The 55,560-nt window shown below is 52.9% G+C and carries 64 protein-coding genes and 1 riboswitch (2 of these 65 cut by a window edge); of the genes, 26 read left to right on the top strand and 38 right to left on the bottom strand.

Annotated features, from left to right (window positions below):
- The 5 genes from KNP64_RS12090 to arcA form a co-directional block, all read right to left on the bottom strand.
- Positions 1-976 carry the 5' end (the start) of a glycoside hydrolase family 31 protein gene (locus KNP64_RS12090; RefSeq protein ID WP_214793481.1) on the bottom strand. 1,367 nt of this gene lie to the left of the window's left edge, so the window shows 976 of its 2,343 coding nt (coding positions 1-976); the start codon lies at positions 974-976; its stop codon lies beyond the left edge, outside the window.
- 179 nt (positions 977-1,155) lie between these two features.
- On the bottom strand, positions 1,156-2,118 hold the full coding sequence (gene arcC, locus KNP64_RS12085; RefSeq protein ID WP_214793484.1) for a carbamate kinase: 963 nt from the start codon (positions 2,116-2,118) through the stop codon (positions 1,156-1,158).
- A 15-nt stretch (positions 2,119-2,133) separates the two neighbouring features.
- Positions 2,134-3,609 carry an arginine-ornithine antiporter gene (arcD, locus tag KNP64_RS12080; protein WP_214711255.1) on the bottom strand — a complete coding sequence of 492 codons (1,476 nt, stop codon included), beginning with the start codon at positions 3,607-3,609 and terminating at the stop codon, positions 2,134-2,136.
- 54 nt (positions 3,610-3,663) lie between these two features.
- Positions 3,664-4,692, bottom strand: a complete 1,029-nt coding sequence (gene argF, locus KNP64_RS12075; protein WP_214711254.1) for an ornithine carbamoyltransferase — start codon at positions 4,690-4,692, stop codon at positions 3,664-3,666.
- A 16-nt stretch (positions 4,693-4,708) separates the two neighbouring features.
- Positions 4,709-5,938 carry an arginine deiminase gene (gene arcA, locus KNP64_RS12070; RefSeq protein ID WP_031199961.1) on the bottom strand — a complete coding sequence of 410 codons (1,230 nt, stop codon included), beginning with the start codon at positions 5,936-5,938 and terminating at the stop codon, positions 4,709-4,711.
- A gap of 341 nt (positions 5,939-6,279) precedes the next feature.
- Here arcA and mgtE point away from each other — a divergent pair, with 341 nt between their 5' ends.
- Both mgtE and KNP64_RS12060 read left to right on the top strand, forming a co-directional pair.
- Positions 6,280-7,638, top strand: a complete 1,359-nt coding sequence (gene mgtE / locus KNP64_RS12065; RefSeq protein WP_138858662.1) for a magnesium transporter — start codon at positions 6,280-6,282, stop codon at positions 7,636-7,638.
- Between the two features lie 145 nt (positions 7,639-7,783).
- A complete protein-coding gene (locus tag KNP64_RS12060; RefSeq protein ID WP_214793487.1) occupies positions 7,784-9,565 on the top strand; it encodes a solute:sodium symporter family transporter in 1,782 nt (593 codons plus the stop codon).
- Positions 9,566-9,604: 39 nt separating this feature from the next.
- Here KNP64_RS12060 and KNP64_RS12055 read toward each other — a convergent pair whose 3' ends face one another.
- The gene (locus KNP64_RS12055) at positions 9,605-10,507 is read right to left on the bottom strand and encodes a sensor domain-containing diguanylate cyclase (protein ID WP_214793490.1); all 903 of its coding nucleotides are present in this window, start codon (positions 10,505-10,507) and stop codon (positions 9,605-9,607) included.
- Positions 10,508-10,663: 156 nt separating this feature from the next.
- On the opposite strand from KNP64_RS12055, the gene KNP64_RS12050 reads away from it, so the two are divergent.
- The 4 genes from KNP64_RS12050 (at position 10,664) to KNP64_RS12035 (ending at position 13,074) form a co-directional block, all read left to right on the top strand.
- Positions 10,664-11,680 (top strand): serine hydrolase domain-containing protein, encoded by a 1,017-nt coding sequence (locus KNP64_RS12050; RefSeq protein WP_214793494.1) that lies wholly within the window; start codon positions 10,664-10,666, stop codon positions 11,678-11,680.
- On the top strand, positions 11,677-12,063 hold the full coding sequence (locus tag KNP64_RS12045) for a GNAT family N-acetyltransferase (RefSeq protein WP_034779518.1): 387 nt from the start codon (positions 11,677-11,679) through the stop codon (positions 12,061-12,063). The genes KNP64_RS12050 and KNP64_RS12045 overlap by 4 nt, the downstream gene beginning before the upstream one ends.
- 11 nt (positions 12,064-12,074) lie before the next feature.
- Positions 12,075-12,779, top strand: a complete 705-nt coding sequence (locus tag KNP64_RS12040) for an SDR family NAD(P)-dependent oxidoreductase (protein WP_214793498.1) — start codon at positions 12,075-12,077, stop codon at positions 12,777-12,779.
- 88 nt (positions 12,780-12,867) lie between these two features.
- On the top strand, positions 12,868-13,074 hold the full coding sequence (locus KNP64_RS12035) for a hypothetical protein (protein ID WP_034779520.1): 207 nt from the start codon (positions 12,868-12,870) through the stop codon (positions 13,072-13,074).
- 19 nt (positions 13,075-13,093) lie between these two features.
- Here KNP64_RS12035 and KNP64_RS12030 read toward each other — a convergent pair whose 3' ends face one another.
- Positions 13,094-13,525: a hypothetical protein gene (locus KNP64_RS12030; protein ID WP_034779522.1), complete on the bottom strand. Its 432-nt coding sequence runs from the start codon at positions 13,523-13,525 to the stop codon at positions 13,094-13,096.
- 146 nt (positions 13,526-13,671) lie between these two features.
- Between KNP64_RS12030 and KNP64_RS12025 the strand changes: the two genes are divergently transcribed.
- Positions 13,672-14,667, top strand: coding sequence for an MDR family oxidoreductase (locus KNP64_RS12025; protein ID WP_214719087.1), 996 nt, complete (start codon positions 13,672-13,674; stop codon positions 14,665-14,667).
- 58 nt (positions 14,668-14,725) lie between these two features.
- Here the strand turns inward: KNP64_RS12025 and KNP64_RS12020 are convergent, their stop codons facing one another.
- The 4 genes from KNP64_RS12020 to KNP64_RS12005 form a co-directional block, all read right to left on the bottom strand.
- Entirely contained in the window at positions 14,726-15,070 is a 345-nt protein-coding gene (locus KNP64_RS12020) for a YflT domain-containing protein (protein ID WP_034779525.1), read from the bottom strand.
- A 96-nt stretch (positions 15,071-15,166) separates the two neighbouring features.
- Positions 15,167-16,627, bottom strand: coding sequence for a UDP-N-acetylmuramoyl-L-alanyl-D-glutamate--2,6-diaminopimelate ligase (locus KNP64_RS12015; protein WP_214719085.1), 1,461 nt, complete (start codon positions 16,625-16,627; stop codon positions 15,167-15,169).
- Between the two features lie 155 nt (positions 16,628-16,782).
- Positions 16,783-16,983, bottom strand: coding sequence for a helix-hairpin-helix domain-containing protein (locus KNP64_RS12010; RefSeq protein WP_214793501.1), 201 nt, complete (start codon positions 16,981-16,983; stop codon positions 16,783-16,785).
- Positions 16,980-17,213 (bottom strand): hypothetical protein, encoded by a 234-nt coding sequence (locus tag KNP64_RS12005; RefSeq protein ID WP_029594535.1) that lies wholly within the window; start codon positions 17,211-17,213, stop codon positions 16,980-16,982. Before KNP64_RS12005 ends, KNP64_RS12010 begins: the two co-directional genes overlap by 4 nt.
- Positions 17,214-17,343: 130 nt before the next feature.
- On the opposite strand from KNP64_RS12005, the gene KNP64_RS12000 reads away from it, so the two are divergent.
- Both KNP64_RS12000 and KNP64_RS11995 read left to right on the top strand, forming a co-directional pair.
- Positions 17,344-17,559 (top strand): hypothetical protein, encoded by a 216-nt coding sequence (locus KNP64_RS12000; protein WP_251126428.1) that lies wholly within the window; start codon positions 17,344-17,346, stop codon positions 17,557-17,559.
- A gap of 167 nt (positions 17,560-17,726) precedes the next feature.
- Positions 17,727-17,999, top strand: coding sequence for a hypothetical protein (locus tag KNP64_RS11995; RefSeq protein WP_214793504.1), 273 nt, complete (start codon positions 17,727-17,729; stop codon positions 17,997-17,999).
- A 6-nt stretch (positions 18,000-18,005) separates the two neighbouring features.
- On the opposite strand, the gene KNP64_RS11990 is transcribed toward KNP64_RS11995, so the two are convergent.
- Entirely contained in the window at positions 18,006-18,794 is a 789-nt protein-coding gene (locus KNP64_RS11990) for an HAD family hydrolase (protein ID WP_214793507.1), read from the bottom strand.
- A 62-nt stretch (positions 18,795-18,856) separates the two neighbouring features.
- Here KNP64_RS11990 and KNP64_RS11985 point away from each other — a divergent pair, with 62 nt between their 5' ends.
- From KNP64_RS11985 to KNP64_RS11965, 5 genes are all read left to right on the top strand, one after another.
- The gene (locus tag KNP64_RS11985; RefSeq protein ID WP_214711245.1) at positions 18,857-19,108 is read left to right on the top strand and encodes a hypothetical protein; all 252 of its coding nucleotides are present in this window, start codon (positions 18,857-18,859) and stop codon (positions 19,106-19,108) included.
- Between the two features lie 115 nt (positions 19,109-19,223).
- Complete coding sequence (locus KNP64_RS11980; RefSeq protein ID WP_214793509.1) at positions 19,224-19,784, top strand: RNA polymerase sigma factor; 561 nt, start codon at positions 19,224-19,226, stop codon at positions 19,782-19,784.
- Positions 19,781-20,494, top strand: a complete 714-nt coding sequence (locus tag KNP64_RS11975; protein ID WP_214793512.1) for an anti-sigma factor — start codon at positions 19,781-19,783, stop codon at positions 20,492-20,494. Before KNP64_RS11980 ends, KNP64_RS11975 begins: the two co-directional genes overlap by 4 nt.
- Before the next feature lie 84 nt (positions 20,495-20,578).
- Positions 20,579-21,490, top strand: coding sequence for a Gfo/Idh/MocA family protein (locus KNP64_RS11970; protein WP_214793515.1), 912 nt, complete (start codon positions 20,579-20,581; stop codon positions 21,488-21,490).
- A 14-nt stretch (positions 21,491-21,504) separates the two neighbouring features.
- The gene (locus tag KNP64_RS11965; RefSeq protein ID WP_138858649.1) at positions 21,505-21,690 is read left to right on the top strand and encodes a hypothetical protein; all 186 of its coding nucleotides are present in this window, start codon (positions 21,505-21,507) and stop codon (positions 21,688-21,690) included.
- A gap of 37 nt (positions 21,691-21,727) precedes the next feature.
- Here the strand turns inward: KNP64_RS11965 and KNP64_RS11960 are convergent, their stop codons facing one another.
- Positions 21,728-22,645 carry a DMT family transporter gene (locus tag KNP64_RS11960; protein ID WP_214793518.1) on the bottom strand — a complete coding sequence of 306 codons (918 nt, stop codon included), beginning with the start codon at positions 22,643-22,645 and terminating at the stop codon, positions 21,728-21,730.
- 326 nt (positions 22,646-22,971) lie between these two features.
- Here KNP64_RS11960 and abc-f point away from each other — a divergent pair, with 326 nt between their 5' ends.
- Entirely contained in the window at positions 22,972-24,810 is a 1,839-nt protein-coding gene (gene abc-f / locus KNP64_RS11955; RefSeq protein WP_214793521.1) for a ribosomal protection-like ABC-F family protein, read from the top strand.
- A gap of 15 nt (positions 24,811-24,825) precedes the next feature.
- On the opposite strand, the gene KNP64_RS11950 is transcribed toward abc-f, so the two are convergent.
- Positions 24,826-24,987: a hypothetical protein gene (locus tag KNP64_RS11950; RefSeq protein WP_034779568.1), complete on the bottom strand. Its 162-nt coding sequence runs from the start codon at positions 24,985-24,987 to the stop codon at positions 24,826-24,828.
- 98 nt (positions 24,988-25,085) lie between these two features.
- On the opposite strand from KNP64_RS11950, the gene KNP64_RS11945 reads away from it, so the two are divergent.
- Positions 25,086-25,418: a hypothetical protein gene (locus tag KNP64_RS11945; RefSeq protein ID WP_214764451.1), complete on the top strand. Its 333-nt coding sequence runs from the start codon at positions 25,086-25,088 to the stop codon at positions 25,416-25,418.
- A gap of 559 nt (positions 25,419-25,977) precedes the next feature.
- On the opposite strand, the gene KNP64_RS11940 is transcribed toward KNP64_RS11945, so the two are convergent.
- A complete protein-coding gene (locus KNP64_RS11940; protein WP_214793524.1) occupies positions 25,978-26,832 on the bottom strand; it encodes an HAD family hydrolase in 855 nt (284 codons plus the stop codon).
- Positions 26,833-26,996: 164 nt separating this feature from the next.
- Here KNP64_RS11940 and KNP64_RS11935 point away from each other — a divergent pair, with 164 nt between their 5' ends.
- From KNP64_RS11935 to kynB, 4 genes are all read left to right on the top strand, one after another.
- The gene (locus tag KNP64_RS11935; protein ID WP_214788079.1) at positions 26,997-28,511 is read left to right on the top strand and encodes a BCCT family transporter; all 1,515 of its coding nucleotides are present in this window, start codon (positions 26,997-26,999) and stop codon (positions 28,509-28,511) included.
- 121 nt (positions 28,512-28,632) lie between these two features.
- The gene (gene kynU, locus KNP64_RS11930) at positions 28,633-29,910 is read left to right on the top strand and encodes a kynureninase (protein ID WP_214793526.1); all 1,278 of its coding nucleotides are present in this window, start codon (positions 28,633-28,635) and stop codon (positions 29,908-29,910) included.
- Between the two features lie 11 nt (positions 29,911-29,921).
- The gene (gene kynA, locus KNP64_RS11925; RefSeq protein ID WP_214711232.1) at positions 29,922-30,761 is read left to right on the top strand and encodes a tryptophan 2,3-dioxygenase; all 840 of its coding nucleotides are present in this window, start codon (positions 29,922-29,924) and stop codon (positions 30,759-30,761) included.
- Between the two features lie 14 nt (positions 30,762-30,775).
- On the top strand, positions 30,776-31,399 hold the full coding sequence (kynB, locus tag KNP64_RS11920) for an arylformamidase (protein WP_214793530.1): 624 nt from the start codon (positions 30,776-30,778) through the stop codon (positions 31,397-31,399).
- A 30-nt stretch (positions 31,400-31,429) separates the two neighbouring features.
- Here the strand turns inward: kynB and KNP64_RS11915 are convergent, their stop codons facing one another.
- On the bottom strand, positions 31,430-32,299 hold the full coding sequence (locus KNP64_RS11915; protein ID WP_214793533.1) for a MurR/RpiR family transcriptional regulator: 870 nt from the start codon (positions 32,297-32,299) through the stop codon (positions 31,430-31,432).
- Positions 32,300-32,502: 203 nt separating this feature from the next.
- On the opposite strand from KNP64_RS11915, the gene KNP64_RS11910 reads away from it, so the two are divergent.
- Positions 32,503-33,900, top strand: a complete 1,398-nt coding sequence (locus tag KNP64_RS11910; RefSeq protein WP_214793536.1) for a 6-phospho-beta-glucosidase — start codon at positions 32,503-32,505, stop codon at positions 33,898-33,900.
- Between the two features lie 41 nt (positions 33,901-33,941).
- On the opposite strand, the gene KNP64_RS11905 is transcribed toward KNP64_RS11910, so the two are convergent.
- Positions 33,942-34,490: a GNAT family N-acetyltransferase gene (locus KNP64_RS11905; protein WP_214764459.1), complete on the bottom strand. Its 549-nt coding sequence runs from the start codon at positions 34,488-34,490 to the stop codon at positions 33,942-33,944.
- A gap of 67 nt (positions 34,491-34,557) precedes the next feature.
- On the opposite strand from KNP64_RS11905, the gene KNP64_RS11900 reads away from it, so the two are divergent.
- Complete coding sequence (locus tag KNP64_RS11900; RefSeq protein ID WP_214793539.1) at positions 34,558-35,004, top strand: DUF4385 domain-containing protein; 447 nt, start codon at positions 34,558-34,560, stop codon at positions 35,002-35,004.
- Here KNP64_RS11900 and KNP64_RS11895 read toward each other — a convergent pair whose 3' ends face one another.
- From KNP64_RS11895 to KNP64_RS11830, 14 genes are all read right to left on the bottom strand, one after another.
- Positions 35,005-35,430 carry a GNAT family N-acetyltransferase gene (locus tag KNP64_RS11895; RefSeq protein WP_214793542.1) on the bottom strand — a complete coding sequence of 142 codons (426 nt, stop codon included), beginning with the start codon at positions 35,428-35,430 and terminating at the stop codon, positions 35,005-35,007. It abuts the gene before it with no gap.
- Between the two features lie 87 nt (positions 35,431-35,517).
- Positions 35,518-35,967, bottom strand: coding sequence for an OsmC family protein (locus KNP64_RS11890; protein ID WP_021065934.1), 450 nt, complete (start codon positions 35,965-35,967; stop codon positions 35,518-35,520).
- Positions 35,968-36,012: 45 nt separating this feature from the next.
- Entirely contained in the window at positions 36,013-36,390 is a 378-nt protein-coding gene (locus KNP64_RS14845) for a GGDEF domain-containing protein (protein ID WP_371815594.1), read from the bottom strand.
- 568 nt (positions 36,391-36,958) lie between these two features.
- Complete coding sequence (locus tag KNP64_RS11880) at positions 36,959-37,591, bottom strand: SDR family oxidoreductase (protein WP_214764460.1); 633 nt, start codon at positions 37,589-37,591, stop codon at positions 36,959-36,961.
- 23 nt (positions 37,592-37,614) lie between these two features.
- The gene (gene thiE / locus KNP64_RS11875) at positions 37,615-38,253 is read right to left on the bottom strand and encodes a thiamine phosphate synthase (protein WP_214793545.1); all 639 of its coding nucleotides are present in this window, start codon (positions 38,251-38,253) and stop codon (positions 37,615-37,617) included.
- The gene (thiD, locus tag KNP64_RS11870; RefSeq protein ID WP_214793548.1) at positions 38,225-39,061 is read right to left on the bottom strand and encodes a bifunctional hydroxymethylpyrimidine kinase/phosphomethylpyrimidine kinase; all 837 of its coding nucleotides are present in this window, start codon (positions 39,059-39,061) and stop codon (positions 38,225-38,227) included. The genes thiE and thiD overlap by 29 nt, the downstream gene beginning before the upstream one ends.
- Positions 39,061-39,849: a hydroxyethylthiazole kinase gene (gene thiM, locus KNP64_RS11865; RefSeq protein ID WP_138858634.1), complete on the bottom strand. Its 789-nt coding sequence runs from the start codon at positions 39,847-39,849 to the stop codon at positions 39,061-39,063. The genes thiD and thiM overlap by 1 nt, the downstream gene beginning before the upstream one ends.
- On the bottom strand, positions 39,846-40,520 hold the full coding sequence (gene tenA, locus KNP64_RS11860) for a thiaminase II (RefSeq protein ID WP_214709206.1): 675 nt from the start codon (positions 40,518-40,520) through the stop codon (positions 39,846-39,848). Before tenA ends, thiM begins: the two co-directional genes overlap by 4 nt.
- Before the next feature lie 82 nt (positions 40,521-40,602).
- Positions 40,603-40,707, bottom strand: a riboswitch (TPP riboswitch).
- A gap of 61 nt (positions 40,708-40,768) precedes the next feature.
- Entirely contained in the window at positions 40,769-42,217 is a 1,449-nt protein-coding gene (gene pelG, locus KNP64_RS11855) for an exopolysaccharide Pel transporter PelG (protein ID WP_214793551.1), read from the bottom strand.
- Positions 42,198-43,616 (bottom strand): GT4 family glycosyltransferase PelF, encoded by a 1,419-nt coding sequence (gene pelF / locus KNP64_RS11850; RefSeq protein WP_214793554.1) that lies wholly within the window; start codon positions 43,614-43,616, stop codon positions 42,198-42,200. Before pelF ends, pelG begins: the two co-directional genes overlap by 20 nt.
- Entirely contained in the window at positions 43,613-45,460 is a 1,848-nt protein-coding gene (locus KNP64_RS11845) for a DUF2194 domain-containing protein (RefSeq protein ID WP_214793557.1), read from the bottom strand. The genes pelF and KNP64_RS11845 overlap by 4 nt, the downstream gene beginning before the upstream one ends.
- Positions 45,442-46,380, bottom strand: coding sequence for a tetratricopeptide repeat protein (locus KNP64_RS11840; protein ID WP_214755981.1), 939 nt, complete (start codon positions 46,378-46,380; stop codon positions 45,442-45,444). Before KNP64_RS11840 ends, KNP64_RS11845 begins: the two co-directional genes overlap by 19 nt.
- Before the next feature lie 4 nt (positions 46,381-46,384).
- On the bottom strand, positions 46,385-47,554 hold the full coding sequence (locus KNP64_RS11835) for a GAF domain-containing protein (RefSeq protein WP_214711221.1): 1,170 nt from the start codon (positions 47,552-47,554) through the stop codon (positions 46,385-46,387).
- A gap of 159 nt (positions 47,555-47,713) precedes the next feature.
- Positions 47,714-48,541, bottom strand: a complete 828-nt coding sequence (locus tag KNP64_RS11830; RefSeq protein ID WP_308162277.1) for a glycoside hydrolase family 191 protein — start codon at positions 48,539-48,541, stop codon at positions 47,714-47,716.
- 104 nt (positions 48,542-48,645) lie between these two features.
- Here KNP64_RS11830 and KNP64_RS11825 point away from each other — a divergent pair, with 104 nt between their 5' ends.
- Complete coding sequence (locus tag KNP64_RS11825; protein WP_084592883.1) at positions 48,646-49,047, top strand: ion channel; 402 nt, start codon at positions 48,646-48,648, stop codon at positions 49,045-49,047.
- Between the two features lie 13 nt (positions 49,048-49,060).
- Here KNP64_RS11825 and KNP64_RS11820 read toward each other — a convergent pair whose 3' ends face one another.
- Genes KNP64_RS11820 through KNP64_RS11810 form a run of 3 tightly spaced genes read right to left on the bottom strand, consistent with a single transcriptional unit; the run spans position 49,061 to position 50,700 of the window.
- The gene (locus KNP64_RS11820) at positions 49,061-49,213 is read right to left on the bottom strand and encodes a hypothetical protein (RefSeq protein WP_034779628.1); all 153 of its coding nucleotides are present in this window, start codon (positions 49,211-49,213) and stop codon (positions 49,061-49,063) included.
- A 48-nt stretch (positions 49,214-49,261) separates the two neighbouring features.
- A complete protein-coding gene (locus tag KNP64_RS11815) occupies positions 49,262-50,101 on the bottom strand; it encodes an aminoglycoside 6-adenylyltransferase (protein ID WP_214793560.1) in 840 nt (279 codons plus the stop codon).
- On the bottom strand, positions 50,098-50,700 hold the full coding sequence (locus KNP64_RS11810; RefSeq protein WP_214788111.1) for a pentapeptide repeat-containing protein: 603 nt from the start codon (positions 50,698-50,700) through the stop codon (positions 50,098-50,100). The genes KNP64_RS11815 and KNP64_RS11810 overlap by 4 nt, the downstream gene beginning before the upstream one ends.
- A 53-nt stretch (positions 50,701-50,753) precedes the next feature.
- Between KNP64_RS11810 and KNP64_RS11805 the strand changes: the two genes are divergently transcribed.
- Positions 50,754-51,200 carry an NUDIX hydrolase gene (locus KNP64_RS11805; protein ID WP_138858624.1) on the top strand — a complete coding sequence of 149 codons (447 nt, stop codon included), beginning with the start codon at positions 50,754-50,756 and terminating at the stop codon, positions 51,198-51,200.
- Here the strand turns inward: KNP64_RS11805 and KNP64_RS11800 are convergent.
- Complete coding sequence (locus KNP64_RS11800; protein ID WP_138858623.1) at positions 51,174-51,881, bottom strand: YjjG family noncanonical pyrimidine nucleotidase; 708 nt, start codon at positions 51,879-51,881, stop codon at positions 51,174-51,176. The genes KNP64_RS11805 and KNP64_RS11800 overlap by 27 nt on opposite strands.
- A gap of 72 nt (positions 51,882-51,953) precedes the next feature.
- On the opposite strand from KNP64_RS11800, the gene KNP64_RS11795 reads away from it, so the two are divergent.
- On the top strand, positions 51,954-52,796 hold the full coding sequence (locus KNP64_RS11795; RefSeq protein ID WP_214793563.1) for a GNAT family N-acetyltransferase: 843 nt from the start codon (positions 51,954-51,956) through the stop codon (positions 52,794-52,796).
- Between the two features lie 11 nt (positions 52,797-52,807).
- Here the strand turns inward: KNP64_RS11795 and KNP64_RS11790 are convergent, their stop codons facing one another.
- The 3 genes from KNP64_RS11790 to KNP64_RS11780 all read right to left on the bottom strand — a co-directional run bounded on the left by KNP64_RS11790 (position 52,808) and on the right by KNP64_RS11780 (position 55,008).
- Positions 52,808-53,752 (bottom strand): alpha/beta hydrolase, encoded by a 945-nt coding sequence (locus tag KNP64_RS11790; protein WP_214793566.1) that lies wholly within the window; start codon positions 53,750-53,752, stop codon positions 52,808-52,810.
- Positions 53,753-53,924: 172 nt separating this feature from the next.
- Entirely contained in the window at positions 53,925-54,680 is a 756-nt protein-coding gene (locus tag KNP64_RS11785) for an HAAS domain-containing protein (protein WP_214793569.1), read from the bottom strand.
- Positions 54,655-55,008 carry a PadR family transcriptional regulator gene (locus KNP64_RS11780; protein WP_214709184.1) on the bottom strand — a complete coding sequence of 118 codons (354 nt, stop codon included), beginning with the start codon at positions 55,006-55,008 and terminating at the stop codon, positions 54,655-54,657. The genes KNP64_RS11785 and KNP64_RS11780 overlap by 26 nt, the downstream gene beginning before the upstream one ends.
- 170 nt (positions 55,009-55,178) lie before the next feature.
- Here KNP64_RS11780 and KNP64_RS11775 point away from each other — a divergent pair, with 170 nt between their 5' ends.
- Positions 55,179-55,560, top strand: partial view of an aldehyde dehydrogenase family protein gene (locus KNP64_RS11775; protein WP_214793572.1) — the beginning only. 1,076 nt of this gene lie beyond the right edge of the window; only the first 382 of its 1,458 coding nucleotides appear in the window; its start codon is at positions 55,179-55,181; the stop codon falls past the right edge of the window.

Genomic DNA, 55,560 nt, shown 5'->3' with positions numbered 1-55,560 from the left:
AGCGTTTATCGGAAAAGTCGAACGGGATGCGGTCGCCTTGGGACGGATTGATGCCCATCGCCTCGGCCATCGCCACATATTGGTCTTCGAACGCACGCACGCCATCCGCCGGATGCAAGTTCAACGTGACGAGCAACCCTTCTTGCTTGAGCCACGTCAAGAATCCTTTCGGGTCCGGGAACAAGTTCTTATTCCATGAGTAGCCCGTCCATCCGCTCCCGTATTCTTCCGGGACGTCGGTGACGTGCCAATCCATGTCGATGACGCTGACCGAGAACGGGATGTCTTCTGTCTTAAACCGACGCATGAGTTCTTTATATTCCGTCTCGTCGTAACGCCAATAGCGGCTCCACCAGTTGCCGAGCGCTTTTCGTGGCAACAGCGGCGTCGGGCCGGTCAATTGATAGAAGTCACGGAGTGCACGCTTATACTCATGCCCATACCCGAAGTAGTACAAGTCATGGATATGCTTCCGTCTCGGTTCCACAAAACGGTCCTCGGTCATGATGAACGAATCGGAATCATCGATGACGGCATACCCTTGTTTTGAGGCGATGCCCTCACCGAGTTCCGTCGCCCCGTCGACATGGTCGAGCGTGCGCGCCGTCCCCTTCAACGTCCGCTCCGGTCCGTTAAATGTATAGCGGCTATAGTACGTACTGAAGTTCCCTTTCACATCGACGTAGAGCGTGTTCGGCGCGAACGGCCCTTTCGTGTAGTAGAGGTGGACGTGCTCCGTGATGATTTGCAGTTCTGTCTCATCCTCGATCACGCGAAACTCTGGGACTGCGAAGGCCCGGTTAAAGACGACTTGGGTCGGCCGGTCTTCGAACACCCCATCCTCGGCATACTCCATCCGAATCAGTTGGCTCGTCAGTACCGTGAAGCGATAGCAGCTCCCTTGGACGATCGCCCGATCATCTGCCTGCGGTTTCATTTGTTGCGTATAGACGTTCTCCTCTTCAAATAGACGCATAAGCTCGAGCGTTACCGCTCTTCGTCACTTCCCTTCTAAATTGTGCAAACGTTTACACTAACGATGATAACAATGTCTAAATCGACATACAACTTCCCTTCCCCATGTCGGACCATAAAAAACGACGAGATACCATTTCAGGAAAAAAACCGCAGACGCGGACATCTGCGGTTTCGTGCTTATTGTTGGAGCGTCGCGGCGAGTCGGACGCGCGTCCCGACCTCGCCTCGGACCGCCGCAAGGGCTTGCTCAAGCGACGTGATGACGGCGACCCGGTCCTGGCCTGATTCGGCGAATTGGAGGGCGGCCCGAACTTTTGGCAACATGCTGCCCGGTGCGAACTGGCCTTCGGCGATATACGTCTCAAGTTGCTCTTTCGTCGTCTCCTCGAGCGCCCGTGCCGACGGTGTGCCGTAATCGACGAACACGTGCTCGACGGCCGTCAAAATGAGAAGCATGTCGGCATCGACGAAATCGGCGAGTTTCGCAGCGGCGAAATCTTTATCGATGACCGCCTCGACACCGACGTATCCTTCTGGTGTATCGATGACGGGAATCCCGCCGCCGCCAGAGGCGACGACGATGTGCTCATGGGCGACGAGGTCACGGATGACCGCATGCTCAAGAATCGCGACTGGAAACGGGCTTGGGACGACGCGACGATAGCCGCGGCCCGCGTCTTCTTTGAACACATACCCTGTCGTCCGTTCGATTTGTTGCGCTTCCGCCTCGTCGTAGAAAGGACCGATCGGTTTCGTCGGGTGACTAAAGGCGCTATCGTTCGGGTCGACGACCGAACGTGTGACGATTGGTGCGACCGAACGTTCTAGACCACGTGCTCTTAGTGCTTTCGTGAGGGCGTTTTCGAACCAATAGCCGATCATCCCTTGCGTCATCGCCCCGCAGACGTCGAGTGGCAAAGCCGGTGTCGCCGGACTGTCTGATGCGGCCTGTTGTAACATCAAATTTCCGACTTGCGGCCCGTTCCCATGGGTGATGATGACCTCAATGCCTTCGGCGACAAGCGCGGCCAGTGATTCAGCCGTCGCCTCGACGGCTCGAATCTGAGCCTCGGCCGTCGCATCTTTCCCTTGTTGAATCGCATTTCCTCCTAGTGCGATGACTACTCGTTTATTCCGCATATTGGTTTCCCCCGATCAAAAGACTGAGATATTGCCTGAGACGATGCGCACGACGGCCAAGATGGCGAGCGCGGTCAAGACACCGGCCACAATCCACTCCGTCTTCGTCAACGTCTTGATGCCGTTCTCACGCTGCGCCTTGATATAGAGCAACGTACCTGGTGCGTACAGTAACGTCGTCAAGAGCAAATAGTCGATTCCGGCCGCATAGATGAGCCAAATGCCGTAAATCGAGGCGACGGCCCCGATGATGAGGTCGCGGGTCCGGCGTTCACCGGCGTTGTAGCCGATGCCGTTCTTTGCGACTTTGACTTGATAGAAGGCCGAGAAGACGTACGGAATCAAGATGGCGCTCGAAGCGAGCGAGAAGGCGAAATTATACGCCGCATCCGAGAACAGGAACGTGAAGAGGAACAATTGAATCAATCCGTTCGTGAGCCAGAGCGCGTTGGCCGGTGCGTTGTTTTTGTTCTCTTTCGTGAACCATTTCGGGAACACGCCGTCTTTCCCGGCTACGAATGGGATCTCAGCGGCGAGCAACGTCCAGCCGAGCCATGCTCCGAGAACCGAGATGACGAGACCGCCATTGATGAGCATCGCGCCCCACGGTCCGACCGCTGACTCGAGCAAGTACGCCATCGCCGGTTGCGAGGCGTTCGCCACGTTCTCTGGATTCATCAGACCGAGCGACATGACCGAGATGAGCAGATAGATAATGAGCGTTCCGAGCAATCCGATGACCGTCGCTTTCCCGACGTCCGAGCGCTTGCGGGCCCGTCCAGATAAGACGACCGCCCCTTCGACCCCGATGAACACCCATAGTGTGACGAGCATCGTCGAGACGACCTGATCTCTCACACTACCCCATGAGAAACCACCCTGTCCCCAGAAATCGAACGTGAAATTATCGAGGTTGAAGAAGAATAAGGTGATGGTGATGAAAGCAAAAATCGGTACGAGTTTCGCAATCGTCGTGATGATATTGATCATCGACGCTTCGTGAATACCACGTAAAATCAACGAATGCACGAGCCATAGCATAATCGAGGCACCAAGGATCGAAGCGATGTTTTGACCGCCTTCAAAGATTGGGAAGAAATAGCCGACCGAACTGAACAGAAGCGTCGCATAGGCGACGTTGCCGAGCCACGCGGAGAGCCAGTAGCCCCACGCCGAGTTGAACCCGACAAACTGACCGAAGCCGGCCCGGGCGTAACTGTACACCCCACCATCGAGATCCGGACGACGCATCGTCAAATTTTGAAAACTGAGGCCGAGGGCGATAATCCCGATTCCGGTGATGACCCACCCAATCAAAATCGCTCCCGCGTTCGCACCTTGGGCCAAGTCGGCCGCCAAGTTGAAGGCGCCGCCGCCGATCATTGAACCGACGACGAGTGCCGTCAGCGCCCCGAGCCCTAAACGTCGATCTTTCTTCTCTGGTTGCACGCCAGCCGTTCCACTTGAGTCATGTGCTATTTTCGTAGACATTGAACTCATCCCTTTCGTTTAGTACGGGCCGGAGGGGAGGTCCCCTCCCATCCGTCAGCGTTCAAGCCATTCGTTCGTGTCGGTGAGCGTCGCGGCCATCACCGCTTTAATCGTATGCATCCGGTTCTCGGCTTCGTCAAAGACGAAGGAGTGACGGCTCCGGAACACTTCATCCGTGACTTCCATCTCGCTCAATCCGTACTCCGCATGGATCGCCCGGCCGACTTCGGTCTCCAAGTCGTGGAAGGCAGGCAGACAGTGGAGGAACATGACGTCCGGATTATTCGTCTTCGTGAGCATGTCCATGTTCACTTGGTAAGGATGGAGCAACTTGATCCGCTCGGCGAATTCCGCCTCTTCGCCCATCGACACCCAGACGTCCGTGTAGATGACGTCGGCGTCGGCGACCGCTTCATCGATGCTTTCGGTCAACGTGATCTTCGCCCCGGTCTCGGCAGCGACCGAGCGGGCAAAATCGACGACTTCATCTGACGGCCAGAGCGATTTCGGCGCGCAGATGCGCATGTCCATTCCGACTTTGGCCCCACCAATCAAGAGCGTGTTGCCCATATTGTTGCGTCCATCGCCGACATAGACGAAGCGAATGCCAGACAACTCGCCTTTCTGTTCTTTGACGGTCAAGAAGTCGGCCAAGATTTGAGTCGGATGATATAAGTCCGTTAACCCGTTCCATACCGGGACACCAGCATCTTTGGCCAAACCTTCGACCGTCTCATGGGCGAACCCACGGAACTGGATGCCGTCGAACATACGTCCGAGCACGATGGCCGTGTCTCGAACCGATTCTTTTTTGCCGAACTGGATATCCGATTTCCCGAGGTATTCCGGATGCATGCCGAGATCGATGGCCGCCACGGTAAACGCACAACGCGTCCGTGTCGATGGTTTTTCAAACAAGAGCGCCACGTTCTTCCCTTCACAGATGCGGTGCGGGACGTCTTGTTGCTTTTGACGCTTGAAGGCGGCCGATAAATCGATCAAATAGTTCAACTCGTCTCCTGAAAAATCGTTCAATGATAGAAAATGACGGCCTTTCAAATCAAAGTTGTACGTTGTGGACATGCTCGTTTCCTCCTCGTTAAATGTCTTCGCGGATAATCGGACAGCTCATACAGCGTGGACCCCCACGGCCACGCGACAGTTCACTCGACATGATTTCGATGACTTCAACGCCCTCGGAACGGAGCAACTCGTTCGAAACGTAGTTGCGGTCGTACGTGACGACGACGCCTGGGGCGATGGCGAGCGTGTTCGACCCATCGTTCCATTGCTCGCGGGCAGCGGCAATCGGGTCCCCGCCCCCACATGGGATTAAGACGATCTCATCGAGACCGAGTGCGGCTTTCAACACGTTCAACAGATCCGTATGCTGCGTGATGTGAAGTTCGCCTTCAGCGTTCAACGTCAGTTCAAAGATATTCATCTTGCCTCCTGGACCTTGGATGAACGGATGAATCGTGAACTTGTCATGGTCGACCATCGTGAAGACCGTATCGAGATGCATGAACGCACGTGACTTCGGAATTTCGATGGCGATGACTTTTTTGAATGTGCCGCCGTTTTTCAACAAGTTGAGGGCGACCCGTTCAATCCCTTGGGCCGTCGTCCGCTCGGAAATCCCGATGGCGACGACTTCCTTCGACAATACGAGCTCGTCCCCACCCTCCATCGCGAAGCGGTAGTCGCGGTCCGACCAAATCGGGATATCATGTTTCGCGAATCGTGGGTGATAGCGCATAATATATTGCGTGAACAACGATTCACGACGACGAGCCGGCTCTTTCATCCGGTTGATGGATAGCCCGTTGCCGATTGCTGCCGCCGGGTCACGGGTGAAGTATAAGTTCGGCATCGGATCGAGATAGAACGGATACGTGTCCTCAATCATCTCGTGTAAGTGGCGCCGTTTTTCGGGCTTAATCTCGGACTTTCGAATTCCGGCCATGACGGTCTCAATCAACTTTTCATTGTCGTAGGCGAGCAAATACTCTTTCAGCGTCTCGTACGAACCGTTGATATTTGATTTGGACTCTGACAAGATATCAGCGACGAAACGTTCACGGACACCCGGCAACGACAACGTCTCAGCCATTAAGTTTTCGAGATAAAGCACTTCGACGCCTCGATTTTGCAGCACGCTCGCAAAGTAGTCGTGTTCTTTTTGAATGACTGGAAGATGGGGAATGTCGTCAAACAGGAGTCGTTCCAAATATTCCGGGGTCAAATTTTCGAGTTCGCGTCCTGGACGTTTTAAAAGGACGGTCCTGAGTTCACCAATTTCTGAATACACGTGGATCGGATGTTTCAGCGTAGTATCCCGTGCGGTTTGTTGATCCGTCATCGATATCATCTCGCTTCCTCCTTGTGATTCGGGTGTGTTGCTACCCTTACATTATCAACTTACCCATTTCCACGATGGGCAAGTCCGACGTTTGGACTGTGTTGGATTCCACACTAAAGTGCATAGACCATGACGTGACATGAATGAACAATCACTCGAGAAACGGTGTGGCCCCTCGAATCGAGAGAAAGTGACGTATACACGCTGTATAGATTGTGAAAAAAATTCATAGCTTTTTTTGATTTTGTTTGAGACCGCTCAAATTCGTGACATAATATAGACAAATGATGTGAAAAGGAAGTGAGTCGATGGCAATCGAACGTACAGAACGCGCCCGTCATGAAGCCCAAGTGACAGCGCTCATTCAAAAAGGGGACCCGGTCGATTTCCGCGACGTGTTCCTCACCCTCCACCCTGGTGAACAGGCCGACCTGTTCATCGAACTCGAACGTCCGGCCCGTGAGTTCGTCTATGAGGCGCTGTCCCCGGAAGAGTTTACTGACCTGTTTGAAAAGCTTGAGCTCGATGAGCAGGAACAGTTCATTCAAGAGATGCCCCGTCCGTTCGCCGTGCGTGTGTTGAACGACATGTTCTCGGATAACGCCGCCGACTTGATGACCGAGCTCCCCGATGATTTCATGAACGAACTGTTCGAGTTGATGGACGAGACCGAGGCGACCGAGGTCAAAGACTTGATGCGTTATCCGGACGATACGGCCGGTGCCATCATGACGACCGAATTCATCGTGTTGAAGGCGGACAAAACTGTTGGCGCGACGCTCGAAGACTTACGCGAACTTGGACCGGAAGCTGAGACGATTTATTATCTATATGTCATCGATACGAACGGGCGCCTCGTTGGCGTCGTCTCGCTACGCGATTTGATCGTCTCCCCGCTCGACGTGCAAATCGCGGACATTATGGGCCGGCGTGTCGTGTCGGCCCACGTTCTCGCCGACCAGGAAGACTTGGCCCGGACCGTTCAAAAGTATGACTTACTGGCCTTGCCTGTCATCGACAGCGAGGACCATCTGCTTGGAATCATCACGGTCGACGATGTCATGGACGTCATCGAACGCGAGACGACCGAGGACTTTGAAGAACTGTCGGCGACGAAAGGTTCGTCTGACATCAACATGGGACCGGTCGAGGCGGCGATGAAACGGGCGCCATGGATTATCAGTCTCATGTTCCTCGGGATGATCACCGCGTCGACGATCGGTGGTTTCGAGGACACGCTTGAAACGATCGTCTTACTCGCCGTCTTCATGCCGCTCGTCATGGGTTCGGCCGGTAACGCTGCCACCCAATCGCTCGTCGTCGCCGTCCGCTCGATTGCGCTCGGCACAATCAATCGAAAGAACGTGTTGAAGATGATTCGCCGTGAGTTCGGGACGGGGCTATTGCTCGGTCTCGCCTGTATGGTCGTCATCTTCGGCGTCATCACCGTCCTCTATGACAGTGCCTTAATCGGTATGATTGTCGGTCTGTCGATTTTTGCGTCGCTCAGCGTGGCGACCATCGTCGGGACACTCGTGCCGCTCCTCATCAATCGATTGAAACTTGATCCGGCCGTCGCGTCGGGTCCGTTCATCACGACGGTCGTCGACAATCTCGGCTTAATCATTTATTTCACGGTCGCGACTTCGTTGCTTCGCTTTTTTTGACACCTGACCTCTCAGGTGTCTTTTTTTGTTGTGAGGTTTGTTACAGTTCTTTTACAAAAGAGAAAACGGGAAATAATCATACTTCGTGAAGGGTAGTTATGAAAAAGTACTTATAAATAAGAAGAGATTGAGGGAGGGATATTCGTTGACCATTCAACAAGTTGTTTACATATTAATCACAGGGGCCTTATTCATGGGGCTCGTCGCTTACGTGTCTTATCGCATGACGAAAGGGAAAGTCGAGAGTGCCGACGACTACTTCTTGGCAGGACGGGGGCTCACCGGTATCTTTATCGCCGGATCGCTCTTATTGACGAACTTATCAGCCGAGCAGTTGATTGGCTTAAACGGGCAATCGTTCGCCGGCAACATGTCGGCCATGGCTTGGGAAGTCACAGCCGGAATCGCCGCCATCATCATGGCGCTCTTTTTACTGCCACGTTTTCTCGGAATCGGTATTTCGACAATCCCTGAATTTTTGAGCCAACGGTATGACGAGGACGTCCGCCGTTTGACGGTCTTGTTGTTCTTGTTCGGCTACATGTGCGTCACGATTCCATCGATGCTCTATTCCGGCGGCTTGGCCGTCCTACAACTGTTTGACGTACCGGAATTACTCGGCATCAGCTTCGAGCAGTCGCTCTGGCTCGTCATTTGGTTCATCGGGATTATCGGAGCGGTTTACGCCATTTTCGGCGGACTCCGCGCCGTCGCCGTCTCCGACACGTTGAACGGAATCGGCTTGATCATCATCGGTTTCCTCGTCCCGACGCTCGGCTTCATCGCGCTCGGTGACGGCAACCTCGTCGATGGGATGAAGACGATTGCAACCGAGAATCCAGAGAAACTGAACGCAATCGGTTCAGAGAACGATTCCGTCCCGTTCTTGTCCATCTTCACAGGGATGATTTTTGCGAACTTGTTCTACTGGGCGCTCAACCAATACGTCATCCAACGGGCACTCGGAGCGAAGAACTTGGCCGAAGGTCAAAAAGGGGTGCTTTTCACCGGCTATTTGAAGTTGCTCGTCCCGATTTTCATGTTGCTCCCGGGGATTATCGCATTCCATTTGTATGGCACGAACGTCGACAAGGCCGACCTCGCTTATCCGAGCTTGATTGCCGACTTGTTGCCGATGTGGCTCATGGGCTTTTTCCTCGCCGTCTTGCTCGGTGCCGTGTTCAGCTCGTTCAACTCGCTGTTGAATAGTATCGCTACGCTATTCGTGCTCGATATTTACAAACCGAAGTTCAAACCGGACGCATCAGACAAAGACTTGATTCGGGTCAGCAAATGGTTCGGGACGTTCGTCGCGCTCGTCTCGTTCTTCGTCGCTCCAAACTTGATGTATGCACCGGACGGCCTTTGGGACTTGATTCGCCGTTTCACCGGCTTCTTCAACATCCCGATTCTCGTCATCGTCTTAATCGGGATGCTCGTGAAGCGGGTGCCGCCGATCGCCGCGAAACTCGTCATCGGCTTCCACGTCGTCACGTATTACTTCCTCGTTTGGGGAACGGAGCAGTGGTTCGGCTTCGATCTCGGCATTAACTTCATTCATATTTACGGGATTTTGTTCGTCCTCGAGACGGCCATCATGCTCGTGTTCGCGAAAGTTCGTCCGATGCAACACATCAATCCGATTCGCATCGACCTCGGTCGCGTCAAACCTTGGCGCCATGCCATCTCGACGTCAATCATCCTGATTGCTTCGATGGTGTTCGTCTACTTCGTCTTCTCACCAATCGGTCTCGCCTACGCGGACGGGATCGTGTCGAGCTGGTTCTGGCCAGCGACGCTCGCTTTGGTCGCGACGACGAGTGGGCTCGTCTGGACATCGTATCGCTACTGGTTGCCGCGTTATGAGGCATACTTGAACAATCTCGATACGACAGACACCGAGCGTGAAGAAGCGATGGGTGAATAATATATTTAGACAAACAGACACGTTCCTTGCTGATATCTTTTAGCAAGGAACGTGTCGATTTGTCTTACTTCTATTCTTCTGTTCATACATGTTTTGATCCGCTTGATCATACAATTTCTTGAAATCGTTTAACTGTTCCTCCCAAGCTGCACCGACAGCGGCTGAAATATCATTCGATTCAAACACGCTTCTAATGGAAACCGTCAAATCTAGCAATTTATCTTGTTGTAGTTGATCAGTTAATACAACAAATTCGTCGCCTCCAATCCGATAAACGTTTGTGCTTAACCCTTGCAAGAGGAGTCCCGTTTTCTGAAGTAACTGATCACCAGCCGAATGACCTTGATGGTCATTAATTTTCTTCAAGTCATTTAAATCGATGACGATCAACCCTACTTTTTTAAAAGAAAGACGATCAATTGTTTCGTTAAAGGCACGTCGGTTCAAAACCCCAGTGAGTTCGTCATGACGGCTCACATATTCTAACTCCTCACGTTTCATTACAGCCGCTTCTACATTTCGAATGATTCCTTGTACAGCTACAATCTCACCATTTTTATAAATCGGAGTCGTGTATTCTTCAAAGCGCAAGTAACGACCGTCATTAGTGCGCCAACGTTGCGAGATAGCCTCATCGTAACTCATCTTTCCTGAGACTTTATTCATGAGAATTTGATAATCATCTGGGTGAATACGACGAAAACAATCATCTGGATTTTCATAGTTTTCCGCTACAACACCCTCACCTAAATACAAATCAAGGGAAGGACTTATGTAACGAAAACGAAACGTTGGTTTGACTTCAAATATATAAATGACGTCTTTAACGTGGTTACCGAAATGTGCAAACGCCCCGTCCACCTCTTTACGTGATTGAAGTATCTTCTGCGCAACAAGTACCAAAATCAATCCAACTAATAAACCTAACCAAAATTGTTCCATGTTTTCCCGCTCCCCATCTAAACGTACTATTCTATCGTATCATGTTAGCGAAACGCCGCCTGTACCTTTTCCATTATTTAGGTTAATGTTTAAATGTAACGTTCATTTGTTGATGAATGTAAACTTAAACTTAAAATTAGAAGTTGGAGGTCAACCATGAGTCCTGACTGGTCACCCTATGGAGTCTCATCTACCTTTTCCGGATCGGCGCTCGTCATGCGACAAGACGACATCCTGTTCGAACTTCAGCAAGGCTACGCGAATCGGGCCGAACAAATCGAAAATCAAACGTCGACCCGCTTCGGCATCGCTTCGGGCTGTAAGCTGTTCACAGCGATTGCCATCTGCCAGCTCGTCGAACAAGGAAAATTGTCGTTTACGTCGACACTCCGCGAGAGTTTGGACATCGACTTCCCTCGATTTGACCCAGCCGTGACAGTTGAACAGTTGCTCACCCACACGTCCGGCATCCCCGACTATTTCGACGAGTCTGTCATGGACGATTTCGAGGAATTGTGGCGACAGCGTCCAATGTATCACATCAGGCAGCTACGTGACTTTCTCCCGATGTTCCAGCACGAACCGATGCGACAAGAACAGGGCATGTTCCAATACAATAATGCCGGGTATATCCTGCTCGGCCTCATCATCGAACAAGCGAGCAGGTTGACGTTCTCGGACTATATCGAACGATTCGTGTTCAAACCGGCCGACATGACCGATTCGGGGTACTTCTCCCTCGATGCCTTACCAGCGCACACGGCGCTCGGGTATATCGACCACGCGAACGGCTCTTGGCGGACGAACCACTATTCGATTCCCATAAAAGGCGGCGCGGACGGCGGTGCGTTCGTGACGGCACAAGATATGGCCAAACTTTGGAACGCCCTGCTCGCTCATCGCCTACTTGATGAGGAGATGACATCACGACTGCTGACTCCTCATGTGAAGGTAACCGACAAAGGCGTACATTATGGCTACGGTCTGTGGATTCAATTGGACGCGAATCGACACGTCTTCAAATATCATGTCATGGGCTATGACCCCGGCGTCAGTTTTCATTCTGCTTACTATCCGGCCGCAGACATCGTCTCGGTCGTCTGTTCGAACGAGTCAGACGGGGCGTTCGACCTCATGAAAGTCATCGAACAGAAAGCAGGTGTGTCTTCTTGAACATCCGCCCATACGAAGAACGTGACTTCGAACAGATTCAAGCGTTGAATGAAACGGAAGGTTGGAGTCAACTCGTCCGACAACACGAGTTGACGAAACAGGCGTGGCGGCAATCGAACGTCGCCTATGTCGTCGAGTCAGAAGGACAGGTGATTGCCTACTTGCGTGGATTGACCGACACGACCGTGAGCCTGTACGTGTGCGAACTGCTCATCGCGGCCTCGCACCGTCGCCTCGGGATTGGCGAGCGACTGCTGTCACACGTGCATGCGCTCTACCCCGAAACGCGCCTCGAGATGCTCGCGAGCGCTTCATCCCACACGTACTACGAGAAATTGAATTTCCGCCCGTTTTACGGGTATCGAAAGACGATTCACGAATAGGAGGAACTGTCATGAAACTAGGCATTGTGACCGGTGCATCGCGCGGCCTCGGCCGTGCCATCGCCGAAGAACTATTGAAGCGTGATTATGAGGTCGTCAATTTTTCACGGACGCAGGCGACCGATGCCTCGTTCCGTCACGTCAAGGTCGACTTAGCTGATCCGACAAGCACACTGGCCGCAATTGGACAGATGAAGCCGCTCATCGAGACGGCAACGTCTTTGCTCGTCGTCCAAAATGCGGCGTTGATTGAACCGATTCATCGGGCCGGTCAATTGGACGCTGCGCAGCTCATCGCCCACGTCCAAGCCAACCTGCTCGCCCCGATGCTCTTGACAAACGCGGTGCTCGCATACGACCTGCCCGTCTCGCTCATCCATGTGACCTCTGGGGCCGCCAAGCGCCCCATCTCGGGCTGGAGTGCCTATTGTGCAACGAAAGCCGGGCTCGATCATTTCACCGAGACGGTCGCCCTTGAATTGACCGATACGGACGACAAGGTCGCCTTGTTCAATCCAGGCGTCATGGACACCGCGATGCAGGAAAGCATTCGAGCCTCGTCAGAAGACGCGTTCCGTGACGTTGAACAGTTCCGCTCCTATGTGACGGAAGGACGATTGCGCACCCCTGAAACGGTCGCCCGCATCTTGGCGAAACACTTGCTAGACGAGCCGTTCGAGAATGGCAAGACGTATTCGGTGTATGACCTAGACTGATTTTTCACCTGGTATAAAATTCAGCCACCCTTTTTAGGTTCAACCGCCTACACTAGAGACAGATGAAATGAGAAAGGGTGGCTAAGTCATGAAGACGATTGCAGGAGGATTATTATTTTTCGGCTTGTTCAGTCTCGGATTGTCGTTCACGATGATTGGGGACACGGCGATTGTCGGAGCGATGGTGAGCGGTGTCGCCATCTTATGTAGCGTCGGACTTTGGTTCGGAGCGACAGAAGTAACGCGCATCCGTGTTGCTCTCCTCGACAGCAAAAAAACGTCTTTCCCTGAATGAGGGAAAGACGTTTTTGGATTCATTGATTGTCTTCTTCTTCGTAATCATCATCAGCATATTCCTCGAAATCGTACTCTTCGAAGTCCGCTTCATCGATAAAGATGTCGCGGTCATTGACGACGTGAATCGGACCGTTGGCCACATCGATTCGAATCGTCCATGCCCATGGAATGCGCAATCGGCTATAAACACCTGTCCAGAATTCCATCGATTCTTGCTCGTATCGTTCGAACTCTGCCAGCAACTCTTTAAAGGTTACCCCTGACAACTGAAAGTTTGAGTCTTGGATTCGCTCGAGCGCATTATGTGTCGCCTCGAGTTCCGCCGCACGTACCATCTCTTCGGCCGTTGCCATCTCAAGAATGGTACCATCCGGTGGCAGAATGTCGTATACGTTGAACAATTCGCCTTCTTCTACTTCTTCATCAAACTCATAGTCGTCGTGCCGCATGCTTCATTCCTCCTCACTCTAGTTGAATCTCTTTCATTGTACCATTCCACTCCCTGTTAGAACGAAACATTCGTGTATATATTTTGGCAGGTAGGGAATCATAACAAAGGAATAGAATACGGATCAGCGAAAGGGGCCAATTGACCATGAACGAATCATTTCAAGCACTCGTCCTCGACAAGACGGATGACCATCTTCACGCCAAGGTGACGGACGTCAAACTCGACGCGCTTCCAAAAGAAGAAGACGGTAACGTCCTCGTCGAGGTCCATTATTCCGCACTCAATTATAAGGACGCCCTCGGTCTTACCGAACCCGGAAAAATCATTAATCAATACCCGTTCATCCCTGGATGTGAATTTGTCGGCAAGGTCGTCGAGTCCGATCATCTCGACTTCAAAGCCGGCGATGAAGTCATCGCCACCGGTTTCGGGATCGGCGAACGACATTTCGGCGGATTCAGTCAATTTGCACAAGTTCCCGGAAACTGGCTTGTAAAACTGCCTAAAGGTATGGACATGCGTGATGCCATCACAATCGGGACACCTGGATTGACAGCCATGCTTTCAATCGATGCGCTTGAGTCCGCTGGCGTTCGACCAGGGGAAGAAGTGCTAGTAACAGGTGCAACTGGAGGCGTAGGCAGTTTTTCGATTATCTTACTTCATAAACTTGGCTATCACGTCATCGCATCCACAGGAAAAACAGACTCCCCTTATTTGCAAGCACTTGGCGTTGACACCGTCATCGATCGACACGAGCTTGAGGGAGCGGTTCGTCCGTTAGCTCGACAGCGGTTTGACGCGGCAATCGATTCGATTGGCGGGGCCACTCTTGCGAATATTTTGAGTCAAACGCGTTATGAAGGTGCCGTTGCAGCTTGCGGACTTGTCGGCGGTTCCGACCTTCCAACAACTGTTTATCCGTTTATTTTGCGCGGAGTCAAATTAATCGGCATCGACTCGGTCATGCAACCCATCGTACGTCGTCTGAAGGCGTGGGAACGACTGGATGAGCTGCTTGATTCTAACGTGCTCAACCATATGATTCATGAGATTCCGTTGCATGACATCCCTCGCCACGCTGAGGCGATGATGCGCGGCGAACTGAGCGGTCGGACCGTCGTTCGGATCCATGACTAACAAACAGGGCTGAATCCATCGATTCAGCCCTGTCTCTGTATTCTCCATGGTGGTGGAATTATAACGTGAATCCGGCTGGTGCGTCTTTGACGACGACGATCACCTTGCCTTGGTCTAATTTTTTCTCGAGTTGATCCGCTTCGGTCGATGAGAAGCCGAGCTGTTCGAATTGGGCTCGAAGCTCGTCCCCTTTTTTACGGAACACATTTTTCGCGGCCGTCCCCAGGCCGACGTCTGATGCCGTCACCGTATTCGCGTCGGCATTATCGGCCACACGGTCGGTCCGGTCATCGTCATGGGTGATGACATAAATGTGCTTGTCCTCAATCCCTTTCGCTTTCATCGATTGAATGGCGGTCACGACTTCTTCATCATTTGTGAACTCTTTGTACAAAACTGACATGTGTAGTTCCCTCCTTCGATAGCGTTACAGTAAGAGTAATTACCTTCTTTTCCTAAAATGACACATTAAAAAACGATGACAGCTGTCATCGTTTCGTTAAACGGCCGGTTCTTGGCCTTTTAATTTTTTTAATTCATCGAGCAAAATGTCCGATTCGTTGAACGGAATCGACTCTTGTCCGACTCGTTCGACATGGTCATGACCTTTTCCGACGACGACGATCCGTTTCCCGACGAGCGCTTGTTGCGCTGCATGGCGCAAGGCATCTCGCCGTTCCTCGAACGTCACGTAATGCGTGTTCGAATCAACACCTTCGAGCAATCCATCGATGATGTGCCTCGGGTCTTCCGTCCGCACGTCATGTACTGTCACGATTAAATCGTCTGAATAGCGGCTCGCGATTCGACCCATCTCTGCCCGCTTCGTCGGATCGCGGTCTCCGGCCGCACTCAAGACGACCACGAGCTCTCGCTCACCTTGCTGAAGCGTCGATAGACACTTCTCGAGACCATCAGGCGTATGGGCATAATCGAGATAAATCTCGGCGTCTTCCGTATCGAGTCGTTCGAGCCGACCTTTCGGAAGCGTGAGTCCCGGCACGTTGGCGATGATTGCACGCAACATCAGTTCCGACGTCGAGACGAGACCGATGGCTGCGGCCAAGTTGGCGGCATTGAATGCGCCCATGAAGCGGACCGGCGCCTCAATCGTCAGTGCGTTCATTTTGACGACTACCGTTTGGTCATGCCAAATGACTTGGATATCGGCCGGTACGTCCGCATGCGTGCTATACATGATACGTCGACGGGTCGGGGCAAAGGCGGCCATCGTTTTACTGGCCGGGTCTTCGGCGTTCAAAATAATGGCGTCCCCGTCTGTCGTTTCGACTTGTTCGAATAATCGGGCTTTGGCCCGGGCGTACTCGTCCATTGAGCGATGGTAATCCAAGTGGTCATGCGTCAAGTTCGTGAACGCCGCCGCGTGAAATCGGACGCCTTCGACACGTCCTTCCATCATTGCATGCGAGGAGACTTCGACGACACAGTCGGTCACGCCGGCATCCGCCATCTCGGCCAAAATACGATGTAAGACGACGGCTTCCGGCGTCGTATTTGGTGTTTTTAATGTTTGATCTTTATAACGTGCTCCAATCGTACTGACAATCCCGACCGGTCGTCCGGACAGACGAAATAGATCATATGTCAATGTCGCGGTCGTCGTTTTGCCATTCGTACCGGTGACACCGTAAATACGCATCCGATGTGAGGGGTGGTCATAAAAGGCACTGGCCACCACACCGGCTGTCCGCTTCGTGTCCGCGACGACAAGGTTCGGCACCTCAAGATCAAGCGGGTATTCCGAGATGACAGCAACCGCTCCTTTGGAGACGGCATCCTCAGCGAATTCATGTCCGTCCACCGTATAACCGCGGATACAGATAAATAAATTCCCTGGACTGACCTTTCTGGAATCTGTCTCAATTCCGGTCACCCATGGATCGCGTTCGATGTCATCCATCTCATTTTCTAGAATGGCGGATAAACGTTTCGTCCTCATGCTGTGTACTTCCTTTCTCATGGGTGTCGCTAGGTTCGCAAACCTTATCGTCATGGTACTAGATATTAGGCTGTAATGGAGATGACAAATATATTACTTCCCTTTTTACGTGCAATGCAATCGCCCAATTAAAAAATTCCTAGTCCAGGACGGGACTAGGAATGTATTTCGCTGTCGGTGAACCGAAGTCCTTGCTCATGAAGCGCGGTTTCCAAGATCCGCAGCACACTTGGCCCGATCCCATGTAAGGCCGCAATCTCTTGCTTCGTATACGTGGCCAACTGTTCGAGCGTATCGATATAGGCGGCCTTGAGCGCCCGTTCGGCCGGCGCCGAACATTTCGGAAGTGGTGTCATCCAATTCCCTCCTCTCGTCCTGAATCTCGTTCGATCGTCGGGAGACAGGCGAGGACACGTTCCATACAAAATGTCCGACGGGCCTTCTTGCGTATATCCCACGCGACAAGTCGATCGCCTTGCAGCTTCATCAGTTTGACGCGTCGCTTTGAAATGACCCCGTTCCGATCGATATACACCATTTCTACGACTTGTCCGTTCCGCATCCAACGCATGACCTCTTGCCTCATCTGATCTCCCTCCTTTTGTTACCTTTATTATATCGAACATTTGTTCGTAACTCCAGTCTAGAGGTGTGCGTTTGAGCGATTTGCCGTATGCTAGAAGAAATGAATCTTTTGCGAAAGGAGTACGCCCGTTATGACATATGTCATGTTGGCCGTTTTGGCCATCGTCCTATTCATCTCCATGATTTATACCGCCAAAGCCTTGCCAAATTTGCGAAATGTCTTATTCAACCGCGGCAGCCTGTTCGGCCAAGACACCGAGACCGTCACGTGTCCGAACTGTAAGAAAACGTTCAAACGGTCCGGTGGGAACACCCAGACATGCCCTCACTGTTATACGTCGTTTTAACCCAAAAACACCCGCCTGGCCGCTAGACGCGGACCTCGGGTGTTTTTTGAATGTGCTCGAATCAGCAAGTAACCGTTTACGCTCACCTTATAAGTGAAATTAAGAAGGTTTCGTCATTTTCCCGCAAGTCAAACCACGAGACAGTCTCATTCCTAAAGGAGTTCACCATGTCATTCATATCCGATCACGATTTATACGCACGATTGTTAAACCGCGACACTTCCGCGCTCGAACTGCTGTACGACCGCTATGAGCGCATCTTATATTCGCTCACCCTCCGCTTGACGACGCGAGCCGACTGGGCCGAGGCCGTCCTATTCGAGGTGTTCACCGAGCTTTGGAAGCATCGTCTGCCGCTCGATTTGACGACCCATCGGCTGAGAACGCATTTGTTCGAGCGGGTGGAGAGCGCAGCGCTACGTCTAGTCGCCAGCGCTTGAGTTCGTCTATCGCATCGCTCGATGCAACACTTCTAGAATCCCATCCGCATACATGCCCTCGGTGACACGACCATGTTCTCGTTTGGCTTCTTCCGTCCCGTTGCCAAGCACATAGCCGTTACCGACATACCCCAACATTCCTAAATCGTTCCCACTGTCCCCGAACGCGTAGGCGTGCTCGGTATGAAACGTATATCGGTCGCACACGTAGTCGACTGCAGCGACTTTCCCCGCCCCTCGTGGGATGAAATCAATATCGTAGGCGTCTGCCGGATCCCCGGCGAGCGGGTTGCAACGACTAACGTTGACCGCGATTCCGAAGTCACCGGCACTCGAACGAATATGCTCGAGCTCCTGTGCGCTCTTGCCGAAGTAATAATAATTGTGCATCCAGCCGCTTGTGCCAAGATTCGTCTGTGGTTCAATCGTGAGTGTTCGCCCTAGCCTGTCGACGACTTGGGTGACGCGGTCTGAAAAATCATCGGGAAACCGTGACGAATAACCGGGATCAAGCTCCAGTTGTCCGGACGCCATCACTTGATACAGCTCTGTCCCGAGACTCGCCGCGATTCGATGTGGGAAGTAACGCATCTCGGCCCGCTTCACTTTCTCCATAATCGTCTCGAGCGAACTCCCCGTCACCCACATCGTCGATAAGCGATGTGAATGATGATCGAGAAAATCTTCGAGTTGCCGCAAGTGCTCCAACTGCTTTGCGGAACAAGCATGCGGGAAGTACGTCTCGTCGAAATCAAAACAGATGAGCGTCCGTCCTTCCTTTGTAAATCGTTTCATCGTCATCCTCCTTGTGTCGCCATACCCCTTCTCGTATAGTAAAAGGAGAAAGGACGTGCAACATGAAAAATCGTTTAAGCCGCTACTACTGTCAGTATAGCGGAATCGTGATCGGGTTCGGACTTGTCTTCGCCTTTTTGTTCGGCATACGGACATATTCATTTTGGCAACAATGGCTCTCGAACGGACCCGCACTTCTCGTCACGCTCCTCACGGCGACGTTCATTAGTTTTATGACGTATCGACTGCTCAGCGCCTTGAATTTGAAACTCTTCCGCCGCCTCGGCGACGCGACGTCGACATGCTCCCGTTAAACACGGGACTACATAACGACCGTTCACAAAATAGTCACCTCAAATAGGCATCCATTTCACGGTTTCATCCGTTAGATCAATACAAGGGATTCCCTTATGGATAAAGGAGACAGCCATGACTGATATTGAACTGTACGAGCGCGTCAGGCAAAAAGACAAACAAGCGCTCGAGGCACTTTATGATCGCTACGAACGAATCCTGTATTCCTTTGTCATGCAGTTGACGAAAGACCGCGACCTCGCCGAAGAAGCGATGCAGGAAGTATTCATCAAGCTGTGGCGCGGCGGCGGCGTATATGATGACTCAAAAGGAAAATTCAAATCGTGGCTGTTCACGATGAGCCGTCATGTCACGATCGACTTGATTCGCAAACGAAAACCCGACCTACAACTAGACGAGTCTTACGCTGAAGCCATCCCGTCCCCGGCCCCGTCCGTCGAGACCGAGGTCGAATGGCAAGAAGAGCGAACGCAAATCGAGACGGCGATGGCCGAACTGCCGACCGAGCAACAACAAGTCGTCCGTCTCATGTATTTCCAAGGGCTCAGCCAACAAAAGATTGCCGATGCGTGCGACATCCCGCTCGGTACCGTAAAAGGAAGGATTCGATTAGCGTTGAAACAGTTACGAAGGCATCTATCCCATGATTTGATCGATAAGGAGGTGGAACGATGAACGCTTGTGACCAATTGATTGATTATTTCAACCAGCATTTGACGGAAGACGAACGCATCCGGTTTGAAGCGCATCTCGCGACATGTCAAACGTGTCAAGAAGAGCTCGAACAACTCGAGGCCCTCGTCGGCGGCGTCGCGTTCCTCTCTGAACCGGCTGAACCACCGAGCGGGATGAAGGCACGCATCCTCGACAACGTGTTCGCAGAAGACGATACGGAGACAGCGTCGAAACCAGACGAACCGACCCCGGTCACCCCATTCACGGCATCGAAGAAAAAACAGAAGACGCCATGGGGAGCGCTCGCTCTCGTAGCCGCACTCATGCTCTCCTTGATCGGGAACGGCTACCTGCTCTTGAACCAAGATGACCCGAGCGGCATCGCCTTGACCGAGACCGTCCCGCTCGAAGGCGAATCGGAAGGCGTGGCTTACCTCGCCGAACAGGACGGCCAGCGCCAGCTCATCGTCCAGACGAAGGGACTCGATGCGCTCGAAGCGAACGAAGTGTATCAAGTTTGGTTGTTAAAAGACGGCTCGCCGATTCCGACCGGGGCGTTCGTTACGGACGACAAAGGGAACGGGACCGTCATCTATACGCTCGATTCGACCGAATCAGAGATGGACTGGGATACCGTTGCTGTCACGAAAGAACCCGAACGGGGCAACACGGCACCCGAGGGCGACATCGTGCTCAGTGCCAGCCTATAAGCAAGGACCGAATGACCTGACGCACCACGCGTACGTGTCATTCGGTTCTTTTTTCGTTATGATGATAGAAAAGGAGTGGTACATATGCGTCAGCCTAAAATTGGTGTCGTCGGTCTCGGCGGCATCGCTCAGAAAGCGTACTTACCGATTTTATCGAACAGCACATCGTTCGAACTGATCGGTGCCTATTCCCCGACCGTCGCCAAACGTGAGGCGATCTGTCGAGCCCACCGGATGGAATCATTCACAGGACTGCCCGAGCTTGCGGCAGCCGTCGACGCGGCGTTCGTCCACAGTTCGACCGAGACGCATTTCGACGTCGTCTCTTATCTGCTCGCAAACGGTGTCGATGTGTATGTCGATAAACCACTCGCTGCGACAATCGAACAGGCGGAACGTCTCGTCGAGCTGGCCGAGCAGACGAACCGGAAGCTCATGGTTGGCTTCAATCGCCGCTTCGCCCCGATGTATCAGCACGTGAAAGAAGCAGCCCCATTCCACACGCTCGACTTCGTCAAGCATCGCGGGGACGGATTGCGCGGCCACGACTATCAGTTCACATTGCTCGATGACTATTTGCATGTCGTCGACACGCTCCGGTATCTCACCGGAAGCGAGTTGCGTCTAGTCACAGGGCATTTGGAGAAGACCACAGCGAACGGACTTCATTTCGCCCGCCACGTCTGGCAAGACGAGCACGGACTGCACACGACGTCGATGCACCGTAAAGCCGGGACGAATCATGAAGGACTCAGCGCCATCCGGGACGGACTTCGCGTGACGGTCGATGAGATGGTGACGCTTCAGCGCTTCGAGCACGGTGCCCATTCGACGAAGACGTTCGGGTCATGGGACACACTCTTGACTCAACGAGGCTTTCAAGGAGCGATCGACCACTTCATCTCGGCGTTGACCGACGATACGGCCATCATGACGGACGGTCGTGAGGCGCTCCTCACACAACAGATGGTGACAGATTTGTTCAGCTCACGCTAAGAGGAGGAAAACAGATGGATTTCTTTTTCTACATTATGATTATCGTCGTCGTGTCCATCGCCGCGGACAGCTTCAACAAGAGGCAAAAGGTTCGTGTCGAGGAACTTCGACTCAAAGTCGAACAAGAAAAGCTCGCCATCCAGCGGCTCGAGCTCGAGATGAAGCGCGACGAAGACAAACTCGATCATCACGGATTTTAAAAAGACGATCGGTCCAGAGCGGGTCGGTCGTCTTTGGTTATAAGATATGGCGCTCCTCAGCTTGACGTGTCTCGTGGACACGCTTTTGCCGTCGTTCGGTGAGTGTCGACCAGGTGACGGCCGTGATGATGCAGCCGGCACCGATGAAGAAGTTGCGGTCGAGCCGTTCGTCGAGGACGAGCCAGCCGAGGTAACCCCCGACGAGCGGTTGGAAGAAGAAAAACAGCGACCCGACGCTCGCATCCATGAGTTCGATCCCTTTGTTCCAAAAGAAGAACGCCCCGGCCGTCGAAATGATGCCAACGTATAACACACTGAGCCACAACACCGTGGTCATATCCGGTAAACCGGATGCGGCCACTTCCATTCCCATGAGTGGCGTCATCAATACGAAGGCGATGCCGATGGCGAACGTCGTGATCGTTAACGACGACATCGTCTCGGAAGCGATTTTCACATAGATGGACATGAGCGCCCACGTGATGGCGGCACCGACCAAGACGAGGCTACCGATGAAATACGTACCTTCGACGTGCCAGCCGACGACGATGATGACCCCGAGCGTCGCCAACAGAAGTGACCCGATTTTGACAGGTGTGAGCCGCTCTTTCAAGATCGATCGGGCGAAGATTACCATGAACGCCGGCGTCGCCGCCGTCACAAGCGATCCGGTATGGGCATCTGAGAGTTTCGTGCCGATGAATTGAAATGAAATCGAGGCGACATAGCCGACGACTCCGACGAGCGCAATCCACTTCCAGGCGCCCCTGGCAATCTGCTCGCGTCCGAACGCCCACCACATTATAAACAGAACGACAAAAGCGACGGCGTAGCGCATCCAGACGAGCGTGAACGGTTCGATATAGCCGAGCGCATACTTACTGACGACGTACATCCCGCCCCAAATGCTGGCGGCGAGCGTTAAACTGATAGCACCGAGCCATTCCTTGCGCATAGCGTCTCTCCTTTCTGATGCCTAAACAATACGACACCGTTTCCTGAAATTCCTGTCTCTCTAGTTGTCGAACTGACCGAAATCGCTTACAATAACTCTAATGATGATTGAAAGGAGGGAGAAAGGTGAACTTTGTCGGACGTACGCACTGGTCAACAGAACATTTGTACATTTTGCGTGCGATTTTTCACGATGTCGCGTAACCACAGGACCCGTCTGTCCTTTTTTAGACATTGTTGAAATACGACAAAGCGCCTCTCTTTCTTGCCGAGCGCTTCTTTGCGCTCGGTTTTTTTGATAGGCCTCTACTTTAGGAGGAACCATCTATGTTAATCGAATTACAACATATTCAAAAACAATTCGGCGGCCACGCCGTCTTAATCGATGCCAATCTTCAGGTAAACGCAGGCGAGCGAATCGGGCTCGTCGGACGGAACGGGAGCGGCAAGACGACACTCCTACACCTCATCGTCGGCGCCGATTCGCCCGACGAAGGGACGATCTATCGAAAACAACGGCTGACGATTGGCTATTTGGCCCAGATTCCTGCCCATCCCGGTAAATCAGGGCGAGACGTACTCTATACCGCGTTCACCGAGTTGACGAGACTCGGTGACGAGATGCGACGACTCGAGGAACAGATGATCTCAAGTGATGACATCGACTCACTCCTCGAGACGTACGGCGCCCTGCAGATGCGCTATGAGAACGACGGCGGCTATGCCATCGATTCGAAAGTGAATGCGATGATCGATGGATTACGGCTCACAAGTTTCGTCGACCGACCGTTCGATACACTCAGCGGCGGCGAACGGACCAAAGTCGGACTCGCCTTGGCGTTGCTCCAAGAGCCGGAACTGCTCATCCTCGACGAACCGACGAACCATCTCGATTTAGAAGCGATGACTTGGCTCGAGTCATTCCTGCGTGACAGCCCGTCCACGCTTCTCCTCGTCTCACACGATCGCGTGTTTCTCGACGCCGTCGCCACACGCATCGTCGAATGTGAGGACGGGGAGTTGGCTAGTTTTAATGGCAACTACAGCGCGTTCGTCGCCCAAAAAGAAAAGAAGTTGCTCGATCAATTCCATGCCTATACGGAGCAACAAAAGAAAATCAAGAAGATGAAGGAAACGATTCGACAGCTAAGACAGTGGGCGAACGAAGGCAATCCACCGAACGAGAAGTTTTATCGGCGCGCCAAATCGATGGAGAAAGCGCTCGCCCGCATCGAGACGATCAAAAAACCACGACTCGAGGCCGTTCAACCGGACATTCAGTTCACGGCTCAGGGGCGGACCGGACGCGATGTGTTCGAGGCGACCGACGTGACGGTCACTTACGACCGGACCGTCTTCGAACACGTCTCGTTCTACGCCGGTCATGGCGAACGCATCGCCATCGTCGGCCCAAATGGGAGCGGCAAGTCGACCCTGTTGAAAGTGTTGCTCGGTCACCTCGAACCGGCGACAGGCGAGGTGCGACGAGCGGAACGGGCCCAAATCGGCTACTTGTCCCAACACATCGACTTTGATGACTCCCATCGGCTCATCGAGGCGTTCCGTGACCGCATCGCTGTCGATGAAGGGAAGGCCCGTCAATTGCTGGCCCAGTTCCTCTTCTATGGCGCGAGCGTCTTCAAACCAGTCAAAGATTTGAGCGGCGGTGAGAAGATGCGGCTCATGCTCGCCATCCTCATGCACGAGGACATCAACGTGCTCGTGTTAGACGAACCGACGAACCATCTCGACATCGAAGCGCGTGAGGCACTCGAAGACGCACTCGACCGCTTTACCGGCACGCTCGTCGCCGTCTCACACGATCGCTACTTCTTGAACAAGCTGTTCCCGATTACGTATTGGCTTGATGGGACAGCGACACATTTCCCGGGAAACGTGTCGTATGCGCTCGAAAAACGGCAACATGAAATGAACGCAGAGGTCGTCGTTCCTAAACCGAAACTCGTGAAACCGAAGCAAGAAACGACTCACGACACCACAGTTGATGAAGCTCGCCTGACCGAGCTCGAGGCATCACATCAAGCACTCCTGCACCAGATGAATGAGACGAACGATTTAGAAGAATTAATGACGTTGCAGCAACAAGCCGATGCGCTCCAAGCAGACATCGACACGTTGTTGAACCAGTTGCTCGAATCGATTTAATCAAAAACGACGCCTTTAGCGGCGTCGTTTTTGTTCGAACCAAGCTTGGACAAGAAAGCCCGTCACGCCAAGCGCCATCAAAAAATAGGGCACGATACGTGGGACAGCACCCGTTTCCCCCATCATCATGAGGATCAATCCGCTCACGAACGTCCCGAGCCAATATATTTTCGGCATGTCGTCACTCCTCTACAATTTTTTCTTGTAATTTGTCAGAATTTTTCGTAAAATATTTTGAAATTCTTATTCTACAGATATGGAAAGGGGACGTGCTCATGCCAAAACGAAACTGGGAGACGATTCTCCGATTCACCCTCGTCGTCACCATCACGGCCGCTACGTTCCTCTACGTCCGCTACTCGACCGAAATTAAAGAACGCGAGCGGGCTTTGGAGCAGTACCTTGCGACTCATTATAACATTTCGGCGGAAACCTATTCGATTGACGGTACCCTTTCCTTAAGCGGCTACGTCTATGATGTGACGTTCGAAGACGAACCCGACGCCGCTTACACGTTTCAGGTCGAACAGGCCGCAGACGGCCATCGTGTGAAGTTTGAACGAGCAGATGGCAAACAACCGGACCGGGTCGCCACGTTCGCCCCATAAGAAAAAGCGCCACGTATCGTGGCGCTTAACGGTGAGCGATTCTAGTAGAGCGGACTTTCATCCGACCGAGAAAGTTCCCAGCCGACCGTCCCATGCAATCAATCGATACGTGCTAGAAAATGGACGCGGTTCAGAACGTGATTTCGGAGCGTTCGTTCGTCTGAACATCAATCTGACCCTGCACAGAGACATTGCCTCCAAAACGGCCATGACTGCGTTTCGACGTAATAAGGTTGAAATCCATCTTGAACCTCATCATGCCCACCTGTTTTGAAACACCGAACTTCCTAGACGTTTTGCCTCCCACATATCCTTTTTGTCTGCCCCTCACCTCTCGCGCGAGGTCAGGTGGACGACAGTTTGAATCAGGAGATCACCTGGTCCGCCGGTCTTTCAACCAACTTGTCTCTCGTTTCACCGAGCCGGCCTCAGTCAAACAACGATTGAATCTTCGTTTCATCCGTTGCCCCCCATCAGCTCAACACGTTGAATAAGGACTACACTAATACATTAACCGTTTTACGTGACATCGAATCCGTGTTCACCATTTCTCCAAAATTTAGTCGTCGATATAATGGTCGAGCGCATAGGCGACGCCATCGTCCTCGACATCCTTCGTGATATGGGTGCTGATGTCTTTCAACGGATCGACGGCGTTCCCCATCGCAATCCTCGTTTCCGCCACTTCGAACATCGAGATGTCGTTCAAATTGTCCCCGATGGCCACAATATCCGCTTGGGGAATACCGTGATGCTCTGCCAACTGCGTCAAGGCCATCCCTTTGCTCGCATTCGGATGACCGATCTCGATTTTTGTCCAGCCTGCCGTCGTGATCAAAATGTCGGTCCGTGGCTCATACAGTTTCCGGAGCTCGTGCAGTTTGCGCCGATCGAACGAATAGACAAAGACTTTGTACACTTCGTCGGCCTCAAAGTCGATGTCCTCGATCGCATCAACATATGTCAGCCCGAACTGTTCGTTTTGAATCTCAATCTCCCGCTCGCCCCATTCCTGTGAGAACGATTGGTCGTGTGGCAACACCTCATCCAACTCGCCCTTCAGTAAATCGGTACCCGAACGGAGTACTTTCACCCCGGCATTCGTATAAAATTCGACATACGCTCCGTGCTCATGGGCCACATCCCACAACTCCTGTACGACGTCTTTCGGGAGCGCGTGGTAATAAATGCGTTCGTTCTCATAGAAAGCGATTGCCCCGTTCCCGGACAAGATTGGACAAGTCAATCTGCTCCGTCGCAGCAACTCTTCGATATCGTGAATCGATCGGCCCGAAGAGATGGCGACCAAATCTCCCTCGGCTTGGCGACGCCGGATTGCGTCTTGGTTCGTTTCTGTGATGATACCAGTTCGAGACAATAACGTCCCGTCTAAATCGATGGCAATCAATTTCATATTCCAATCTCCTCTCAAACGCGTCTCATCATTCCATTCCCCGAATTCATTCATCTCAACGCAAAGAAAACACCATTCTGGCATATAGGCGTTTTCCTTTCACGCAAATAGGGAAATATTTATTAGTCCTAAATAATAATTTGTGCGTTTGGAAAGGAGTCCTCATGAACACTTCACCTGAAAAGCCACGCTTGAATCGCGTGTTCTACATTTCGGCGAGTCTCATCGCTCTCCTCGTCCTGTTTGGTGCGATTCGTCCGACGTTTTTCGCGACGATTGCCGGGAACATCTTCAACTTCACGACCCGCTCGTTTGGTTGGTTTTACTTACTCGCCGTCTTCTTGTTCGTCGTCTTCCTCGTCTTCCTCGCGTTCAGTAAATACGGGAAGATTCGGCTCGGGACGGACCAGGACCGTCCGCAATACCCGTTCTTTACTTGGATCGGGATGCTGTTCTCCGCTGGTTTCGGGGTCGGACTTGTCTTTTGGGGCGTTGCCGAACCGATGAGCCATTTCATCACCCCTCCGTATGCGGATACGACCGAGCTGACCGTCGAAGGAGCTCGATTGGCCATGGCATATTCCTTCTTCCATTGGGGCGTCAGCCAATGGTCCGTCTTCGCCATCGTCGGCTTGATTATCGCGTATTTCCAGTTCCGCCGAAATGCGGACGGGCTTATTTCGACGAGTCTGTCTCCGCTCATTAAAGACCGGGCTTATAAACAGCCGCTCAATCAAACGATTGATATTTTAGCCGTCATCGCGACCGTCATGGGTGTCGCCACGTCACTCGGTCTCGGTGTGCTCCAAATCAACGGTGGTTTGAACAGTGTCTTCGGGTTGCCGAACACAGCGCTCGTCCAAGTATTGATTATCGTTGTTTTGACCGTCTTGTTTTTGACTTCGACGACGACCGGTCTCGACCGCGGCATCAAATGGCTCAGTAATATCAACCTCGGGACCGCGCTCGTATTGATGGTATTCGTGTTCTTTGCCGGCCCGACCATCTTTATTTTAGAGACGTTCACGCTCGGGTTAGGGGATTATTTACAGAACTTTATCCGCTACAGTCTTCGTTTGCAGCCGTACCAGCAAGGGACGTGGGTACGTGATTGGACCATCTTCTACTGGGCATGGGCCATCGCTTGGTCGCCGTTCGTCGGTGCATTCGTCGCCCGCGTCTCACGTGGCCGAACGATTCGTGAGTTTATCGTCGGGGTGCTCATCGTGCCACCGTTCATCGCGCTCTTGTGGATTGCCGTGTTCGGCGGAACGGCCCTTCACCTCGACTTATTCGAAGGAACATCGATTGCGCAAGCGGTCGATGCCGATGTGACGAGTGCTTTGTTCGTCACGTTCGCCGAATTGCCGTTCAGTTTTGTTTTATCCGTCTTGTCGATTCTGTTGATTCTTACTTTCTTGATCACGTCAGCCGATTCGGCGACGTACATCATCAGCAGTATGACGACGAATGGTAGTTTGAATCCACCGCTCACTGTCCGAATCGTTTGGGGCATTTTGCTCGGCGGAATCGCCGCCGTTCTATTGATCGCGAGCGGGCTCGAGGGATTGCAGACCGCTTCACTCATCTCCGCCCTCCCGTTCACCGTCATCTTGATTCTGATGGTGTACACGCTGTTCAGTCTATTGCGCAAAGAAAATGTCCGTAAAATCAAATAGGAATTGGGGTCGCCTCAAAGGCGGCCTTTTCTTTTGGGGATGCGTCCCTCCATATTGACACGTGCAAAGCCGATTGCTACGCTTTTGTCAGCATGACACGCAAGTCAAAGGGGGAAATGATATGGCTCAAGATTTCACACGGGCGTATGCGGAAACACGCGACGCCAGCGACTCGCTCGCACCATTCCGGGGAGAATTTTATTTGCCGCAAGACGGCATTTATATGGACGGTAACTCACTCGGCCTGTTATCGAAACGGGCCGAACGGACGTTACTCGAATCACTGAACGATTGGAAAGAGCTCGGAATCGATGGCTGGATGTCGGGACGCCACCCATGGTTCAACTTGTCAGAACAATTGGCCGCACTTAACGCCCCGCTCGTCGGAGCAAGAGCCGAAGAAGTGATGGTCACCGGGTCGACGACGGTCAACTTGCACCAACTTGTCGCCTCATTCTTTAAACCGGAAGGCAAGCGGACGAAAATTTTAGCCGACACACTCACCTTCCCATCTGATATTTACGCTTTGAAGAGTCAACTCGAGCTCCGTGGACTCGACCCGAGTGAACATTTGGTCCAAGTCTCGAGCCCGGACGGACGCTACTTGAAGGAAGAAGACATCATCGCAGCGATGACAGACGACATCGCCTTGATCGTCTTGCCGACCGTCCTCTATCGCAGCGGACAAATCCTCGATATGGCCCGTCTCACCAAGGCGGCGCATGAACGGGATATCTTGATCGGCTTGGACGCCTGCCATTCGGTCGGCGCCATCCCACACGCATTCCACGACTGGGGTGTCGACTTTGCCTACTGGTGCAACTATAAGCATTTGAATGGCGGACCTGGCAGCGTCGGCGGTCTATTCGTTCACGAGCGTCACTTCGGGACGACGCCTGGTCTTGCCGGTTGGTTCGGTTCACGCAAAGATAAACAGTTCGACATGGATCATACGATGACGCCGGCCGATGACGCCGGTGCGTTCCAAATCGGGACGCCGCACGTCTTGAGCCTGGCCCCGCAACTTGGTGCCCTCGAGATGTTCAATGAGATCGGGATGGACGCCATCCGCGAGAAATCGCTCGCCTTGACGACGTATATGACCGCACTGATTGACGAAGTGCTCGCACCATACGGCTTCGTTATCGGCAGTCCGCGCAACGAGACACAACGTGGTGCCCATTTGAGTCTCGAACACCCTGAGGCAGCCCGCATTTGTAAAGCGCTCAAACAGCATCGCGTCATCCCGGACTTCCGGGCCCCGAACATCATCCGCCTCGCACCGGTCGCGCTCTACAACACGTTCACCGATGTGTATGATGTCGTGATGACGTTACAGACAATTATGGAAAACAAAGAATACGAGGCGTTCGAGAACGTCCGCGAAGTCGTGGCCTAAGGAGAAACAATATGAGTGAACGGATTGAACACAAAGTCGAGCAATCGATTCAGACAGACTTTTCGAAAGACATGTCGTACGGTGACTATTTGCAACTCGACCCGATTTTATCGAGTCAGCACCGCTTATCGGATCATCATGACGAGATGCTGTTCATCATCATCCATCAGACGAGTGAGCTGTGGATGAAATTGATTTTGCATGAACTGACGGCGGCCGTGACCGCCATCGAGACAGGAGAGCTCGAGCGTTCGTTCAAGATGCTCGCCCGTGTCTCGAAGATTCAACAACAGCTCATCCAGTCGTGGAGCGTGCTCGCGACATTGACTCCGGCTGAATATTTGGAGTTCCGCGACAAACTCGGTTCGTCTTCTGGTTTCCAATCGTACCAAAATCGCCAAATCGAGTTCGCGCTCGGCTTTAAAAATGCACGTACGCTCAGCGTCTACGCCCATGACGAGAAACTGTACCCGCTTCTCGAGGCGTCGCTACAGGCACCGAGCATCTATGATATGACCGTCCACGAAATGCACCGCCGTGGCCTTGCCATCGATGACGCCGTGCTCAACCGGGACGTCACGAAGGACTGGGACTGGAACGAGAGCGTCGAAGCGGCTTGGGCCGAGGTGTACCGGGACGTGGACAAGTACTGGGACTTGTATGAGCTCGGAGAGAAACTGCTCGATATCGGCAGCCAGCAGCAGATGTGGCGCTTCAACCATATGAGCACCGTCGAACGGATTATCGGTCAAAAGATGGGGACGGGTGGATCGTCAGGCGTCAATTACTTGCGCCGCGTCCTCGACCACCGTTTCTTCCCTGAACTTTGGACTGTCCGGACAAAACTGTAAGGAGGACGAACACGATGACATGGATTGATGTTTCGCAACCGCTCGAAGACACGATCACGACATGGCCAGGCGACACGGCGTTCCGTTACGAGATCGCGTGGCCGATGGCCGATAGCGGTTCGGTCAACGTCGGGAAAGTGACGATGAGCCTGCATACTGGAACGCATATCGATGCCCCGTTCCATTTCGAGGACGCCGGACAGCGCGTCATCGATCTCGATCCCGGGCTCTATATCGGTCCGGCCCGGGTCATTCATCTCCCTGGACACGAACGAATCGAAGCGACGGACTTGGACGGTTTTGACTTGACCGGCGTCGAACGGTTGATTTTCAAGACCGACGGCTGGCCAAACAAGCAGGAATTCCCGAGCCACATCCCTGAACTCACGCCTTCACTTGCCGACCGTCTCGGCGAACTTGGGATTTACTTGATCGGTCTCGATTTGCCTTCGGTCGACGCGATCGACAGTAAAGAGATGGCGGCGCACCACGCGCTCGCCCGCAACGGGGTCCACATTCTCGAAGGACTCGTCCTCGACCATATCGCCCCTGGTGATTACGAATTGAACGCCGTGCCGCTCCCGATCGTCAAAGGTGACGGCAGTCCGGTGCGCGCGCTCTTGCGTTCACTCGATTAAACAAACACCCCTTCGCTCGAAGGGGTGTTTTCAGTCTTCCTGCATGACCTCACTCGAACTTTTACGATGGTCGAACCGTTTCGAGATTTGCACTTTGTAAGCCATGTTCGCCTCATAGTCTTTCGAGAACACACCAGCGTACAACAGGTCGAGCAGACAATGAATCGAATCGTTCGTCGTGAAGCTCCCAATTTTCGAGTAGAGGCGCTCACGGGTCGTCAAACGGAGCGTGCAGTCGGCCTGATGCGAGATCGCGTTCTCTCCGAGACTCGTCAAGGCGAGCACCGGCACACGTTGTTTCTTTAAGTAAGGGATGAGTCCGACCGTATAATCACTTTCCCCCGTATAGGAGATCAGGAGCGCACACGTCGTTTCGTCCGAGTTGGCCGCCTCGAATTCGGCATCGAATTCACAGAGGCTGACTTGTTTGCCGATCCGGTTCATCTTTGACTTGAAGTCGTGACAGAGCAACAAATTATGGATGACAGAAAAGACCTTGATATGGCGCGCTTCACTCAACATCGTTACGGCCTGCTCGTATGCCTCATGATCGAGCAACGACAGCGTGTCCTCGATCGTCATCTGTTTGAGGGCCGCCAGCTTGTTCGCCACAACCATCAAGTTATCCTTAGCCGAGAATGGCTTATTGGCATCGATATCCGAGAAGTGACGATTCAAATACTCGATTTCCTCCAAAAACTGTTCCTTCAACTCGAGCCAACCCGTGAACTCCAATTTCATGGCGATGCGACTTAACATCGACGGGTGCGTATACGTTGCCTCGGCGATTTGTTTCATCGTCTTATCGTGGATCCGCTCCCGCTCGACGAACAAATAGTCGATGACGGCCCGTTCTGATTTCGAGAACAGGTCTTGCTTCATTTTCTCGGTCAATAGCATGTCCGGTCTCCTCTCGTGAATTGAATTCACAAAAATAAATGTCTATATGTTTCTTTTTGTAAACGCTTTCGGAGTTGCCTGTAAATCTATTGTGTTCATTTTTCTATATTTTATACTGAATAAGAAATGAGAAGATACATTCAGCGCTGATATTCATTTACACATCTGAGACTATTTTGTGAACAAACGAGGAGGAGATTGGAATGACAACGGGAATCAAGCTCGTCACCATCGGGGGCGGCAGCAGCTACACACCAGAATTGATGGAAGGGTTCATCAAGCGTTACGAAGAGTTACCGATTCGTGAGATTTGGCTCGTCGATATCGAGGCCGGCCAAGACAAACTCGACATCGTCGGACAGATGGCGCAGCGGATGTGGGACGCTTCTCCGTATGACGTCAAAGTACATCTGACGCTCGACCGTCGAGAAGCGTTACAAGATGCCGACTTCGTCACGACACAGTTCCGTGTCGGTTTGCTCGACGCCCGCATCAAAGACGAACGGATTCCGCTCTCGTACGGTATGGTCGGTCAAGAGACGAATGGGGCCGGCGGTATCTTGAAGGCGTTCCGTACCATTCCTGTCATCCTCGACATCGTCGAAGACATGAAACAGCTCTGTCCGGACGCCTGGCTCGTCAACTTCACGAACCCGAGCGGAATGGTGACCGACGCGGTCATCCGGTACGGCAAATGGGACAAAGTCATCGGACTGTGCAACGTGCCCGTCAATGCGATGATGGCAGAACCAGAACTGATCGGCAAGAAACCGGAAGAGTTGATTTACTCGTTCGCCGGATTGAACCATTTCCACTGGCACCGCGTCCACGACGTGAGCGGACAAGACGTGACACGCGACATCATCGACAAGATGTATGACGGCGATTCGGGGATTCCCGCCAATATTCACGACATGCCGTTCTTCCAAGAACAACTGCAACAGATGAACATGATCCCTTGCGGCTATCACCGGTATTACTATCGTGCCGAGGAAATGCTCGCCCACATGCTCGAGGAATATCGGGACCCGGCCGTCGGCACGCGGGCCGAGCAAGTGAAGCAGACGGAAGCGGAGCTATTCGAGCTGTACAAAGACCCGAACCTCGACCATAAACCGGAGCAACTATCTAAACGCGGTGGCGCCCACTATTCGGACGCGGCGTGTGAGACGATCGCCTCGATTTACGCCAATAAGAACACACATATCGTCGTCTCGACGAAGAACAACGGGGCCGTCCCTGATCTCGCCCCGGACGACGTCGTCGAAGTGTCCACCTATATCGGTGCGACCGGTGCGAAACCAATCGCGTTCGGCACGCTCGCCCCGGCTGAAAAAGGATGGCTCCAAGTTATGAAGAACATGGAGCTGTGCGTCGAAGAAGCGGCCGTGACCGGTGACTACGGGCTCGCCCTTCAAGCGTTCATCATCAATCCGCTTATCCCGAGCGGCGAGACCGCGAAACGGGTGCTCGATGAACTGCTCATCGCCCATAAAGATTACTTGCCGCAGTTCGCCGATAAAATCGCTGAACTTGAAGCGAACGGCGTCACGATCAAAGACGAAGTCATTCAAGCGCTCCAACCTGTCGAGCACGCATAAATAAAAGCCAGCGTGTCGATTTGCGACGCGCTGGCTTTTATTCACGCTTTAACACGTTCGTACTCCTCTTTCGTCACGACGTAAATGAGGCTCTGCACAGTGCGCCCATCCAAGCGCGTCAACTGCTGAGACGTCGTGAACGCGTACGTGAAGCCTGTCTTCTCGACGACGCGGCGCGACTGGTCGTTGAAGTCGAAATGACCGCACCAAATGCGTTCAAGTCCGAGGTCGTCAAAACCGTGCCGCATCACTTCGTGGACGGCCTCCGGGATGTACCCTTGCCCCCAATGGTCCGGGCTGAGAACATACCCGATCTCGCGCTGCCGGTCATGCTGAATCTCAGGGTCCGGTCGGCGGTCGTGCAACCCGAGGCTGCCGATCAACTCACCTGTCTTTTTCAGTGTGATGGCCCAGACGTCTTGGTCTTGTTGGAACAGTCGGATGACGTCACGCGTCTCCTCGACCGACTGGTGCGGCGCCCATCCCGCTTTCGGTCCGACCCGCTCGTCTTGCGCGTATCGAAACATCTGTTCAGCGTCCTCGAGCTGAAACGCCCGCAACCGGAGCCGGTCTGTATCAAGTTGAATCATCTTGTTCTTCCTTTCTGTCGTTTCCCTCGGATTCGTTCCGGGAATGAATCCATAAGGAGGGATGACGATGCCATTTGATTATGATTTAGATTTTGAAACGATTGATTTCCGCGAACACCCCGAGCTGTATCGAGTCGGACGCGGCGAACAAGGCGTCCTGCTCGTCGAACCATATAAAAGTGAGATTCTCCCCTATTGGCGCTTCAAGACGCCAGACATCGCCAAACAGTCCGCCGATGAGATCATGGAGCTGTTCGAAAAATACCGGGCCAACGATGATTTCGTCGGAATGGATATGGCCCGCAAATTCATCCAGATGGGCTATACCCGGGCGAGACGTTACGCCAACTATAAAGGCGGACGAAAATATAAGGACGACGGCGATCTCCACGACCGACAAATCGACGAGGAGAAAGCGGAATCGGCCCGCATCTTCAAAGAGCGATGGGACCAGCTTCGGGCAGATGAAGACTATTTGAAGCGAAAGAAAGCCCATCAGAAACAGTACGGCTGATTATCGGGTCATGACGAGAAAACGGGTCGCCCCTTTTTCAAACGAAGTGACCTGTCGAAACCCGAGCTGCTCATAGAGATGGATGGCCCGCTCATTGAACGCGGCCACCGTCAACCGGAGCGGTTTGCCTTCGTGCGCCGCTTCTTGCATCACCAACCGGACGAACGTACGCCCGTGCCCCCGTCCCGTTCGATCCGGATGCATGCCGAGCCCGAGGTCGACGCATGTGTCATCGTAGACGTATGTATCGTTCGGCACTTGTGCATACGTGCCGAGACAATAGAAACCGATCAACGCCTCGTCATGGACGGCCCGATACGCCATCAGTTCATCCGAAGCTTCTTGGTTATAGAAATCATACGGTGCCTCGTACGTCCACGCTTGAATCGCGCGGGCGTCTTGCTGTGTCATCGGGCGAATATCCATGACAACCTCCTTTCTCACGTCTCTTTTTGTTCGTGCTCGTCGGCAAACATTCCTGTCTACATCAAAAAAGGATGGGTCGCCCCATCCTCACTTCCGTGTCCACGTCGCCGTGATGTCGACGTCGGCCGCATGCATCAAATTATGGATCGGACAACGAGCTTCGACGCCTTTCTGGAGCGCCGCAATCCGTTCATCCGATTCGGTCGTATCGAGGACGATGTTGACGTGTACTTTCTCAAAATACGTCCGTACTCCTTCAACGCCTTGGAAGCCGCGCGGGTCGAGCGTTCCTTCGGTCACGAACGTCACCCCGTCGTAGTTGAAATCTTGGTCTTGCGCCACGTAGGCAATCATGATTGTCGTACACGACGACAATGCCCCGAGCAAATATTCGAGCGGGTTCGGACCGGCGTCCGTCCCGCCGAGACGTTCCGGTTCATCGACGACGAACGGTTCGAGGTCACGCACATGCACCGTCGTCTTCACACTCGTCGCTTCCCCTTCGGCTCGCATCGTCACTAACGGTTTTTCAGTCATATTGTCTCCTCCTCTATCAAGTTGCCATCTTCATTCTCGTTCCCGTTATTTCGGTCCATGTAACACTTCGTCATAAATCGCATAGTCGTTTTTACCGTGTTGCTTGATTTGATACATCGCTTGATCGGCTTTATGAATGAGCGTGTCCAAGTCCGCCCCTTGATCCGGTGCGACACTGACCCCGATGCTCGCTCGAATCGGAATCGTCTCCCGTCCGAGCCGGAACGGCCGCTCCGTCAGTAGCAACTGCAAGCGCTCGACGAACGCAACGATGTCATCTGCATCGACGTTCGGCACATACATATAGAACTCATCCCCACCGACGCGCGAGGCCAGTCCTGCTTCCGGCGTCGCCATCTCAAGCAACTCACCGAGATGAATGAGAAAATCATCGCCGACTTGGTGGCCGTACGTGTCGTTGATTCCTTTAAAGCCGTCGAGGTCGATGACGACAAGCGCAGGACACGATGATGCTCGAAGCGCTCGGACCGCTTAAGGGCATACATCAATAATAGAATCACAAGAAAATGAAACACGTTACCGACGGTCATCGTCGTCAAATAAGACGCGTTGAACTCAGGATAAATCCAGACACCGACTTGGTCGAAACGCTGACTGTTCAAGATGTTCTCTTGACGGATGAACGTCAACGCGACCGGGACGAGCGGCAAATAAATGGCATACGGATAAATCCATCTCGGTAACTTCGCCCCGACGCCCGTCACTTTGACAATGAAGTGGACCGAACAGACGAAAATCAAAATTCCGGCGTTACCGAACCAATACGTCAAGAGCAAGGTGGCTCAATAGAAAAGCCGGAAGCAAGTAAACGGCCATATAGAGAAATAATGCGGTCATGGATAGACCCCTTTCTTCTAACAAATCCATCTCTTACTTTCTCTATCGGTCGAAGCGAATCCTTTGTCGAGTTCACGGACACATCCATACAAAAAGCGAGCGGAACCAAGTCCGCTCGCTGTCGTCATCTCGTTTATAATGTGTCCTCAATCGCCGTGTCACCTTTGACGAGGTCAATCGCTTGATTGTGGGCTGCGTCATGACCAATGAGATGTGCCAAGAAGGCCGCCACGTCTGCACGCGGAATCTCACCAGTCGATACGTCGCCCGTCTTCACTTTGCCGGTACCGGCGTCATCTGTGAGAGCGCCCGGACGGACGATCGTATACGTAAGCCCGCTCTCCTCGAGCAGACGATCCGCATGATGCTTCGCGACATAATATGGTTTCATCTCTTCCGGCCATGCCGAACGATCTTCCGCCTTCAAGGCGCTGACCATGACGAACTGTTTAACATTCCCGTTCTTGGCAGCCTCGATACTTTTCGCCGCGCCGTCCAGGTCGATCAACAACGTCTTGTCGGCTCCAGTGCTACCACCCGAACCGGCCGCGAACACGATCACGTCCATGCCAGACATCGCCTGTTCAAGTGACGACACGTCACCTTCGAGGTCGCCCAACACCGCCTGATAGCCTTTCGATGTAAAGTCGTCGAGTTGGTCTTGTTTCCGCACCATCGCCGTGACTTGATGCTTCCCTTCCTCGTGCAATCGTTCGACGAGCTGTTTCCCAATCTGTCCATTCGCGCCAATTACAAATACGTTCATCTGTCTTCCTCCTCGATTTGAATTCAGAGACAAGCGAAACGCCGTGTGGCCATGGCCACATCCGGTGCAGAAGCGATGGCCGATATGACGGCGACGCCGTCCGCCCCGTCTTGCCGAATCATCGGGACGTATTCCGGTAAAATGCCACCAATCCCCACGATTGGCAGCTCTCGATACATGGCTCGAACTTGGCGAATGAGCACCGTCCCATTGACTGCCCCGGCGTCTGCTTTCGAGTTCGTCGGGTAGACCGGACCGATGCCGACGTAATCCGCATAGTCGATCGCCGCAGCCGCTTCTTCGAGCGTATGGACGGAGACACCGAGCCATTTGCCCGGACCGATTCGTTCGCGAACGCGTGCGGCATCGGCGTCGTCTTGCCCGATATGCACGCCATCCGCATTGATGCGCTCTGCCAAGTCGACGTCGTCATTGATGATGAACGGGACGTTGTACGAGCGGCAAAGTGTTTGCAACGCTCTCGCCATCGCTTCTTTTTTATCCCCATACAGTGCCTCTTTACCTTTTTCGCGAAATTGGAAACATGTCACGCCACATCGGAGCGCCGTTTCGACCGTCTGGAGTATGTCTTTCGTGTTCGGTGTCCCGCATACGAAGTAAAGCCGTAACTGTTCAGCGAGTGCCCGCCTTGATGGATTCAATCGTCACGCCCTCCTCTCCATACGCCACATATGCCCAATGGTTCGTCGGTCCGTGTCCGGCGCCGATCTCGAGGCCATGGGTGATGGCGCTTTGAATGAACCGCTTCGCCGTCACCGCCGCCTCCATGATGGAACGACCTTTGGCAAGTTCCGCTGTAAGCGCCGCCGAAAATGTACAACCTGTTCCGTGTGTATCGCTCGTCTGGATGCGCGGGGCCGAGAGGAGGAACACTTCTGACTCCGTCATGATCAAGTCTTCGGCAGTTTCACCTTCGAGATGGCCGCCTTTTAAAATAACCGCGCGCACACCGTACGCTAACATCCGCCGAGCCGCCTCGAGACGATCATTAAACGATCGAATCGTCAAACCGGTCAGCACTTCCGCTTCCGGCACGTTCGGCGTGACGACTGTCGCGAGTGGCAACAAGGAGGTCTTGAGCGCATCGACCGCCGTGTCCTGTAAAAGCGGGGCCCCTCCTTTCGCAATCATGACCGGGTCGACGACGAGTCGGTTGAAGACATGACGTTTCACCCCGGTAGCGACCGCCTCGATGCGCGCCGCATCAAATAACATCCCGGTCTTACATGCTGCGATCGAAAAGTCCGAACCGATTGCATCGAGTTGTTGCGTGATGAGTTCCGGCGACACTGCTTCGACCCCATGCACCCCACGCGTATTTTGAGCGGTGACGGCCGTCAGAACGCTCGTCCCGAACACGCCGAGCTCTTGAAACGTCTTCAAATCAGCTTGGATTCCCGCTCCCCCGCCAGAGTCCGAACCGGCAATCGTCAATACTTGCGGCCGCATCATAACACCACCTCAATACGGTCGCTCGGCAACTCGACGGCCGTCATCTTGCCGAGTTCATTCAAGAAATGAACGGGGAAGTCGCCCGGTCCGTCCGCCAAAGTGGTAGCCAGTTCGCCGCACCGGGCATATCCGGCGAGCGCTGTCGCCGTTGCCGTAACCGCATCCCGTTCGACCGCAAGGAACGCACCGACGACCGCACTGAGTAAACAACCGGTCCCTGTCGTCCGGGCCATTGCTGCGGTGCCGCCTTTGATTTCAATCGTCGCGTCCCCGTCGCTGACGACATCCGTCTCTCCGGTCACGGCAACGACACAGTTGTAGCGTCGTGCCGCCGCGCGCGCGATGTGATTCAAATCAACCCGCGTTTCCCCAGCGTCCACGCCGCGCGCCGCCGCGTCGAGACCAATCAATGTCGCGATTTCTCCGGCATTGCCTCGGATGACCGTCACGCGGACGTGTTGCAAAATGGATGTAGCGACGTCACGTCGAAACGCGGTCGCCCCGACACCGACCGGATCGAAGACGACCGGCCGGCTCGATTCATTCGCCGCCTGTCCGGCTCGAATCATCGTACGTTCCGTCGTCGCATCGAGTGTGCCGATATTGAGTACGAGCGCATCGCTCGCAGACGCCATGTCCGCGACTTCTTCGACGGCTGACGCCATCACCGGCGCAGCGCCGATGGCGAGCAACCCGTTCGCCGAAAAGTTAGCGACGACGATATTCGTAATGTTATGGATGAGTGGCCGTTCGGCTCTGACTTTGTCCCATAAGTCGCGCTTCATCGTGTCACCCCCGCCGGTAAATCCCACGACTCGAGCGTCCACGCCATTTCCCAAAACGCATGTTCATAATAACAACTCTTCAAGAACAGCTGTTGATACCGGACCCGTTCTTCCGCTGTCGCTTGTCCGGCGAGCACGTCGAGCCGTTCAATCTGTTCCTCGACGAGATCGCGGAACCATTCCGAACCGTACGTCGCAATCCACGTCGCATAGATCGGATGATCGGGTGTGGCATCTTTCATTCGTTCCCCAATCTCATAATAGACCCAGTAGCACGGCAAAATCGACGCGAGCACGTCGCCGAGCGTCGGACCGGCCTGTTGCATATGGAGCGCATAGGCGTAAGCCGTTGGAGCGGGCTCAAACGTTGCCCACTCTGCCTCCGTCACGTCGAGCAAGGTGAAAAACTCACGGTGCAACGCATGCTCCGCTTCAATCGTATGAAGCGCATGCGTCAAAAAGCGGCTCGCTACTTCCATGTTCGGGGCGAGGGTCGCGCCTTTCGCCTGCACTTTGGAGAACTGGTTCAAATAATATGAGTCTTGCATGACGTAATGCCGAAATTTCGCCTCGTCGAGTTCACCCGTTCCGAGCTCGCGGACGAACGGATGGTCAAAGCTGGCTTGAAACAAGGCATCGGCCTCTTGTCGAAGATGTGCGGTGAATGTCATTCTTGTCTCCTCCTTTGTAATAAAAAAAGACGCCGCCTCCCATAACGGAAGCGGCGTCGGATTTACACAAAGTGTACGAGAACAATCGGTTCGCCCACTTCCCTACGCTAGCGTGAACTAGATCAGGTTCAAAGGGTCTGGACCTCGTCCATCTCAGCCGCGTCACGCGACTCCCCTAGTGGTAAACATTATGAAATTCGGTCGTCTACGACCACATCATATCAGTCTTTATCTTTGTTGAAAACCCTTTATCGCGAGAAGTGACGGTTCAACAACGTCCCCATTTGGGAGAACCGTTCGGTACCAAGCTTGCGTCGATTCGAGGCCGCGAACACGTAATAATCGACTTTGCCCATGTAATAGATCAAACGCAGGCCGGCCAAGAAGAACGTGATTGTCGTGCTGACGGCAAAGCCGACGCCGTACCAATCGATGCCGCGCGGCAAGAGCAAGAGCGTGAACAACGCATTCAACGTGAAGAACGAGATGTTGACGAACAATGCCCCGCGTCGATCCTCGAAATAGAGCAACAACAACGTCAAGATGAGAATCATCGCGTTCGCGAACGCCGCGAGCGTCGTCATCCGAAAGATTTGACCGATCTCATCCGGGACGCCGATCCAACCGACGAACACGCCTGCCATGAGGATGGCGAACAACGTCACGACGCCTTGGCTGCGCGCGAGTCGAATCAACTCATTTTTCAGCACCGACGTCATCGTCTGTTTCGCCTTCTCGATTTGATGGAGCGCCCCGCCGTAGTTGATCAATCCATAAAACGTGCGATAGCGCTCATAAAACCGGGTCTCGACGGCGACGATGAACAAGAGCTGCGTCGGGATGATCGTCAAGTAGGACCAAAAGATGGCCGTGTCATAATACGGGTTGAACAAGAACGAGTCCGCGATGATCACACGTCCTTCACCGAACCAGATGATAAAGTTCGTGACCCAAATCCCGAGCACGTACAACACGCCGATGGCGAACAAGTCTGGATAGCGGTCGAAGTACTTGAAGTACGAGAACTCTTTCACCGCGTAACGGAGCGGGAACGTCCGGAGCATCGCGAAGAACAACCCGAACAACGTCACAATCATCCCGACCGTGAAACCGAGCAACAGCTCGAGACTCGACGGATTGACCATGAGACGGCTAATCGCATAGACGCTCCCGACCGAGATGAGTCCGCCGAGCAAGAAGCTATAGGCCACCGCTTGATAATACTTGGCGGCACTCAAGAACAAGAACATGACCCAGATGACATTGATCGTCATGAATAAAATGAACAACGTCAGTTTGTACAGAAAATCGAGCGGCGACAATAGCCAAAAGATACTGTACAGAATCGTCGCGGCGAGGATCGTCACTTTGAGCATCCCGGTGAAGACCGGGAAAATTTCATGCGCTTTCTTCTCATAAAACAAGTCCGCCACATATCGGGTGACGACGAGCTGTTGGAAGCTGAACAAGATTTGCGAGAAGATGAACGCGTACGAGACCGAGATCATGAAAAGCGTCCGTTCGGCGAGCGATAACGTCGGCATTTGGAACGCCAACCATTGAATCGTCCCGACGACCAAGATGACGATCAACCACGGTCCGGATGTGACGAGGCCCGAGAACGTGTACGCCTTCAACCTGGACGAATAGTAGTCTTCTTGGAACAACTTCTGCAGCTTAAACCCGATGCCCGCCATACTGTTCCCTCCTCGTTTCATAGATGGCTTTGTAGCGGTCCACGACTTGTTGGAGACGATAGTATTGGCGGACCCGCTCCCGCCCGTTCTTACCGAAACGCATCCGCTCCTGCGGATAATCCATCATCCACTCGACCTTGTCTGCGACCGCTTCCGGATGAACCGGGGGCACGATAAACCCGGCTGGACCGAACGGGTCGTCTTCTCGTCCATACAGGAGCTCGGAACAAGCCCCGACATCGGTCGCGATCCACGGGATGCCGGCTGCCATGCCTTCAAGAATCGCGAGCGGTTGACCTTCCGAGATACTCGTCAACAGAAGTAAATCAAACTTCGGCAAATAGGCTTGGACATCAACCTTTCCAGCGAGCTCGACATAATCGGTCAGCCCGCTCTGTTCGATGAGCAACCGGCACTCTTCCGCATATTCCTCATCCTCATCGAGCGGTCCCATGATCGTCAGCTTGAACAGACGATGCCGCTCCTGCAAAATCTTGGCGGCGTAAATCATCGTCTTCAAATCTTTGATTGGCACCAAGCGGACGATGGCCCCGATTTGAAAGAGATCGTGCTCCGGGCGATCGACCGTCGCCTGGATTTGTCGATCGGCGATGCCGTTGGCGATAATTTTCGTCTTCTCGCTCGGGGCGCCGATCCACTCCTGATATTCGCGGTTCCGCTCGAACAAGGTGATGATCTCATCGGCCGCGTTATAGGCCTCACGCGACAAATGGTGAAAGAAACGGACCCACCTCGGCTTATACGGCGCTGGAATCCAATACGACTGTAGAATCTCCTCTTCGCGTTCCCGCGAGTAGATGCCGTGCTCCGTCAAGATGAACGGAATCCCTTGCGTCTCTTTCATGTAGGACGCGACCACACCGGCATAACCCGTTGACACGGAATGAACGAGGTCGACTTTCGGGAGCGGTTGATGGAGCACCCGTAAAATCGGAGTGTACATACTCTGCCACATCCAGAAATAGTCGATGAACGAACCTCCGTTCATTTCCTCGGCGTAGGCCGCCTTGACATTTTTCCAAAAGAACTCGCTTGCGAAAAACGCCTGACTTGAAGGCACTTCTTTCCCAAGCAAACGAAGCGCTTGCCGGTTCGGACTTTTCAACATGAGCCAGTCCGATACGTTCTGTTCGTCCTCAGCGCCCCACTTTAATCGCCCTTTCGCCCGCTCACCCAAGTCGCTCAAATACAAGTGGGTGATCCCTGAAACGTTCGGTGGGAACACATATTTCATCTCTTCCGGACGCTTCTCTGTCGGTTGAATCGAAATGATTTCAAACGACACTTCGGGCATCGCCTCAATCAACGTCTGCGTCCAACTTGAGACGCCTCCGCTCACGTATGGATAACTGCCCTCTAATACGAGTCCGATTCTCATTGCGCTTCCCCCTTGATGGCGATTTCAGCGTTCGCCGATGTCAGTTCGACGAGGTAGAGCGGACGGTCGGCTTCCCATTGTTCGACCGTCCCAAAGTCAAACTCTCCCGTCTCAAGTGATTGGCCTGGTTTGAGGCGAATCGTGAAATGAGAGGGGTTGACGAGACCTTCCCCGGCCAAATAGACGGTCGACTCATCAAACGTGACGTTCAAATCAGCTTGTTGGTATGTGATCATCTTTTCGGTCGCGTAGTGTTGCGTATATGCCTCGAGGTGCGGATATTGATCTTTCACGTCGTGGACGATTTTGCGAAGACTCACGAACATCGTATCCCAATCCCGACCGAAGGCCCGGTCGGGGTCGATGACATCATCCGGGTGAATGAAGTGGGAAAACACACCGAAGTTGGCGATTGCATCGACTATTTGGAAAATCGATCCGCGCTCTTCCCCGTAATCGCTGGTCACACGCGGGAAATGGTACAAGTTCGGATGCGTCGCATCAAATTCGAATTCTTGGACGAAGTCCCCGCTCTCCGGCTCCCCGGTGTAGAGCGAAGCAATCGTGCGCAGTTCTGGCAACGCTTCGGCGATCGCATCGACCCCAGTCCGGTTGAGCGCGTTCGACGGCGGGACATATGACTTGAGCGTTTCAGCCGGGAAATAATTCTCAAACACGGACTCGGCTTGAAGCAATGACCGTTTCATCTCGTCTTTATCTTGCCAGGGGATGTACCCGTACGTCGGGTCAATCGGTTCATCGGCCGTGACGAGCGACTGGTGGTTATAGCCATGGAGTCCGATTTCCCCACCGTGGGCGATCAATTTGCGACCGAAGTAGAGCATTGGGAACTCACCCCGTTTGATCAACTGTTCGTCGACGAGCTCCATCTCCTCTTCATACGTCCCAATCATGGCACCCGTGTAAATCAAATCGTCGTCTTTCGCCAAATCGACCATATCTTCCCACCAATCCTCGGCGAAGAAATCTTTGACCGATTTATCGAGCGGGGTCGCGGACACGTCTTTCATTTTCCCATCCATGACCGGTGCCGGGAAATCATCGATGTACATGAGCTTGATCGCTGCTTGTGCCGTGACGAACGCCGGCGGCATCGTGCCGAGCGTCTGCACGAACAGACCGCGGATCATCTTTTGGTTGGTGATCGTCGTATTCCAATAAAGGACGTTCCCTTCGCCGACGCCGTATTCCCAAAGAATCGGGAATCCTTCGGCCGACAACATGACGTTGGCCTCGTCTGCAATCGCAAAATCGACGACACTATGGACAAATAAGTCGTCCGGTGGGTTCAAGTCAACATACCCAGGGAAAATCGTCTCTTCAAAATTTAGACCATACACGTCCGGTACGTACTCACCGATTTCTTCGATGCCGGTCAACGCGTTCCATGCCGGATCTTTAAACCGATTCGCAAAGACGAGGTTCCCGCCTTGTTCGACATAACGTTTCATTTCCACGAACGGCCATCTTGTCGTATCTTCACCCGTGAAAATGATGATGGTGTATGGAGATGGCGCAATCGATCCGACGGCGCCTGGGTTCACTTCGCGAACATCAAGTTTCGCATACTGCAGACCGTACAGCAGGTTGTTTGCCGTTTCGACCGCCAAATCACCTTCATCCCGGACGAGATAAACTTGTAGCTGATGCTCACCCGCTTTTGCCGAGGCATCACTCTTCAACTGGTCGATGTTCATCTGTTGCTCGGCGACGTTTGGCAACAACGTGTGTAGCGAGTGGATCCGTAAGTATTGAATCGCACCGACGACGACTAAAAATAAGACGATGAAGAGCGAGAAGGAGATTACAGTTCGTTTTTCCATGATGTCGTGTCACTCCATTCTTCAAACAACAGTCGGTACTCATACGGTACGTCCTCCAGTGAGAATTGGGTCTGCATCATAAACATGACCGCCTTCACTTCGTTCCAACGTTCGCGCTCATAATAGTAATTGATCAGCATCAGATGAGCCTCGATGCGTTCCGGGAAATGATGGACGTACTCTTTTAAGATGTTCAATTGCTCTTTGGGGCGCTCTAACGTGAGATAAATCTCGTTCAAGTCCTCGTAAATCCAAGGCGAAGGTGGATAGAGCGTCTTCGCTTTCAATAATTCCTCCAGCCATGCGCCTCGCTTGTCCTTCAACATGACCTCGGTGATGAGCTCACTATGGATCATGCGTTTATAAATCGTCGCAAGCCGTCGAATCGTGTCTGGATTACCTAAGTCGTATTCGCGTTTGGCGTGTTTCAATTCTTGTTCATATTGATCGATCAAGATGTTCATTGTCGCCGCGGCGTAGTGGACAGTCTCGCTGTCCGTGCTCTCAAGTCCCATCTGCAAATACTTGCCTTGCTGGTCAATCGACTGGTTGACGTGCGTCAAAATCGAGTGTTTGCGGATAGCCGGATCTTTCGAGTTGATGGCGTCGGTGAGCGGTAACAGATGACTGCTGCTGCTCGCTTCATGACGAATTTGTTCATAGTTGACGACCTTGAAGTCGATATAGTCGTCATAGTCTTCAATCAGACCGCTCCGACCGAACCGTTCAGCAAGCCGATACACCGCATAGACGGCAAGTTCGGCCAGAAACGGTAAGAACAGACCGAAGCTGAGCGCCGCCACCGCGACGCCATAATCCGGCGCTTTCATTCTTCGTTTCAACACGATCAATAATCCGAAGGCGAGCAGTGCATGAACGACATAAATCCCGATCAATACGAGACGAATGGTAGACTCCATCCCGTCACACTCCCTTCTGGATCAAAATCCCTTCGATCCGGTCATAGATCCGTTGACGGTGTTCTTCACTCGTTCCTGGGAGTAAGAGCAACAGCTTGTTCTCATCCGGGTCATACCCGACGACATCGATCTCCCGTAAATACGAATGGACGATGGCCTCGATACTCTCGAGTGAGACAGGCTCATACCCGAGCGGATATTCGAGGACGATATAAGGCTGTCCATGGTGAATCTTCTTTCGTTCTTGGATGGCGACGAGTTCTGTGAACGCTGTTTTCTTATAAAACGAGGTGCCTTTATGCATCTTCTCGTGCTGCTCTTTACGAATCAGGTTCTCGGCATTTTGAATGCGTGTGCCAATCCACGAGAAGAGGATGTTGAGAACGTGCAAGTCATCGGTCGTCAATTTCCGAAGCGGCAACCGTTTGATGACGACGACTTCTCGGGTCGTCCCGTCCACGATGATCGGTGCGAGCAACATCGGGTCCGTGTCCTCGTCGTCGAGTTGACGGAGCGTCGTCTCTTGCACTTGGAAGAACCGTTTGAACATACTCGACGCCTCATCGAGAAAAATCGTTTGTGGAAACTCTTTCTTGTCCGTTTGGCGAATCAAGAGGCGCATCGACTTCTGGGAACGGTCGACGTGGTAGATGGCGACGTCACTCGCGAGGAACGTTTTTTTCAATAGGCGAATCGTCTCGCTCCGAATCAATTCTGGATGCGGCAAATCAAGCGATACGGCCAGTTCATACAATTGGTTCAAGCTGTACTCGGATTGAAGTAGTTTTTGACGAAGTGTGGTTTGCGAAGTGTTGAGTAAATCGACGGTCTCTTTCAAATACGTGTTTTCATCTTTCAGTTCTTCGTTGCGGAACTGGCTGATTTCGTAACGCTCTCGAAATGAGGTGCTGAACAACCCGACGATGACAGTGATGGCGAAGTAGTAAAACAGTGTAAGAAGTGAGTTTGTATCGTAGAACAACAGGAAGATGTCTCCTCCCATTAAGCCGGTGTATAACACTTTATAGAGGAGCAAAATGCCGAAACTGATTAAGCCGAAAATCGTTCCATACCTGAGCGCGAACAGGATGGCGGCCACATAAAACAAGTTCAGTTCATTTTGAATCGTGCCTAGGCTGAAGAATAAATCGATTCCGATCAATAGTGCGAACACGACAAGAATCTCGACCCATTTGAGCCATGGACGGTCTTGAGCGTACAGAATGATAATCCCCTCCTCATGGATAACATCTCTTCAGTTTTAATGCGGGATGATCCCCTGCCCTCGGACAGGTATACATAGTCCCTTATCTTCCTTTCCCCTAATTACCCCCTAAAAATCCCACGTATTGTAATAAGTTGGTTCGTGATAATGGATGAATCCGTTCGCCTCGGCCATGTCCCGACTTGTCGCCTCTTCTTGGTCCGAGACGGTGAGGACGGCGATTCCATATTCGTCTTGAATCGCGTTCATTCGATCGAGCATCTCCATCGACCAAGAGTCAGACGTGATTTCCGTGTAGTTAAAGCCTTCCCACATGAAGCCTTCCACATAAGGCGCACTCGTTCGTTCGAGCGTCTCGATGCCCCAGTTTTGGACGACGGGGACGCCCGGGTATGCCTTTTCAATCGCTTGTAAAAAGGCCTCGAGCCCAGCCAACTGTTCTTCTAAGTCGTCCGGATAGTCGAGGTGGACGTCATCGATATCCCCGACCGTGTCGAGGAAAATTCCGTCCAGATGTTTATTGATGACTTGTTTTTGAATTTCACGGATTAAAATTTTACGGAAGTCGGACGAGCTGATATCCGTCAAATACGAATCCCATTTCGGGAAATAGATGCGTTCCCCGTCCCGATAGAAGAAATCGTCTTTGTCCATTTGGCCGATGAGCGCACGATTCCACGTATCTGCTTCCATCACGTTAATATAGCCGAGCACTTTCGTCCCGTTCGACCGAATCGCTTCAATCTGTTCCGTTGTATACCAAATCGGTTCGATGATGACGAGGTCGTATCGGGCCATGTCTTCAATGATCGCCTCGGTCGGCATGTTATAAAAAATCTTATAGGAATGGATCTCATCAAAATCAAACGGCTCTTTCGTCGTACATCCTCCTAAACAGAAGATGAACAATAAGCCGCTCACTAGACATCGTCGCACTCGGACACCTCCTTGTTGAATGAATCCGTCTTGGTGTGAATCGGTCCGTTTGACGGTGAACGATCAGGGAAACAACATAATACAGACTATCACAGAAGGGAGAAATGGGCGTGAATACCATTTTATTGACGATTGCCCTATTATTCGTCGGCTTGAACGTGTTTACCTTCTTTCGGCGCCAAACGTATAGACAGACCGGCTTCGATATGCGCTTGTTCAGCCATTTGTTCGTCAGCCTACTCGGCGTCATGATCGGGTTTGCCTTGATTTACTACGCGCTCTCACGCGATGGCGTCATATTGGTGACGTCACTCGAGACGATGAACGCGGTCGATCCGAACTGGCGCAATCTGCTTTACTTCAGCGGGGTCACGTTGCTGTCTATCGGATTCGGCGACCTGCTGCCAATCGGTCCGGCCCGGTTGTTCGCCTTGCTCGAAGCGGCCATCGGGATTTTGTTGCCGACGGCATTTTTTGTAAAATCGATATACAAAAAAGAAGACTGAAGAAAACAGTCTTCTAACGTCCAGTAATCAGCAAATACATGTTGAAGGCGACAAGTCCAAGCGGAAATAAGGCCACGACTAAAATCGGCCATTTTTTCGTCCGGATGCCGACAAATAAAAGTAAACTCCCCACTAGGAGCGCGATGAACGTCGTATACGGATTCAAGCGTCATTCCCCCTTCTATAGAGGGGCTTTTCCCGACTCAACCGAAAACTAATCGTTTGAACACCAAAGCGTCGAAAAGGCGTCACGAATTCGTCGGGCTTCCATCTCCGCAAACGAATATCCGGCTTGGTCGGCCACGCGGCGACTGACACGTTCAAATTGTTCCACCAACGTCGCATGGGCCGTTTCCATCGCTGTCACTTCGACCAAAGTGTATGTATCAAGATAAGCCTGCCATACTTCAGGGGCCAGATGCTTCTCAAGCCCATCCCCGGACTTTCCTCCGTTCGCCGTAAAGTTTGTCGCAAAGCCGACGTCCCATGCAAGCATCTGCCGGAGCATCGTTCGCATGATCGTCACATGGTCGAAAGCGTATAACAGTTGACCCCGCTTGATACCTTTGACGACGTAAAGCGACACCCACCAAAACTCGTTCCAACACTGCTCATAGTCGAATCGGCTCGGTCGTTTGATGCGGTACGTGTCATCAGATGGGATCGGTTGACCGGCAATCTCGTCTTTATCAATGAGGACGAGACTGAGTGAGTCAGCGTGAATCGCTTCCTGCACGTCACGCATAGGACGGACGGTCAAATCGACGCGATGACCGGCTGCAAACTGGACGAGAAACGCGAAACGCTCATATTCGTCGCCTCCTGGCACCTCGTCCGGCGTCTGCATAATCAAGACGTCCCCGAGCGGCGCCATCCACGAACGGTCCTCGATGAACGCGGTCACGTCTTCGACGAAACAAGTGACATCGACGTCTTGAAAACGGTCTGGTTTTACGTGCGGATTGACGAGCGACCCGTTCAAGACGAGGACGCGGACGTCTTCCCGCTCCGCGGCCGTGGCCGTCAAGTGCTCGAGCACTTGCTCATTGGTCATATGACGTTCGCCCCGAGCGAGCGGGCGACTTGGACGGCCTGCATGACGTCAAGCGTCGCTTGTTTCAGAATGACGTCCGAGAAATCGACCCCATCCATCTCCGCCCCTACAAAATCGGCCCCCGTGCAATCCGCGTGTTGCAACACGGCGCGGGACAAGACGGCGTTCGTCCAGCGTGATTCTTTCAAATCCGCACCGTATAAATCCGCCTCCGTCAACCGGACACCGGACCAATCCATCTTCCGGAGCGGGGCGTGACGCAGATTGACGAACGACCAATCTCCTTCACGCACGACGACCCCTTCAAACGTGCATGAATCGAACGACGAACCCGTCATCTTGCACTGATCGAACTCGCTCAAAAACAGATTCGCCCCGTTGAACTGACAATTCAGGAATGAGCTGCCGCTGTGGCGCGAGGCGTTCCACTTCGAATCGGTGAAGTCACAGTTGATGAAACGACACTGTTCGGTCTCGAACTCGGTCGCATCGATATAGGTGAAGCGACAGTTCTCGAACGTCGTCTGCGTGAGTTGGATGTCACGGAGCGTCTCGTCGCGGAAGTCCTCACCTTTATAGCTCTCATTTGATTGAAACATGACCTGCCTCCTTGGCGTATACTTGATGTAGCTTAAGGAATGGAGTGATGAAAATGGATATCGTATTTCCGACCGAGCACGGCACGTTCAATTATCGCGTCGCCGGCATCTGGGTCCAGGACGGTCATTTGCTCGTTCATCGGAACGTGAACGATGACTTTTGGGCGTTGCCGGGCGGCCGCGTCGGCATCGGCGAAGAGGCCGAAATCGCCTTGACGCGTGAACTGCAAGAAGAACTCGAAGCGACACTGACGGGAACGACGTTCGCCTTCGTCTCCGAAAATTTCTTCACTTACTTAGAGCGCACCGTCCACGAGATCGGCATGTACTTCTATGTATCGGGTGACCTCCCGCTCCGGCATGGAGACTTCCACGGACCGGAAGGCGATCACCTCATCTATCGTTGGCAGCCACTTGACGCGCTCCGTGACTTGAAACTCTTCCCGGAGACGCTCTATGCGTTGCCACAATCATTACCGCCCCACTTTATCGACCGCTGAGCCGGATAGAATCGATTTCAACTCGTGCAAGTCTTGAATTTCATACGTCGTCTCGACCGTCGCCGCAATCTCGTGCGGATTGTACCAGCACGTGTCGAGCCCATACATGCGCCCGCCGGCGATATCTGCCGTCAGCGAGTCACCGACAATGAGCCCGCGTTCCGGTGCCACATTCGGAACCCGGTCAAATACATAGTCAAAAAATGGTTTCATTGGCTTTTGTGAACCGGTCGCGTCCGAGACGAACACGTCTTGGAAATAAGGGAGCAGTCCCGAGGCTTCGAGCCGCTTGAACTGAGTCTCCGTCACCCCGTTCGTGACGATATAGAGCGGATACTGTTCACTGAGCGTACGGACGAGTTCGAGTGCCCCATCGATGATGTGCACCCCGGCGTGCAAATGGTCGCGATAACGCTGTTCGACTTCATGTGCATCGATCGTGATGCCGAGCGTGTCGAACAGTTGCGTGTGCCGGCCCATCAAGACGTCTTCCCGTCCGACCTCGCCGCGCTCGAACGCGCGCCATAATCCGTTATTGATCGTCACATACTGTTGTTTCAATTCATCCGTCATCCGAACGTTGTGTGCCGCGAGCAACTGCTCCAAGGCGACGTGCTCGCTCTGTTTAAAGTCTAACAACGTATCGTCGACATCGAATAAAATCGCTTCATATCGTTTCATAATCGGTATTACCCCTCTCTGTCTCTAATGTACAGGAATGGGCCGAGAAGTTCAAAACAGGGAGTGAGTCACATGCCAAAACCACCCATCTCCAACCTCGAGTATTCGGAGAAAGAACTCGCGTCGTTTTTCTATTTGGCCGATGAGATGTTCGGCATCGATTTTCGGGCCTGGTATCGGGCCGGTGAATGGACCGAGCGCTATCGTTGCTATTCGTTGACGTCCTATCGGAATACCATCTCGAACGTCGGGATGAGCCGGATGACACTGATGACGGACGGAACCGCTCGCGAGGCGTATCAGATTGGGACAGTCATGACGGATGAGGACCGACAAGGACTAGGACTTGCCACCCGTATTTTCAAGCATGTGTTCAAACAGCATGACGCCGATGGCTTGCCTTATTTTTTGGCTTGTGACGAAGGGGTTGAACCATTTTACGAGCAACAGGGGTTCTCCGTCCAACTTGAACCGGAGCTATTCGTTTCAGTATCGGGATCTGCGGCTCCACTCGAACGTGTCGATGTCGATGCCGAGCAGTGGCGTCGATTCAAGCTGGAGTCGCTCCCGTTTTCGCCACGCCTCTATGCGACGGACGACATGCATATTTGGATGTTCCACTACTATCAAGGCATGAACAAAGACGTTTATCGCTTCGACGATGTGCACGTCATCTATTTGATTGAAGGCATGCGTCTGAAGTTATTCGCGGTACTGTCATCTCGGCCTGTCGATATGCGTGACGTTGTGACCCGACTCTCTTTCGAAGGCATCACCGAGATCGTCTTCGAATTCACGCCTGAGCTGGACGGTGTGGAACAGCGCCCATCCCGGGACGGGCAATGGATGATTCGCATGAATGAAGAACAGCTCTTCCCGGAAGACTGTCGCTTCCCAAGCTTATCGAAAGCATAAAAAAACTCGCCTCATGGACGAGTTTTTTTTATGAATGCCGTTCCGAGCGCCTGTGCTGCTTCTTTGACGGCTCGTCTCGCTTCTGGGACATACGTGTAATAGTTGACGAAGCCGTGAATCAAGCCATCGTAATTTTGATACGTCACCGGGACACCGAGGCTAATCAATTTGTTGGCGTATGCGCGTCCGAGGTCGCGGAGCGGGTCGTATTCGGCCGTCAACAACGTCGTCGGGGGAAGGTCCCCTAAGTGGTCCGAAAAAATCGGCGAGGCGTACGGATGCATCAATTCCGACTCATCATGGAAATATTGTTGCTGGAACCACCGGATGAGCCCTTCATCGAGCAGATAACCGTTCGCGTAATCAATCAATGACAGCGGCAAGTTCTCCTCGGTCCCGGTAACCGGGTAAAACAGTAGCTGATGCATGACGAGGGGGCGACCTCGTTCAATCGCCATCAAGGCGCTGACCGTAGCGAGCGTCCCGCCGGCACTGTCACCGCCGACGGCGATGCGCTCGGCATCGATTTCAAGTTCCGAGGCGTGATCCGCAATCCAAACGAGTGCCTCATAGCTATCGTAGACGGCTGTCGGAAACTTATGCTCCGGAGCGAGTCGGTAGCTGACCGAGATGACGGTGCAGTCGGCCTCGTTCGCGATCGTCCGACATATCGCGTCATGGGTGTCGAGACTGCCTGTGACATATCCGCCACCACGATAATAGACGAGTGCTGGCGCGATCGTTCGACCCGACCGATAGATGCGAATCGGGAGCGAACGGCCTGAGAGCGCGATCAGACGCTCTTCGACATCATGCACGTGCTCTTTATGTTGAAACCGGGTCATCATTGCGTCTTCTTGTCGTCTTAATTCGAACGGATCCAATTGGTCATATGTGGTCGAGAGCTGATTTTGAAACTGGTTCAAATAAAATTGAATCGTCGGATTGACTGGCAACGGGAATCCCTTCTTTCTCTTTTAGGCGTACAGTTGCCTATTCCCAGCCGCGTTACACTCTAAGCAGACGTGAGTGCTTTTTCGGACAACCTGTCTCATTGATCGTCGGCTGCGGCCATGAGATAGCCCAAAGGTAGGCTCAAGAAGAGAAATAATCCGAAGCGTGCCAACATCAAACTTGCCCCTTTTGGTTCTTTTTCCACCACACGAACAAGAAAATCCCCATCCCGACGAACAAAATCAGCATCGAGTAAATCAATTGTTGTTCGAGCGGCAAGCTTGTTTGCGCGAACGCGTATTGGGGCCCGAATAAGAGAATCGGTATGATCAGATTGATCCATGTTTTCGTCCAAACCGAGACGGTGAGCAACGTGACGACGGCAAGGCCGAGTAACACGAGTTGACCGGTTGGGCCGAACACGATCGTTGGGGTCTCGACGAAGATGTCGAGCACCATCAGCCCGAGGAATAACGTCATCGGCATCGTGGCGAGCGCAATGTATATCATCCCGTTTTTGAATTTACTTTCTTTCGAGCGGACCGACATGTTGCGGAACGCTTGTGAAGCGGCGAGTAAGAACAGGACAGCGACGAGCGGGAACCCAATCAACTGGACCGTCGAGAATGTCATCTCGCCTTGAATGAAGTTGGCGATGATGATGTAGGCGAACACGTTCGGAATGATCATCGCGATGATTTTGAAAAACCCTTTTCCATCGAACGCCATCTCACGCCCAAGATGCTGCATGTAGGCTTTCGGGCTCTGGCCGACGACATCGTCCACGCTTTTGCCTGCGCGTTCCGCCTCCTCGAGGTGGTCTTTCAGCTCGGCGACAACGTCTTGCACTTCCCCTTCCGATTTCCCGCTCGACATGAGATATACCGCTAAATCATCCAAAAAATCACGACTCTTTTTTGAAAGTTCCATCTTCATTCCCCTCTCCGAGTACGCGGTCGACGCCGCTTGACACTTCCGCCCAACGTTGTTTGAAGGCCAGCAACTCTTGGTGCCCCGCCTCCGTCAAAATGTAATATTTTCGTTTCGGTCCCCCTGATGGCAACGCCTTTTGGACCGTCTCGACCCACCCTTCTTTCTTCATCCGTAACAGGACCGGGTAAATACTGCCCTCGCTCACCATCGTGAAGCCATACGTCTGCAACTTCTCCGACATCTCATAGCCGTACGTCTCTCCTTTATCGATGATGGCCAACAGGCAACCTTCGAGCAATCCTTTTAACATTTGACTCATCGCCATGGCGTGACCTCACTTTCGTTAAACTAACTTGTTATACACAATAGTAATGGAAGGCACTACCAATTGCAACTACTTTGTAAAACAAGTTAGTTGCGCATCGAGAGGTTTATTTTTTCAAATCAGGTGAATACTTCTTAAGGTGAAGCAAAAAGATAAAGGAGTGTTTGAATATGCATACCGATTTTACAAAGATGTACATTGATGGCCAATGGGTCGAAGGGTCAAGCGACAAATCGATCGATAACACCAACCCGTTCACGGATGAGACATTGTTCTCCATCCGGTCGGCCGACGAGTCTGATCTCGACAAGGCTTATGCCGTTGCGAAAGAAGCACAAACCGAATGGGCGACGATGCTGCCACAAAATCGCCGGGCCTTGATTGAGAAGTTCGCCGAAGTGACGTTGCAGCATAAAGATGACATCATCGACTGGCTCGTCAAAGAGTCGGGCAGCACGCGCATCAAAGCAGAAGGCGAATTTTTAGCCTCGATGGCGATCATCAAGGAAGCGGCGACGTTCCCGTTCCGCATGGACGGGCTCATCAAGCCTT

This window comes from Exiguobacterium sp. s64, assembly GCF_018618035.1.
GTDB lineage: Bacteria > Bacillota > Bacilli > Exiguobacteriales > Exiguobacteriaceae > Exiguobacterium > Exiguobacterium mexicanum_A.
The sequence above is the reverse complement of the archived record's forward strand: the minus strand, read 5'-3'. Positions and strand labels throughout refer to the sequence as shown.

What these genes read in the sequence shown, in the direction of transcription:
- arcC (WP_214793484.1), bottom strand. Translation starts at nt 2,118, where the DNA reads ATGCGGAATAAACGAGTAGTCATCGCACTAGGAGGAAATGCGATTCAA.
- arcD (WP_214711255.1), bottom strand. Translation starts at nt 3,609, where the DNA reads ATGTCTACGAAAATAGCACATGACTCAAGTGGAACGGCTGGCGTGCAA.
- argF (WP_214711254.1), bottom strand. Translation starts at nt 4,692, where the DNA reads ATGTCCACAACGTACAACTTTGATTTGAAAGGCCGTCATTTTCTATCA.
- mgtE (WP_138858662.1), top strand. Translation starts at nt 6,280, where the DNA reads ATGGCAATCGAACGTACAGAACGCGCCCGTCATGAAGCCCAAGTGACA.
- KNP64_RS12055 (WP_214793490.1), bottom strand. Translation starts at nt 10,507, where the DNA reads ATGGAACAATTTTGGTTAGGTTTATTAGTTGGATTGATTTTGGTACTT.
- KNP64_RS12050 (WP_214793494.1), top strand. Translation starts at nt 10,664, where the DNA reads ATGAGTCCTGACTGGTCACCCTATGGAGTCTCATCTACCTTTTCCGGA.
- KNP64_RS12040 (WP_214793498.1), top strand. Translation starts at nt 12,075, where the DNA reads ATGAAACTAGGCATTGTGACCGGTGCATCGCGCGGCCTCGGCCGTGCC.
- KNP64_RS12035 (WP_034779520.1), top strand. Translation starts at nt 12,868, where the DNA reads ATGAAGACGATTGCAGGAGGATTATTATTTTTCGGCTTGTTCAGTCTC.
- KNP64_RS12030 (WP_034779522.1), bottom strand. Translation starts at nt 13,525, where the DNA reads ATGCGGCACGACGACTATGAGTTTGATGAAGAAGTAGAAGAAGGCGAA.
- KNP64_RS12025 (WP_214719087.1), top strand. Translation starts at nt 13,672, where the DNA reads ATGAACGAATCATTTCAAGCACTCGTCCTCGACAAGACGGATGACCAT.
- KNP64_RS12020 (WP_034779525.1), bottom strand. Translation starts at nt 15,070, where the DNA reads ATGTCAGTTTTGTACAAAGAGTTCACAAATGATGAAGAAGTCGTGACC.
- KNP64_RS12015 (WP_214719085.1), bottom strand. Translation starts at nt 16,627, where the DNA reads ATGAGGACGAAACGTTTATCCGCCATTCTAGAAAATGAGATGGATGAC.
- KNP64_RS12010 (WP_214793501.1), bottom strand. Translation starts at nt 16,983, where the DNA reads ATGACACCACTTCCGAAATGTTCGGCGCCGGCCGAACGGGCGCTCAAG.
- KNP64_RS12005 (WP_029594535.1), bottom strand. Translation starts at nt 17,213, where the DNA reads ATGAGGCAAGAGGTCATGCGTTGGATGCGGAACGGACAAGTCGTAGAA.
- KNP64_RS12000 (WP_251126428.1), top strand. Translation starts at nt 17,344, where the DNA reads ATGACATATGTCATGTTGGCCGTTTTGGCCATCGTCCTATTCATCTCC.
- KNP64_RS11995 (WP_214793504.1), top strand. Translation starts at nt 17,727, where the DNA reads ATGTCATTCATATCCGATCACGATTTATACGCACGATTGTTAAACCGC.
- KNP64_RS11990 (WP_214793507.1), bottom strand. Translation starts at nt 18,794, where the DNA reads ATGAAACGATTTACAAAGGAAGGACGGACGCTCATCTGTTTTGATTTC.
- KNP64_RS11985 (WP_214711245.1), top strand. Translation starts at nt 18,857, where the DNA reads ATGAAAAATCGTTTAAGCCGCTACTACTGTCAGTATAGCGGAATCGTG.
- KNP64_RS11980 (WP_214793509.1), top strand. Translation starts at nt 19,224, where the DNA reads ATGACTGATATTGAACTGTACGAGCGCGTCAGGCAAAAAGACAAACAA.
- KNP64_RS11975 (WP_214793512.1), top strand. Translation starts at nt 19,781, where the DNA reads ATGAACGCTTGTGACCAATTGATTGATTATTTCAACCAGCATTTGACG.
- KNP64_RS11970 (WP_214793515.1), top strand. Translation starts at nt 20,579, where the DNA reads ATGCGTCAGCCTAAAATTGGTGTCGTCGGTCTCGGCGGCATCGCTCAG.
- KNP64_RS11965 (WP_138858649.1), top strand. Translation starts at nt 21,505, where the DNA reads ATGGATTTCTTTTTCTACATTATGATTATCGTCGTCGTGTCCATCGCC.
- KNP64_RS11960 (WP_214793518.1), bottom strand. Translation starts at nt 22,645, where the DNA reads ATGCGCAAGGAATGGCTCGGTGCTATCAGTTTAACGCTCGCCGCCAGC.
- abc-f (WP_214793521.1), top strand. Translation starts at nt 22,972, where the DNA reads ATGTTAATCGAATTACAACATATTCAAAAACAATTCGGCGGCCACGCC.
- KNP64_RS11950 (WP_034779568.1), bottom strand. Translation starts at nt 24,987, where the DNA reads ATGCCGAAAATATATTGGCTCGGGACGTTCGTGAGCGGATTGATCCTC.
- KNP64_RS11945 (WP_214764451.1), top strand. Translation starts at nt 25,086, where the DNA reads ATGCCAAAACGAAACTGGGAGACGATTCTCCGATTCACCCTCGTCGTC.
- KNP64_RS11940 (WP_214793524.1), bottom strand. Translation starts at nt 26,832, where the DNA reads ATGAAATTGATTGCCATCGATTTAGACGGGACGTTATTGTCTCGAACT.
- KNP64_RS11935 (WP_214788079.1), top strand. Translation starts at nt 26,997, where the DNA reads ATGAACACTTCACCTGAAAAGCCACGCTTGAATCGCGTGTTCTACATT.
- kynU (WP_214793526.1), top strand. Translation starts at nt 28,633, where the DNA reads ATGGCTCAAGATTTCACACGGGCGTATGCGGAAACACGCGACGCCAGC.
- kynA (WP_214711232.1), top strand. Translation starts at nt 29,922, where the DNA reads ATGAGTGAACGGATTGAACACAAAGTCGAGCAATCGATTCAGACAGAC.
- kynB (WP_214793530.1), top strand. Translation starts at nt 30,776, where the DNA reads ATGACATGGATTGATGTTTCGCAACCGCTCGAAGACACGATCACGACA.
- KNP64_RS11915 (WP_214793533.1), bottom strand. Translation starts at nt 32,299, where the DNA reads ATGCTATTGACCGAGAAAATGAAGCAAGACCTGTTCTCGAAATCAGAA.
- KNP64_RS11910 (WP_214793536.1), top strand. Translation starts at nt 32,503, where the DNA reads ATGACAACGGGAATCAAGCTCGTCACCATCGGGGGCGGCAGCAGCTAC.
- KNP64_RS11905 (WP_214764459.1), bottom strand. Translation starts at nt 34,490, where the DNA reads ATGATTCAACTTGATACAGACCGGCTCCGGTTGCGGGCGTTTCAGCTC.
- KNP64_RS11900 (WP_214793539.1), top strand. Translation starts at nt 34,558, where the DNA reads ATGCCATTTGATTATGATTTAGATTTTGAAACGATTGATTTCCGCGAA.
- KNP64_RS11895 (WP_214793542.1), bottom strand. Translation starts at nt 35,430, where the DNA reads ATGGATATTCGCCCGATGACACAGCAAGACGCCCGCGCGATTCAAGCG.
- KNP64_RS11890 (WP_021065934.1), bottom strand. Translation starts at nt 35,967, where the DNA reads ATGACTGAAAAACCGTTAGTGACGATGCGAGCCGAAGGGGAAGCGACG.
- KNP64_RS11880 (WP_214764460.1), bottom strand. Translation starts at nt 37,591, where the DNA reads ATGAACGTATTTGTAATTGGCGCGAATGGACAGATTGGGAAACAGCTC.
- thiD (WP_214793548.1), bottom strand. Translation starts at nt 39,061, where the DNA reads ATGCGGCCGCAAGTATTGACGATTGCCGGTTCGGACTCTGGCGGGGGA.
- thiM (WP_138858634.1), bottom strand. Translation starts at nt 39,849, where the DNA reads ATGAAGCGCGACTTATGGGACAAAGTCAGAGCCGAACGGCCACTCATC.
- tenA (WP_214709206.1), bottom strand. Translation starts at nt 40,520, where the DNA reads ATGACATTCACCGCACATCTTCGACAAGAGGCCGATGCCTTGTTTCAA.
- pelG (WP_214793551.1), bottom strand. Translation starts at nt 42,217, where the DNA reads ATGGCGGGCATCGGGTTTAAGCTGCAGAAGTTGTTCCAAGAAGACTAC.
- pelF (WP_214793554.1), bottom strand. Translation starts at nt 43,616, where the DNA reads ATGAGAATCGGACTCGTATTAGAGGGCAGTTATCCATACGTGAGCGGA.
- KNP64_RS11845 (WP_214793557.1), bottom strand. Translation starts at nt 45,460, where the DNA reads ATGGAAAAACGAACTGTAATCTCCTTCTCGCTCTTCATCGTCTTATTT.
- KNP64_RS11840 (WP_214755981.1), bottom strand. Translation starts at nt 46,380, where the DNA reads ATGGAGTCTACCATTCGTCTCGTATTGATCGGGATTTATGTCGTTCAT.
- KNP64_RS11825 (WP_084592883.1), top strand. Translation starts at nt 48,646, where the DNA reads ATGGGCGTGAATACCATTTTATTGACGATTGCCCTATTATTCGTCGGC.
- KNP64_RS11815 (WP_214793560.1), bottom strand. Translation starts at nt 50,101, where the DNA reads ATGACCAATGAGCAAGTGCTCGAGCACTTGACGGCCACGGCCGCGGAG.
- KNP64_RS11810 (WP_214788111.1), bottom strand. Translation starts at nt 50,700, where the DNA reads ATGTTTCAATCAAATGAGAGCTATAAAGGTGAGGACTTCCGCGACGAG.
- KNP64_RS11805 (WP_138858624.1), top strand. Translation starts at nt 50,754, where the DNA reads ATGGATATCGTATTTCCGACCGAGCACGGCACGTTCAATTATCGCGTC.
- KNP64_RS11800 (WP_138858623.1), bottom strand. Translation starts at nt 51,881, where the DNA reads ATGAAACGATATGAAGCGATTTTATTCGATGTCGACGATACGTTGTTA.
- KNP64_RS11795 (WP_214793563.1), top strand. Translation starts at nt 51,954, where the DNA reads ATGCCAAAACCACCCATCTCCAACCTCGAGTATTCGGAGAAAGAACTC.
- KNP64_RS11785 (WP_214793569.1), bottom strand. Translation starts at nt 54,680, where the DNA reads ATGGAACTTTCAAAAAAGAGTCGTGATTTTTTGGATGATTTAGCGGTA.
- KNP64_RS11780 (WP_214709184.1), bottom strand. Translation starts at nt 55,008, where the DNA reads ATGGCGATGAGTCAAATGTTAAAAGGATTGCTCGAAGGTTGCCTGTTG.